We start from the raw sequence: 57671 nt of genomic DNA, 5'->3' as shown, positions 1-57671 counted from the left end.
AAACTGCAGCCTCCTCGAGAAACAAAGTGGATAGAGCGTCCGATGTACGTTCCTCTAGCGCCCCCGCGCTTGACCGAATAAGCAATATCAGAACATTGCTAAGACATATTTCCCGGCAAGTCTGGCACCAAATTCCACAGTTTTGTCTCTCTGTTACAATTGGGACCAATTTTCGCCACATCAGAAGACCTTTGATGATGCATTACGAATGGAGTTTTCTATGTCCACCAAGACTAAACGATCTGTAGCTCTGCTTATGGGGCTGGCACTTGCCATTGCTCCGGCCGTAGCGAACGCTCAGAGAGGCCCAGGTGGCGATGGAGGACATCGCGACGGAGGTGGCCCGGGTGGTCGTGACCGCGGCGGCCCCGGCGGCGGTGGATATCACGACCGTGGAGGCCCAGGTGGCGGAGGACGTGGGCCTGGCGGAAATGGTCATAGAGACCCCGGTGGCGACGGTTTCCGTGGTGCCGGTCCGCATCGTGGTATGTGGCGCTCGGGAGACCGTTATAATGGAGGGGGAGTATTTGTTGACAGTTGGCGCAGATATCCAGGCCTCTATGCCCCTCCTCCAGGATATCGCTGGATTGACTACGGCGGCAGCTTTCTCCTCGCTGCAATCACAACAGGGGTCATTTCCAACGTCATTATGAGCAACGTGAACGGTCCGGCGGTCGTAGCCCCCACACCTTACCCAACGTATGGTCCTGCTCAGGTTGAACCTGCTCCATACCCTGGACCTAGATACTGATTTAGCCCGAGGCGCGTCGGAGATGGCGCGCCTCTTAGGTTCTTATTAGGTGGCATCCACTGAGGATCGCGCTCTGCCCACCGACAACCTGAGACCCAATAAACCTATGTCCAGCCATAGAGAAGAACACTTGAGGAGCACTGCTCAGTTCAGAGGTTGAGGAGGCTCTTCCCGCGGTGGCGGATCCGTTGGCAGAGGTGAAGGCGGCGCTGGTGGATATGGCGGTCGTGGATTGGGCAAATCTACTGCACCTGCACCAATCGTCTTCCTTCCAAACGGCGGATATGGTGACGGCCCTGGCTCTTCTGGCAACTCAACGTCGGGCCATTCATCAGGCTCGGGAGTTTCCTCTTCCTCGGATGGGTCATCAACCATCGGATCACCATCCGGAAATGGATCTTTCGTGCCCGGATAGTCCATTTGGAACGCATATTGAGAAATGGGGGTACTGATCAGGATCGACATGTTCGCCTCCTACAGGGTGAATATTAAATTCCCTATCGCGCCAAAGGTTCAAATCTTCTCAAAAGAAACCTGTCAGTCTCGCTGGAGACGAACGATTAAGAAGTGCTGAACCCTTCCCTCCCATGCACTGCATACATTTCCAGTCTTTGAAACGGCGACATTAAGAAAGATATCTTCAAACGTCAGTTTTCTTTGCGACCCAGATTGTCCCGTAGTACACTTTCGCTCATGCGCCATCTCTCTCTTTTTGCCCTTATTTCCCTCTCGGCCTGCTCATCAGCTCCTTGGCTAACAGGTCATACAGACAGTCACTGTGTGCGAGAGCAGATGTTGACCGGGACGCAGGGCAATCCTCTTCCTTTCAGTCATGCAATGCAGGTGTGCGCGGTTTCCGCACAGAAGAGCAATAACGGTTACCCAAGACCTCTTGATCTCAGAGATGATACCACGCTTCAGGCGATGGCAGAGAACCCTGACTACAACACGGCTTCCGCCCCCTTCGTCCACCGCGACGCAAAAACGAAGGTTCCGGGCGGTGTTCGGAGAGTGAATATCGACTAAACCGCGCTCTTACGCGCATACAGTTTTTTTCAGACCATTCGAGACAAAACAAACATAATAAAATTTTTTATGCATAAAATTCATACAAGTAGCATGTATTATCTTTTATAATCGCAACAAATAAACTTGCCCTTTGGGTAGTAATTTCTCCTCCGGGTAACATTTTATTTTACTCTTTCCCGATATTTTCCCTTGCATTTCAAACACAATACCCTCATTGTCTTTTTAGCGGGTGCTTTTACTGGGGTAACCGGCGCATGTTGCGCCATTCTTTCTCCGTAAAAGTTATGATTTCGTGTGTGTTTTGTGCACGACCGCTATTGTTAAAAAAGGAGCCTCGTTATGGCAACAGGCACCGTAAAATGGTTTAACTCCACCAAAGGCTTCGGCTTCATTCAGCCGGACAATGGTGGTCAGGACGCGTTCGTTCATATCTCTGAACTTGAGCGTGCCGGCATCCACACCCTCAACGAAGGTCAGCAGGTCTCTTACGAGCTCGAAGCTGGCCGTAACGGCAAGACGTCTGCAGTAAGCATTAAGGCTCTTTGAAGCTTTAATCAGCAGCTCGTCTGTGCGAGAAGCCGCTCTTCGGAGCGGCTTTTTTTATGCCCGAACGGTAAGGCATAAACTCAACCATCCCCCCTAAAAGCACGTTTTCTGCTGCATCAGTGATGCATCACCTGCCCGCTACAGATCGACTGTTTCAGCTCGCAGCTCATTAAAACAAATCCAGAAAAAATATTTTACGTGTCATCAGAAGTGTAAGCAGATATGTGCAAATATACTTTAACTATCGCGCATCTCTACTCACCTGAAGAAGGCTCTCTATGGCTCTATCCGCTCACAAAAAAGAATGGATGGGTTTATTCTTTGCCATCTGTCTTGTCATGACCTTGGCAATATTTGGATGGCTCGGATGGCAAAAAGTATCCGGGGATGACTCCATCACGCACGTCACCATCGCTAAAATTGTAGCGATCGAAAAAATCAATGCTGGTTTAGGTGCACCAACATCCTACAAAATAACTTACGACCTGCACGGAACAATGATCAGTAATTATTTCACAGATGACTGGTATGAAACACACAAGACAAGAAAACATTTCCTCGTCACTTATAGAATGTCGAATGGCTATCATATCGACAGCATTCGCTGACATTGATTTTTACAATCAACAGAGAGGGCTATTCATCGCCCCCTCTGCATGATGCAGGATCAGGCCAAGCCTTCTTCCTGCAACGCCCGCTTAGCAGAGGGGCGTGACATAACCTTCTCTCGCAATGCCCACGCTTTGCGATGATGAGAAATATCCAGTTTCTTGAAAACAGCCCATGTCATGATAACAGCCGCATAAGCGTCTGCCTGCGTGAAGTCGTCACCCAGCCAATATGCTTTATCGTCGGACAGCATATCTTCGAACTGCGTCATCCGCCGATGGATCTGCGCATGAGTAGACTTCTCGGCGTCCTCCGTCAGGTTCGGGGCAAACAGGCCGCCGAATGCGCTGTGCAGATCACCACAGAACCCGAGAGCTTCCTGCAACCTAGCTCGTTCCAGAGAGGCATAAGCTGGCTGAAAAGCCGGAGTATCCGAATGGTCGCCGATATACTGAAGAGCTGCTGAATTCTGGGTCAAGACCACCCCCGGCTCAATCTCGATTGCCGGAACGGCTCCCCGCGGATTGATGGCAAGATAATCTGCGCCGGTCTCTGTCTTCTTCGTCGTCGTATCTACCTTTTCAAGGGTATACGGCTGACCGATTTCATTCAGAATAATATGCGCTGCAAGCGAACACGCACCAGGCTTGTAGTAGAGCTTCATAGTCACTTCTCCATTGCGCGAAGACGCAGGGAACAGAATGAGCGTATTCCTCAAGTGAGAAAAGGCGGGAAATATCCCGCCTTCTTTATGGGATATCTCAGGGCTGCTTTTCAAAAGCTCCGGCAATCGTCAGGCTGACGTCATCGCCAACATAGGGAACATACTTTTTGACGCCAAAGTCACTGCGATGGATTGTTCCAGTAGCCTGGAAGCCAACCGTATAGGCCTTGTCCATTGGGTTCACACCAGCGCCTACAAAGTGCACATGCAGAACAACAGGCTTCGTCGTGCCATGAAGTGTCAGATTACCACTGACAACAGCATCTTCGGCACCTACCGGTGAAACCTGCGTCGAAACGAAAGTCGCATCCGGATACTTCGCAGCATCAAACCACTCGTTATTCTTCAGTTCGTCAGTCAGAACCGTACTTGATGTCGCAACACTGGAGACCGGGATCGTCACAGAGAGCTTTGATTTCTCCGGATAGCTAGCATCCAGCTTCAGGCTACCACTCACGTTGGAAAACTGACCCGAATAGTAAGAAAAGCCAAAGTGCAGGACTGAAAAATTGACCTGGGTATGACCAGCTTCAACCTTGTAAGAGCCACTCTTCACATCAGCCGGCGCAGCGGCAAACGCAGTCGTGGAGACAGCCGCGCAAGCAAGAGCTGCAAAAGCACCAAAGAGTATTTTCTTCATGGGAAGATCTTTCTTTTTTGAATTGAAACAGAATCAAGTTCAACCGAAGCGGAAGCCGGACAACGCCTTCCCCATGACGGTATCACTATAATCACGGACACCCCGGTCCGTTCCGGCTGCTCCTGCTACAAACATCAATGGTAACAGGTGTTCGGCTTTCGGATGACAGTCCCGGGCGAAAGGAGCGTCCGCCCATCTCGCCAATAAGGACTCCCGCTGTTCAGGCGCCGCCTCCACAGCCAGGCGCAACCAATCATCAAAATGCCTGGACTGTTCGTCAGCTTCTGCATCTTGGCGCAGGAATCGTCGCAGATTGTGATAGGTCATGCCCGCTCCCACCAGCAGCACGTTTTCATCCCGGAGCGGAGCCAGAGCTCTGCCGATTTCCATCACGTCCTTAGCCGTCGCGTTCAGTGGCAACGAGATCTCAATGACAGGAATATCGGCCTTTTCGAACGCAAGCATGAGTGGAATAAACACACCGTGGTCAAACCCGCGATAAGCATCGCCGACACTCGCGATACCCGCCTTTGCAAGAAGCTGCTGAATATGTTCAGCAAGCTCTGGAGAGCCCGGAGCTGGATACTGAAGCTCATAAGTGTGAGCCGGAAAGCCGTAATAATCATAGATCAGCGGAGGACTGGTCCCTGTTGTCACAGTAACCTGATCCGTCTCCCAATGCCCTGACATCACGACCAGAGCCTCTGGCCGCTGAGGCAACGTCCCCGCCAGTCCACGCAAATGCTCAGCCATCTGATCCCAGACATCAGGCCAGTCCATGAAAAAGCAGGGACCACCCCCATGAGGAATAAAGACAGCGGGCTGGCGTTTTCCATGTCCTGCCTGCTTTGGATTATCCGTCATGAGAAACTCCGTCGTCAGTCGATCTGCCACGAAGGTTGTCATCAAACTGCCAGAACGATAATCCTGACTACAGGAAAGTCATCTGGCACCAGGAGTGTGAAATGCTCGACCGGATTACCAGCATGCAAGCCTTTGTCCGGGTGGTTGGACAAGGGAGTTTTGCGGCCGCAGCACGGTCTTTGGGCCTTTCACAGACGATGGTCACGAAGCACGTATCCGCTCTTGAAGCCCATCTTGGCGTGGCCCTCTTTCATCGCAGCACGCGCCGCCTGTCACTGACAGAACCTGGGCAACTCTATCTCGATCGGTGCCAGAAACTCCTTAGCAATCTGGAGGACATGGAACAGGAGATCACCGCAGGCGCTGTTGAGCCCCGTGGGCTACTCCGCATGAACACGCCCGTGTCGTTCGCCATTCGTCATGTCGCTCCGCTCCTGCCAGAATTCAGTCAGAAATACCCATTGGTAACAGTCGAACTGGGCGTGGATGATCGCCGTGTCGATCCTATTGCTGAAGGGTGGGATTTAACTCTCAGGATCGGCCATCTGTTGCCCAGCAGCCTCAAAGCCCGGCGTCTGGCGCATATCAACTTCACGCTTTGCGCCGCCCCTTCCTATCTGGCCAAACATGGTACTCCAGCCACGGTCAGTGACCTCGAACATCACACCTGCCTCGGCTACACCCTCAGCGACCCCGTGGGCACCACACGCTGGAGTTTCGGACGCCGGGGAGAACGGACCATTCCGGTCAAAAGCAGCCTGCGCTCCAATAATGGAGACGTTCTGCGCACGGCAGCATTGGCTGGCCAGGGCATTCTTTATCAGCCCACATTTATTGTCGCCGATGAGCTTCAGTCAGGCCTTCTCAAACCTATCACACTGGATCTCCCCTTGCTGGAAGGGCCTGACCTGCATGCCGTTTATGTGCCGACAACGCACGTACCACTCAAAGTCCGAGTGATGATTGATTTTCTGGCCGCACGTTATGCACCTGTTCCTCCATGGGAGCGAGCAGGTAATCAATCCTGAAGGCGATATCTGGCTCTCACCAGCACATCCTGTTCAAGCATTTGCAGAACGTCCCGCTGCTCCTGAACACCGACAAGAACTACCACTCCGCGAATTGTCGATCTTGCCCCCGTCACATGATCCTGAAAAACTTGGGCCAAAACCATCGACAACCCCTCTCGCGAGCAGCAGGAGCACCCGATGCCGTGTCTTTTGCGAAATGGCGAAGGCGGCGGCAAAGAGACCACGCCTGACCATCCCTCTCCCAGCATATCCGCAACAAGAACAGTCTCTGCCCTCCGCGACATAGGCCAGTCGGAAAGGTCCGTTACGACCGAGAGAAAGAGCTGAGACATCAGTTATTCAACCGACCGGTCGGCACCGTAACAGGGTGGCGCCCCCATGTGTTGGTGACAATAACGCCAGCCATAACAATGGCACCGCCGACGAGTGTTCGGAACGTCGGAATCTCATGGGTCAGAATATAGGCCAGAACCATCGTTACAGGCGGCAGCAGGTATAGCAGCGCCGCCCCCCGCGTAGCTCCCAGATGCCCGATCACAAAAGCCCAGGCAGCGTATCCGATTGCGGCTGGGAAAATGCCCAGTTCCAGCACAGATGCCCGTCCTGCCCATGATGCATGAGAAAAGCTGGCCAATCCTTCTGGCAGCCAAGGCAGCAGGAACAGAGCACCGCTGATCAGAATATAAGCGATCGTTGTAAGAGCACCGTACCGGCGGATCAGCCCTTTCTGAAGATTCGTGTAGAGCGCTCCGCAAACAGCGGCTCCAAACACGAATGTCGCACCTGAACCGAAAGACAATCCGCCAGACTGCCCTTGGGCGATCAGGACAACACCCGCAAAACTCAGAATGGACCCAGCCCATCCCAGAAGAGACATGCGCTCTCCCAGAAACGCCATGGCAATCAGTCCGGCCATAAGAGGCGCCGCACTGATAAGGAGGCTCGCAGCCCCTGCGGAGACTGTCACTTCGCCGCAGTTGAAAAAGATATTGTACAGCGTGATGCCCACCGCACCGCACCCTAGAATCTGCGGGATGTCCGCTTTCTGCAGGCGAGCTGGACGTTTCCAAAGCAGCCAGCCACCTGCAGCAATGGCGGCGATGGCATACCGCACGGCCGCGAGCGGGATAGGCGCAAAATCATGCAGGGCAATACGCACAACCGGATACGCACTGGCCCAGGACAGAATGGCGACTGCTATAAAGAGTGGAAGGAAACGACCAACTGAATTTGTCATTGCTGTTCCGCGAGAAGGAATTCCCAATTCAGGGAGACGCATCACATATGACAGGCCTGTTAAAAGAAGGACAGGACAGATCCGGTTTGCCAGTAGCTTCCCTCAGCCGTTATACAGGCAGGCCTCCATGCCGGGTCCCTGTTACCCGGCATAATATCCTGTCCTGATTTTATTCCTGAAGAGCGCCTCAATGTCCTCACGTCCCCATCTGCTTGATGCCCTGTCAGACCAGGTTCTGCTGTGTGACGGTGGTATGGGATCMCGCGTGCAGATGCTCGATCTGGAAGTAGAAAAAGACTACTGGGGACAGGAAAACTGCACGGAAATCCTGAATCTTTCCCGCCCAGAGTTGGTTCGGGAGATTCATCGCGGCTACTTCGAAGCTGGCGCGGATATGGTTGAGACCAACACGTTTGGTGGCTCGATCGTCACGCTTGCTGAGTTCGACCTCCAAGACCGCAGCCGCGAAATTAACCGTGTTGCTGCCACGCTGGCCCGAGAGGCAGCAGAGACCTTCTGTGACGGCCGCCATCGTTACGTCATGGGCTCCATCGGGCCCGGAACGAAACTGCCGACGCTTGGCAACATCGATTATGACACGCTCGAATCCGGCCTGATCGAACAGTGCCGTGGCCTGATTGACGGCGGTGTCGATGGGTTCCTGATTGAGACGTGTCAGGACACGCTCCAGATCAAAGCGGCCGTCAACGCGGCCAAAGCCGCACGGATCGAACTCGGGTCGGACGCTCCCATTTTCGTACAGGTAACGGTTGAAACCACCGGCACCCTCCTCGTTGGACCCGACATCGCTGCGGCAGCCACAACCGTCAACGCGCTGGACGTCCCGTCTTTGGGCCTGAACTGCGCCACCGGCCCGCAGGAAATGGCAGAGCACGTCCGCTGGTTGTCTGAAAACTGGCCGGGCCTGATTTCCATGCAGCCCAACGCTGGTCTCCCGGAACTGGTAGACGGTAAAACGGTCTATCCTCTCAGCCCGGACGAAATGGCTGTGTGGATGGAGCGTTTCATCCGTGAAGACGGCCTCAACCTGATTGGCGGATGCTGCGGAACGTCCACTCCTCATATTCAGGCTCTGGACGGCATGCTGCGCCGCGTGGGTGGCGAAAAATACCGTCCGGCTCCGGTCAAGCGCAGCACGATCTGGATGCCGTCTGTATCCAGCCTCTACTCGCAGGTGCCGCTGCGGCAGGAAAACAGCTACTTCTCGATCGGCGAGCGCTGCAACGCCAACGGCTCCAAGAAATGGCGTGAACTTCAGGAAGCGGGCGACTGGGATGGCTGCGTCGCCGTTGGCCGGGAACAGGCTGCCGAAGGCTCCAATGCTCTGGACGTCTGCACGGCATTCGTTGGCCGAGACGAAGTTGCCGAGATGAACGAAGTCGTCACGCGCTTCACGTCATCCGTTAATGCGCCTCTGGTCATCGATTCAACCGAGACTCCAGTCATCGAGGCCGCTCTGAAGCTGCATGGTGGCAAGCCGATCATCAACTCAATCAACTTTGAGGATGGTGAAGATCAGGCGCATGCCCGCATGAAGCTGGCAAAGAAGTTCGGCGCCGCGATGATTGCCCTGACCATTGACGAAGTGGGCATGGCCAAGACGCCAGAAGACAAGCTGCGCATTGCAGAACGTCTGGTTGATTTCGCCTGCAATCAGTACGGGCTGCCCCAGTCCGACCTGATGATCGACCCGCTGACCTTCACTATCGCGACCGGCATGGAAGACGACCGTAAGCTCGGCGTCTGGACGCTTGAGGGTATTCGGATGATCCGGGATAAATTCCCTGACATCCAGATCGTGCTGGGTCTTTCGAACATTTCCTTTGGTCTGAACCCTGCGGCACGTGCAGTTCTGAATTCCGTATTTCTGGATCATGCCGTCAAAGCAGGCATGACCGGCGCAATCGTGCATGTTTCAAAAATCCGTCCGCTGCATCTGATTGCACCGGAAGAAGTGAAAGTCGCGGAAGACCTGATCTTTGACCGTCGGACTGCCGATTATGATCCGCTCCAGAAGCTTCTGGAGCTTTTTGCTGGCCGGAAAGCTGCGGATGCCGTCAAGAAGCGCCGCGCTGAAACACCTGCGGAACGCCTCAAGGACCGGATTGTAGACGGGGACCGTAAAGGCATCGAGGATGACCTGGATGCCGCCATGCAGGATATGGCCCCGCTCGACATCATCAACACCGTTCTGCTGGACGGCATGAAAGTCGTAGGCGAGCTCTTCGGGTCTGGCAAAATGCAGCTTCCGTTCGTGCTGCAATCTGCCGAGACGATGAAAACAGCCGTAGCCTGGCTTGAGCCGCACATGGAGCGCAAAGAAGGCCAGCATCGCGGCACGATGGTTCTTGCTACGGTGAAGGGTGACGTCCACGACATTGGCAAGAACCTTGTGGACATTATCCTGACCAATAACGGCTATCAGGTGATCAACCTCGGCATTAAAGTGCCCCTGGCTGACATGATGGCTGCAGCCAAGGAACATAATGCTGACGCTATTGGCATGTCAGGGCTGCTCGTAAAATCAACCGTCATCATGCGTGAGAACCTCGCGGAGATGAAACGGCAGGGCTTCGATGTTCCCGTGATTCTCGGTGGCGCGGCTCTGACCCGAAACTACGTCGAAGAAGAATGCGCCCTGTCTTACGGAGACGGCGAGCCAGGCCGCGTCGCATATGCCAGAGATGCGTTTGATGGATTGTCCCTGATGGACAAGATCGCGCAAAAAGAGTTTGACGGCTATCTGGGGGCGATCCAGAGCCGCCGTGCGGGCAAGGCAAGCCGCAAAAATGCGCGTGCCCCGGAAAGTGCTGAAACTCGTGGCTTCGGCACAGTTGATCCTGCCGCCGCCCGGGAGCGTCGCAATCGGATCTCAGGCGAGCTGCCTCCTCTCACGCCACCTTTCTGGGGCACCCGGGTTGTGGAAGCTGCGCCTAATGCCGTGCTGCCGTTCCTGAATGAACGCTCACTCTATCAGTTCCAGTGGGGCTTCCGGAAACAGGGACGCTCCCTTGAGGAGTTCATGGAGTATGCGAAAATGGAACTTCGCCCCGTCCTGAAGCGCATGCTGGCGCTCAGTGCGGAGCAGGAAATCCTGCGCCCGCAGGCCATCTATGGATACTGGAAAGCTGCCGGTGACGGAAACGACCTGATCCTGTTTGAAGAAGACGGCAAGACTGAAGCCGCGCGCTTCACCCTGCCCCGCCAGCCGAAGGACGACGGCGAGTGCATCGCGGACTTCGTGCGTGACATCAATGATGAGCACCGCGACGTTGTTGGGCTTCAGGTTGTTACCGTTGGGCAGAAAGCATCAGACCTTGCCCGGGAATGGTTCGAGGCCAATCGCTATCAGGATTACCTCTATCTGCATGGCCTTTCGGTCGAGATGGCGGAAGCCATGGCTGAATACACCCATAAACGGATCCGGGCAGAGCTTGGTTTTGCGGCGGAAGATGATCGTGACATGGAGAAAATGCTCTCCCAGTCCTATCGTGGGTCACGCTATTCCTTCGGCTATCCTGCCTGCCCCCGCCTTGAAGATCAGGAGCCAATCCTGCGCCTTCTGGATGCTGAGCGCGTCGGGATTTCCCTGTCTGACGGGTTCCAGCTTCATCCTGAGCAGTCAACGTCTGCTCTTGTGGTGCTGAATCCGCGCGCCAAATACTTCACTGTCTGACTCAACGGAGAACCACGGTCATGGCATCACAGCAAATCGGCGGGCTTCTTGCCCAGCTTCGACTCATCAACGGTGAACGTGGCTTCTTCGCCAACTTTTTTGGCCTCTTCTGCGTGGCCTGTCTTTTGGGACTGGCCAACATGTTCAGCCGCTCTGTCCTGCACGCAGATATGGGATGGCTGCTTAAACCACTCATGGTGGTCATGGCCCTGTATTTCTTTCTTCCCTATCTCCTGCTGCTCATCATTGACAGACGCAGCACCAACTAACGTTCATTCATCCTACACTTCCAAAAAGACGCCCCAACATGGGGCGTTTTTCTTATCTGCGCTCCGTGAGAGGACCGCATATAGATTGTCTTTTCAGTCATCGGATTTATAATAATTTTACAAAATTGACGACTTTCCATTTCGGATATTCCATGACGGTTCTTTCTCCTTCCGCTGAAGAACGCCTTCAGACTGTTCTTTCTCGGCTCGCTGCAACACTGGGAAGCCGGATCAGCACAGCCCCCTCCGTGCTGGAAGAACACAGTCACGGCGAAGCTATGGAGGCTGCCCGACTGCCGACAGCCGTCATTTTTGCCGAAAGTACGGAAGATGTTTCAATCGTCCTGAAAGAATGTCACGCCTCCCGCGTTCCCGTAGTCGCTTTTGGCGCAGGAACATCCGTTGAAGGGCATGTCACGCCTCCAGAACACGCCATCAGCCTCGATCTCTCTCGCATGACCGGCATTGTAGAGATAAACCCGGAGGATCTGGACTGCCGCGTACAGGCTGGTCTCACCCGACAGGCTCTCAACACACAAATCCGCGATACCGGACTTTTCTTCCCCGTCGATCCGGGCGGTGAAGCTACGCTGGGCGGCATGTGCGCGACCCGCGCTTCCGGAACGGCAGCCGTGCGCTACGGCACGATGAAGGAAAACGTGCTGGGTCTGACTGTCGTGCTTGCAACAGGTGAAGTGGTCCGAACCGGCGGTCGCGTCCGCAAATCTTCCACGGGCTACGATCTGACGTCCCTCTTCATCGGCTCTGAAGGCACGCTCGGGATTATTACGGAAATCCAGCTCAAGCTGCATGGGCGCCCTGACACCCTCTCCGCGGCAGTCTGCCAATTTGAGTCTTTGAACGATGCTGTTCAGACTGCAATGGAAATCATCCAATGCGGCATTCCGATTAACCGTGTCGAATTAATGGACAGTGTTCAGATGGATGCATCCATCCAATATTCCAAGCTGACCGGCTATCGCCCCCTGACAACGTTATTTTTTGAATTTGCTGGCGCCCCTGCAGCCGTACAGGAACAGGTTACAGCAACCCAGGAGATCGCTCTCGCAAACAATGGACTTGGTTTTGCCTGGGCCGAAAGCGCGGAAGACCGGGCTCGTCTGTGGAAAGCTCGCCATGATGCCTACTGGGCCGCAAAGGCCATCGATCCGACCGCCCGGGTCATCTCAACAGACTGCATTGTTCCAATCTCACGACTGGGGGAGCTGATTGCCGGTGTCTCAAGCGACATTGCCGCATCCGGTCTCAAAGCCCCGCTTCTCGGCCACGTCGGAGACGGAAATTTCCATACGCTCATCATCACCGAACACTCCCCGAAAGGGTATGCTCAAGCCTTGGATCTGGACCGGAAAATTGTCGGTCGGGCGCTGGCTCTCGGGGGTTCCTGTAGTGGCGAGCACGGGGTTGGACTGGGGAAACTGGAGTTTTTGGCTCAGGAGCACGGTGAAGGCTCACTCAGTGTCATGCGTGCATTAAAGAATACGATGGACCCGCACCATATTCTCAATCCGGGAAAGCTGCTTCCCAACGGGCCCGTTTATCGGGGATAACACCACCCTTCTGATATTCTGCTTTTACGGACCCTGCCTGCAATGTCTTCAGCTTCTGCCGCGTTCCCGGATGTCGTTCTGATTGGAGGCGGCATCATGAGCGCAACTTTCGCCGCCCTCCTGCAAGAACTGTCCCCTGAACTCTCCATTACGCTGTTCGAAACGCTGGAACAGTGTGGGCAGGAAAGTTCAAAGGCCTGGAACAATGCCGGGACCGGACACGCAGGGAACTGTGAACTGAATTACACGCCGCAGCGTGCAGATGGCAGCGTGGATATTTCCAAGGCTCTGGCCGTCAACACCGAGTTCGATATTTCCCGCCAGCTTTGGGCGCACTGGGTACGGACGGGCCGCATTGCAGATCGGAGCACCTTCATTCACGCCTGCCCTCATGTCAGTCTTGTCTGGGGTGAAGCTGACGTTGCTTTTCTTAAAGCGCGCTACAACGCCATGGCTAGCCACCACTGCTTTGACGGGATGGAATACAGCGAAGATCCTGCAGTGATTGCGAGTTGGGCACCTCTTGCGATGGAAGGTCGGGATCTGTCTATTCCTGTGGCGGCCACCCGCATTAAAAGCGGAACGGATGTCGATTTCGGGGCCCTGACCAGAAGCCTTCTCTCTGGCTTGCAGACCGCCCCCGGCTTCCACAGCTTTTATCGTCATCGCGTGACGGACCTGACCAAAACAACCGATGGTCGTTGGCGTGTCACTGCGGTCAATATGCAAACCGGGGCGCACAGGTCTGTGCTGACGCGATTTGTCTTTATCGGCGCAGGTGGTGCAGCACTGCCCCTCCTTCAGAAATCCGGTATTCCTGAAGCACGCCGGTACGCAGGCTTCCCAGTGAGCGGCTTATGGCTGCAATGCACCAACCCTGCCATCACGCAGCGGCATCATGCGAAAGTTTATGGAAAAGCGCCCGTCGGATCTCCCCCGATGTCTGTCCCACATCTGGATACGCGGGTGATCGATGGAAAATCCTGCCTTCTTTTTGGTCCGTATGCGGGTTTTTCTACCAAATTTCTCAAGAGCGGCTCCTGGATGGATTATTTCCAATCCTTGAACAGCAGCAACATCATTCCCGCCATGACCGCAGGCAAAGATAATCTTTCGCTCCTGAACTATCTGGTGCGCGAAGTAACACAGAGCGACCATAAGCGCTTCCAGTCCCTTCTGAACTTCTATCCGCAGGCTGATGAAAGCCAGTGGACAAAAATTGTGGCCGGGCAGCGTGTTCAGATCATTAAGCCGGACAAAGGTCTCCATGGTGTCCTGCGCTTCGGCACAGAACTGGTCCGCAGTTCCGATCAGTCGCTTGTTGCAATTCTCGGTGCATCGCCGGGCGCATCCATCGCCGCCTCAGTAGCTCTGCAAGTCGTGGAAAAGTGCTTTCCTCAGAAGATTTCTTCAAATGAGTGGCTGCTACGCCTTAAAGAGATTTTTCCCGCCTATGGGGTGGATCTGAAACAGAACGCTGCCCTTTGCCGCGAATTACGTACGAGCACCGCTGCTACCTTAGATATTGATGCCTGAGTGCGTCTAAAATTGTAGAAAAGCATTCATCCGTTGTGTATACACAATATTGATGCATAACCGTATTGCTCTCTTCCGGGCTGAACGAGGTCTTTCGCGTAAAGACCTCGCTGAAGCCGTACAGGTTAACCCCCAGACGATCGGCTATCTGGAACGCGGCGATTACAAACCCAGTCTGGAACTCGCGATGAAGATCTGTGCGGTTCTGAAAGCAGAGGTCGAAATGGTTTTCTCTCTGACGCCATTTGATTCACTTGTCGAACAGATGCGCGCGCGCATGGAGGCTGGAAAACAGTGACATTCTCTCCTCGCCCCACTGATAAATTTTTCAGCGTCATGGACAATGTAGCCAATATCATTGGACGTCCTGTTTTCTGGCTTGGGGGACTGTTTCCAGACGGGACACCCGTGTCACCTACAAGCACAATTCCCCTCTGGAAACCTGTCACAATTGCAGTCTGCGCGACCATACTTTTCCAAGCGCAATATTCCTGCTGAGCCCCGGCTGGATGATGTCAGTATTCTTCATCAGCGGAACGTTTCTTTTGAATATTTGCGCCCGGATAAAACTGCAGCATTCTTTATACAGACTGAGTTCTTGGGACAGGGATGAACGAGAGCAGCAAACCATCCTGACATGCCGAAACTCTGCCCTCGTCGTGATGAGTGCAGGAGCTGTCATCATGCCTCTGTTACTGGCTTTTACGCTCATTCATGACCAGTTTCAGCTGAGCCAACTAAAAACAATCAGCCTCATTACTCAAGCTTTTCTCTGCCTCAATTATCTTGTGACCCTCGCATCAGCGGCACAAATTGGCACACTCGCCTGGCTGGAACGCGATCAGCCATCATCACCGGATGCTGCCTGAAATTCCAAATTTTCTGTTTAGCTCGACACATAAAAAAGGCCGGCCTTCGTCCCCCGACGAATAGACCGGCCATATCAAGCAGACCCGAAGAGCGGTCAGGCTGCCTGAACTGTATCAACCTTTGGCTTACTGGCGCGCACTGGCGCAGCACTTGCTGCATGTGGCGTCAGGGTGCGCTGAACTGCATTCTGCCAGCCGTCCAGCATGATGCGGCGCTGTGCAGGATCCATACGCGGAGAGAACAGACGCTCCTGAGCCCAAGTTGCCGCAACTTCTTCCAGGCTACCCCAGAGACCAACATACAAGCCGGCAAGAAAAGCAGCGCCAACGGCCGTGGTCTCGACGTTTACAGGGCGCTCCACATCAGCCTTGAGCATGCTGGCAAGGAACTGAGCAAACCAGTCGTTAGCTGCCATGCCGCCGTCAATACGCAACGTCTTGGCCCGCATCGCGCCGTCCTGACGCATGGCATGAACAAGGTCATAGGTCTGATACGCAACAGACTCCAGCATCGCGCGGGCAATGTGTGCCTGCGTCGAACCCAGCGTGAGACCACAGATCATGCCACGTGCTTCAGGATCCCAATGTGGCGCGCCAAGTCCGACAAAAGCCGGCACCATATAAACGCCATGGCTATCCGGAATACGGGTTGCCATATCATCGGTCTGTGACGCATGCGTGATCAGTTGCAAACCATCACGCAGCCACTTGATACCGGCACCCGCCACGAAGATGGATCCTTCGAGAGCATAGGTCGTCTTGTTGCCAATCCGGTAACCAATGGTCGTCAGCAGACGGTTATTGGACTGAATTGGCTTCTCGCCTGTGTTCAGGAGCATGAAGCAGCCCGTACCATAGGTCGCTTTTGCCATGCCTTCTTCAAAACAGGCTTGCCCGATCAGAGCAGCATGCTGGTCACCCGCCATACCACCGATCACGATGGACTCACCGAACAGGTCAGGCTCTGTTTTGCCAAACAGGCCGCTGTTATCCTGGACTTCAGGCAGAAGCGCACGAGGCACATTGAACAGGTTCAGCAGTTCATCATCCCACTGAAGGGTGTGAATGTTGAACAGTGAAGTACGGCAGGCATTCGTGATGTCGGTTGCATGGCGTTTGCCACCCGTCAGACGCCACAGAAGGAAGCTGTCGATCGTGCCCGCGGCCAGTTCCCCTGCTTCAGCACGCTTGCGGGCACCTGCAACGTTATCAAGAAGCCAGGCAATCTTGCTTGCTGAGAAATACGGGTCCAGCAGAAGGCCCGTCTTATCACGCACAATTTCTTCGGCGCCCTGCTCACGCAGGCGATTGCATTCCTGAGCCGTCCGGCGATCCTGCCAGACAAGCGCATTATGAATGGGCTTGCCGGTCTTGCGGTCCCAGACCACGACTGTTTCGCGCTGATTGGTAATGCCGATCGCAGCAATCCGCCCAACACCACCAGCCGTGGAAATCGCTTCACGCGCCGTCTCGAGAACGTCTTCCCAGATATCTTCCACATCATGCTCGACCCAACCCAACTCAGGATAGTGCTGGGGGAATTCGCTACGTGAAATGGACACGGCGCGGGCATTGCTGTCGAAAACAATACTGCGGGTCGATGTCGTGCCCTGATCGATCGCGAGAATGTAGTCTTTCTTTGCCATGCTACTTACTCCGGAAACGGACAGATCAAGAGACCTTGTCGATGACGGGACCTGTTGAGGCAGGTACGGAAGGGTTCGAAACGACGAGCACAGGCTCGGCTAGGTTTAGCGCTTCAGATGATGGCGCAGACGCTACCACAGAAATCCGAGGCATGAAGGGGCGAAGACCATACTGGTAAATCGCGGCACCAATCGGACCACCGACCATTGGCGCTGCAATTGGCACCCACCAGTAGTTGGACGGAGCCGGAATGGCAGCCTGCCCCCATCCTGCAAAGAAGCAGAACAGGCGTGGACCAAAGTCACGAGCCGGATTGATGGCCCAGGCTTCCAGATACCCGGCAGACGCACCGATGATTGCAACCAGAAGACCAATGATCAGCGCACCGGAATTCGCCTGCGGAGCCTGCGTATTGTACTGGCAGGTCACGGCGAAAATACCGAACACCAGAATACCGGTCAGAACAGCCTCATCCCAGAACGCATGAGCGACACTGATGAAATCGCCCGGATGCGTGAAGAACACGCCAGCAGAGCCGCCATCCAGTGCACGCGTCAGGCCATGAGCCGCATTGTAGTGGTCAATGACCGGCACATAGAGCGAGTACACGAGTGCCGCGCCCGCCAGGCCACCCAGAACCTGAGCACCAATATAGGGTACGACCTTCTTCCATGAGAACCCACGGAAGAGCGCAAGTGAGAGCGTCACAGCCGGGTTGGCGTGCGTGCCGCTGACTGCCCCGGTCGCGTAAATCGCGACCGTAACGGACAGTCCCCAGACGATACAGACGCCCCAATAGGCCGTCTTGTACGGGCTGGGGTCGTAAAGCGAATACATGGCAGCGACGCCATCTCCGAAGAGAATGATGATGGCGACAGCAAAGAACTCAGCAAGGAGTTCACCAAGGTAGCGTTTATTCTCTGACATGACCGGATGTCCGACATGAGAATTGAAGGAAAGATCAGGCGACGTCCTGCCGCCATGTTCCGGAGGTCTCGGAGCCAGCCGAACGTTCTGTTCCGGCACGCTCCTCGATATAGGTCTGGAGTGCGGCTTTCTCGGCATCAGTCATGAACAGACCCAGCTTCGAGCGGCGCCACAGCACGTCCTGCGCAGACCGTGCCCATTCGTTGTCGATCAGATAATCGACTTCGCGCGCACTCAGTGTCTTACCGAACCACTGCCCCATATCGGCTTCTGCCTGCGTAGCGATATCAAACGCCCGCAAACCGTAATTCCGCATGAGCCGCCATGCTGTGTAAGGAGCCAGATGAGGCGCATACGCCTGCAGCTTCGCCACCTGGCGGTCAAAATCAGCCGGTGCAAAATCACCGCCAGGCAGTGGCGTCTCAGCAGTCCAGGATGGGCCGCCCAGCACAGGAAGATGTGGAACCAGCTTCTCAAGTGCATGCTCGGCCAGCTTGCGGAACGTCGTGATCTTGCCGCCAAAAACAGACAGGATCGGTGCACCAGACGCATCAACATCCAGCACGTAGTCACGCGTTACAGCGGAGGCATTGCCAGAGTTGTCGTCATAAAGCGGACGAACACCGGCATACGTCCAGACCACATCATCCGGGCTGACTGACTTCTGGAAATAGCGGCTGACGCTCTCGCAAAGATACTTGATTTCATCTCCCGAGATTTCAACTTTGCCAGGGTCCTGCTCCCAAGGAACGTCCGTCGTGCCGATGAGCGTGAAATCCTGCTCGTAGGGGATCGCGAAGACAATCCGTTTATCAGGATTTTGCAGGATATAAGCCTGCTTGCTCTCGAACAGGCGCGGCACCACGATGTGGCTTCCCTTGACGAGACGTACCTTGTTACGGCTCTGCACGCCAACACGATCCTGAAGAAGCTCTGCGACCCATGGCCCAGCTGCATTCACAATGGTCTTGGCCTGAACCGTCCGTTCTTCACCACTGTTGCGGTCAAGAAGCGTTGCGGTCCAGAGCTGTGGCCCGCGCTCAGCTTTCACAAGTTTGGTGCGCGTGTTGATGGAGGCCCCCAGACGGGTGGCATCCATTGCATTGAGCACAACCAGACGGCTGTCCTGCACCCAGCCATCGGAATATTCGAACCCACGCACGTATTCGCTCTTGAGCGGGCGCCCTGTCACATCCGTACGGAGGTTCACCGCGCGCGTTTTCGGCAACGTCATGGTCGTGCACAGGTGATCGTACAGGAACAGGCCTGTCCGTAGCAGCCAGGCAGGGCGCAGCATCTTGGAGTGCGGCAGAACAAAACGCATTGGCCAGATGATGTGCGGCGCAATCTTCAACAGACGCTCACGCTCAATCAGGGCCTCACGCACCAGCCGGAACTCGTAATATTCCAGATACCGCAGACCACCGTGGATCAGCTTGGTGCTGGCAGAAGACGTATGACTTGCAAGGTCATCCTGCTCGACAAGGATGACCTTCGCACCACGGCCTGCGGCATCACGGGCAATGCCGCAGCCGTTGATGCCCCCACCGACCACAAGCACGTCATAAGGCGGGCTCTGCGGACTTGAAGGCGAAACTTCACGAATCGATGACATAACAATCTCCTGCCACCACGCTCCAAAACGAGCATCTGATGTTCGTTTTCGCGCATATTGAACGATAAAGTAAAGAGAGATCTTCGATTTATAACAGATTAGTGTTCTTTTTTTCGCGTACTACTGTGATGTTTGAGCGATATGTAGCGTCACATTTGCCGCTGTCAGAAGCGCCTGGAACGCGTCCGAGACCGGCCGATCGGTAATCAGATCGTCAATATCTGCCAGTCCACCGACGCGTCCCATAGGCTGCCGACTGAACTTTGTATGGTCGGCCAGCAGCAGAACGCGGCGAGAATTTCGGATAATCGTGCGGGCACACTGAATTTCGTTCAGGTCAAAATCCAGCAGTGTCCCATCGTCGGCGATGCCGCTTATGCCGATGACGCCATATTCTGTTCGGAAGGAATCCAGCGTCTCAATCGCAGCCGCCCCCAGAATTGCCCCGTCCTTAGGACGGAGCTCTCCCGCCGCAATCACAGTTCTAAAATCAGGTCTTCCAGAAATAAGAGACGCAACATGGAGGTTATTAGTCACGACCCGCAGGTCACGATGCCCACCCAGAGACCGGGCGAAAGCCTCCGTTGTTGTACCAATATTGATGAACAGGGACGAGCGGTCAGGAATGAGAGACGCCGCGCAACGGCCAATCGCATCCTTGGCCTTCAGGTTCAGGATCTGCCGTTCATTGTAGGCGATATTTTCAATGGTGGAGTTCGGTGTCGCTCCGCCGTGATGTCGAGTCAGTAGCCCCTGCTCTGCCAGAAACCCAATGTCCCGCCTAATGGTTTGCACCGCCACATCGAACTGCTGTGCCATGTCTTCGTTCGACACATAGCCCTGACTGCGAACCAGTCGGATGATCTGTTCCTGACGAGGGTTGATCCTGATGGTGGGGTTGCTCATGTACACTGACCTGAAGTGATTTACAGAGCAGTGTGACAACACGAACAAAAACGCGCAATCACGAACTTTGTCAGCGACAGACCCCGTGACGCTTTTTAATCACCCCACCATCAAAGACATTTCAGATTTCGATATTCTGAAGAACCTGGAAGCCTTCAAAGACTGGCGGCCCTACGGTCAGCACTTTGCCTTGCCCGGCGCCCGCATGAGCAGCGCGGAACTGCTCAGACTGTGTCCAGCCAACAAAGGCCTCATAAGATTCCCAGATCGTATGAGACGCATAAAGAACATGATCTTCTTTGGCTGGCCCCTGCAGGAATTGAAAACTGACAAAGCCTGGAACTGTCTTCAGCAGGACTTCCCGCTCCAGCCAGCGCTGCCGAAAAGCATCTTCGCTATCAGGCCGTACCTTGAAACGGTTCATTGCAATATACATGGTGTCTCTCTCTTGTTGATATCTTCCGGCATGACGAGATCATGCGGAACAACGAACGGACGACCCGTGCTGCAATGTTGATGAATGCAGCCGTCAGGAATCCCAAAAACGTCGTGGAGAAGTTCAGAAGTCAGGATGTCACGGGGGAGACCGTGTGACTGTATCCGCCCCTGATGCATAACGACGATACGATCGGCACAGGCCGCAGCCCAGTTCAGATCATGCAGAACCAGCAACACGCTTCCACCATGCGCGGCATGCATCTTTGCAATCTGAAGAATGAGGCGCTGCCGTGCCATATCCTGTGCGGACAAAGGTTCATCCAACAACAGACAGCCGGGCGCGCCGTCCCGCGCTGCGGCCTCAAGCTGCGCCAGCACCCGCGCAAGATGAACGCGCTGCCTTTCCCCGCCGGATAGCGTCATAATGTCGCGTTCCATGAACGATGACAGCCCAACGCGATCCAGCGTGTCCTGTGCAATCGCAACACGCTCAGCCATCGGGCGGCCCTGCCCCGAAATAGCTGTCCCCATAAGAACCAGTTCCAGCGCCGTGAAGCGCGCGCGCATCGGACACTCCTGGGGCAAGAGTGCCCGACGGCGAGAAAGTTCGCCCGCAGAAAGCGATCCAATTTTTGAGCCATCAAAGCGGATCTCACCGCCATGCAGCGGCATCAAACCGCATGCGAGCTTCAGGAGCGTACTTTTGCCCGCGCCGTTAGGCCCCACAACAGCAACAATTTCTCCTGCCGCGAGTGCCAGATCAAGATTGTGAACAATCTCACGACCACCTGCTCTGGCTGAGGCGTTCTGAATTTCCAGTGTCATGATGGAATGTCCGCTCCATGAATGCGACTCAAGAGCCAGACAAAGACCGGGGTTCCGAGTGCTGCGGTAATTATACCAACAGGCAGTTCCGCAGGAGCCGCAACCAGTCTGGCAATCGTATCAGCCGCAGTGAGAAGAATAGCCCCAAGAAGAGCGCTCCCAGGCAGAACCAGACGGTGGTCTGGGCCGGTGACCAACCTCACAAGGTGAGGAACCACAACGCCAACAAACCCAATAGCGCCCACAAACGCGACTACCGGCCCGACGGATGCAGCCACCCCCAGCATTGCCAGCCGTTTCGTCCGCTCGACAGGATACCCCATCAAAGCAGCATCCGCCTCTCCAAGAAGCATGGCGTTCAGAGGAACAGCGAGACGTGTCGCAATCACGCCTGCAAGGAGAAGAAATGGCGAGAGCAGTCCAATACGTTCCCAATTTGCCCCCGAGAAACTCCCAAGAGTCCAGAACGTCAGATCCCGCAGCGCCGTGTCGTTGGCGCGAAAAATGAGAATGCCCGTCAATGCGCCAGAAAAAGCTCCAAATGCGACGCCAGCCAACAGAACGGTCGTGACAGAGGTGATGCCTGCGCGGGTCGCAAAGACGTAAAGAAGGAGTGTAACGAGAAAGCTGCCCAGCATTCCGGCCAAAGGCACGGCCCAACCGTTTAGAAACCCTGACTGAGCCATATCAACGCCCAGTACGATGACACATGAAGCAGCCAGAGCGGCCCCGGAAGATACGCCAATCAACCCCGGATCAGCCAGTGGATTCCGAAAGAGCCCCTGCATCGTTGCACCCGCGGCCCCCAAAGCTGCACCTGCCATGGCGGCAAGAACAACACGTGGCGCACGAATATACGCAATCACCATCCAGGCTAGATTTCTGGTTGCGACGTCAGGTGCATGCAGGAGCGTACCAATGCCTGCCCCGCTTGCACCAACCTCGACTGCGACCAGCATGACAAGAATTAGCAGCGGCAGAAGCGATAGTAAGATCCAGCCCGCATGCACGCGCATTGCCCTCACGCAGGATGCTCCGCTTTCGCCATCAGTCGTGCCAGATCCAGCGCAGCTTCGGGCGTTCTCGGACCAAATCCCAGAAGGCGCTCCCCTTCCATTTCTACAATGGCTTTTTTTTGCCCCGCTGGCGTCAAACTAAATCCGGGATCGCTCAAGAGAGCTTTGCGGATATCCTCGCCCCCCTGGTTCATTGTGAGAATGATATCGGGCTTAAGGGTCACAAGGGATTCTGTGTTCAGAAGCTTGTAGCCCTGCAGATCCGCCCCGACATTGACGCCTCCTGCAAGCCGGATAACGGCATCGGCAGCGGTACCACACCCCGCCGCGAGCGGACGGTTATTCGTCATGCGCATAATAAACAGGACGCGCGGTGACGTAGCATGTGTGTCGCGCCAGTCTTTAAGAGCAGAAAACTTCTGCTGGATATCCTGAGCCAGCTGCGTGCCCGCCTGCTCACGGTTCACAACTTTTGCCAGAAACTGTGTCCGGCCAATAATAGCGTCGGGCGAAGGCGTTGAATCGACGAACACAATGGGAATACCTGACGCCACCAACTGAGACATGGCATCGGCCGGCCCTGCTGCATCCATCGCAAGGATAAGGTCCGGTTTTACAGAAAGGACACCTTCGGAAGAGATGGCCCGCATATAACCAAGAGATTTTTTATCTTTGAGCGCAGTTTCGGGCCAAGTCGAAGTCGTATCAACGGCGACAATTTGATCGGCTGCACCAAGACGATAAAGCGTCTCGGTAATCGTTCCTCCAATGCAGGCAACTCTGGAAGCGGCCCCCAGAACAACCTGACGACCACGACTGTCCGTAACCATGCGGGTTGCAGCATGCAGACAGGACGGCATTAAAGCGCTGGCGCAGATCAGACCTAGAAAATTGCGGCGTTCCAAACCAAATCCATTCATCGCCCCTGCCCTTCTCGCATCAAGAAACATCTGTCGTCTGGAACTATGCAATCGAAAGTCATTCTCATTTAAAGGCTAGCTCTTTCATTCCGGCTGAACGAAAAATCACGCCCAGAACTCAAAGCGACCATCTGATCAATACAACTGGAGAAGCGCGCAAAGGCTTCTTCAGCCGCAGCAACACACATAGCCCGGTCCAGTTCTGCGTTATCGATTGCCGCTTTGAACATTTTCCACGATAAGCCCCGCCCTTCCGGGGCTGGTGCCAAATGACGAGCTCCAAAACTTTCTGTCAGGCCCAGAGCCATCGCCATCTTGGACAGAATATTCGCCCCAAGCTTCGATCCTTCCGCGACATATAACCAACCTACGGCAACCGAAGGATTGAGCGGAATCACATTCCCACGATGCGCCATCGGGGCAGTAAGACCAAGATCTCTCATGTCAGCTTCCACCCAGGGAAAGCGGTTACGCGCCTTAAGATCAGGGAGAAGATTTCGCAATATTTCGTTTTCGTAAATATTTGTCATATCTCGCAGGAAAACATACTGAGACAAAAGAAAGATCCGATATCCATCCAGACTGGAAAAAATTCCCATGGACATGATCTTATGATCGGTCCGGTCATGAATGGATTTTGTCTTTTCCCGGAGTGCCAGGGACAGCGTATTGTCGGTGAAAAACGCGCTCATATCCGCCATTTCTCCTTTTGATCTCAGCCGGAATGAATACCTGAATCGTTTGCTCGCCTTCTCGAAGAAAAGAGTCGACGCGGCTCTGTGTGGCATATTCATCCGGCACCTTCAATGAAAATGAGAATCACTATCATTTAGATTGACGCTATAAAAATCCCTCGCCATTAGATGCGACCGGTTCTCATTTAAGGGTGATGGCTTCCATGAGCAGACATAGCGTTCGTCCAACACGTTTTCTGCGACAGCCCATGCTGGCGACCTCCGCGCTGGTCTGTATTTTTGCATCGTTACCGTCTGCTCAGGCACAATCCAGCACCGGCGTGGAAAATGTCGTAGATGCAAAAACAGACAGCATTCCACCGCACGCCGGAACGGCACCTACAGTTCAGCTCAAGCCGCTCCATGTTCGAGGGCAAGCCGGTGCAGACATCATTGGCTCAATGAAAGTTGACCCGGATGCGGACTATAGTGCCGTCGGAAAGCCGCGTGTCATGACCCTGACAACAACGCTTAAAACACTTCAGTCCCGCATGATTGACAGCATTTCAGACTATGCTCGTCGCGTGGACGCGGGAGTGAATTACAACAATAACAATCTCAGCATTAATATGCGTGGGCTGGATCAGAACCGCATTCTCACCACCATAGACGGCATTCGGACAATCTGGGCGAATGACGGCGCACGTGGTGTCAGCGGCGGTGTTTCATCCTACGATTTCAATTCTCTTGGCTCGATCGACATTGTCAAAAACGCGAACTCCGGCTTTTTCGGAACAGGTGCGCTCGGCGGTGTTGTTTCACTCAAAACGCTGGACCCGGAAGACCTTCTGACAGGCAACAAGGCTTATGGCGGCCTGACCAAGCTGACATACGATGGCTCCAGCGAAAGTGGATACCTCAACCAGGCTCTTGCCGGACGTTATCATAACACAATGATCCTGGTTCAGGGCGGCTATCAGACCGGCAGCCAAACCGGAAATATGGGGGGCACAGGCGGCGTTGGGTTCACACGATCAGACAAAGATCCAGCCTCCTACACACAAGGAAACTTCCTGGGTAAAATTCATCAATACGTGGAAGGCGGTCATCGCTTCGGCTTAACGGGTGAAGTGTTTGATCGGAATTACAACGAAAATACTCTGAGCAGTATCAGCTCAACTTACAGCCGCTATCACACACTGGAAGAAAGCAAGCGCACGCGCGTTTCCGGTAGCTACGATTATAAGCCTGAGAAGCCCACAGCCTTTATCAGCGAAGCGCATCTCATTGCTTACTGGCAAAAAGTTAATTCAATCACAGACACAGCCGCCACTCGACTGACAGCTCCCATTGGGGAGTATGATAGGAACAGCAATCTCGCTGTTCAGTCATATGGAACGACGGGCTCAATTACGTCCAATGTTTTCACTGGCCCATTTCATCATGTGATTACCCTTGGCGGAGAAGCCTATATTACAGACACCAGCCAATATGCTGCAGGTCTCGATAATTGCAGCCCACGGATCTATTCGTGCAGTTTCTTGCATGTAAACCAGTCCGATATGCCTGATGTTCATGGAACAGATCTTGGAGCGATAGTGCAGGACCGAATTGGTTTCGGGAAAATGGAATGGCTCCACGTTACGCCGGGATTCCGCTTCGATCATTACAGACGCAGCCCACAATACACTGCAAGCTATGCTAGAAATGCCGCATATGAAGGTACACCGGACGGGGCCAGCGGCTCGCATTATTCTCCGAAAGTTTTGGTCGAAGCCCGAGTTCTGAAAAATCTTACGCTTTACGGACAATACTCACAGGCTTTCCGTGCGCCCTCCGCAACAGAAATGTACCTGACCTACGGTGGCACAGGCAGCTATGTCTCGATAGGGAACCAGAACCTCAAACCGGAAACCAGTCGTGGCTGGGAAGTCGGGGCGCGATATGGAGATTCCAAACGCGGCGCAACAATTTCATTCTTCGATAATTACTATCACAATTTCATCGATACGATCACGACAACAGCGGCAGCCGCCGGCATCGGCGGATATTACCCGTTTGGTGTTTTCGAATACGTCAACCGCCAGCATGTCCGTATCTACGGCGTAGAAGCACGCGCTAACTGGACTTTCGCCAATTACTGGCAGGTATGGACGTCCCTTGCCTATTCTGATGGCCAGGATACCGATGAACATGTTCACCTGAACTCTGTCGCACCGTTCCGTGGAATTGTAGGCGTTGCCTACAACCGGGAACACTGGGGCGCCAATTTCTCCACGACATTCGCGGCGGCACGCAACAAGGTGCAGAACATGGCGTCTAATGTGAACAAGACACCGGGCTATGCACTCTTCGATTTAACAGGCTGGTACTCGCCAAAATTCTTCCCAAACCTGCGCGTGCAGGCCGGCATGTATAATATGTTCAACAAACGTTACTATAATGCATTGGATGTGCCTGACAGCATTAGCGTTCCCAAGTCCTATTACACGCAGCCCGGCCGCAGCTTTAAAGTGACGACGCTCATCAATTTCTAAGCGTCAGAAACCCGATCTGAAACACCGTGACCCACGCCAGAATACGTCACGGTGTTTCAAAAAAAACCAAGCGTCTCGCACCCGAAGCCAGCTTTCACTGTTCGCAGCACCTTGCGATTGGAGAGTTGGATTTCAGTCAATGTGCCATCATCTTCATTCGCCACAAGCACTGTTGTGCCGTCGGGTCTAAAGGCCGCATCCATCGGTTTCCTACCAACGGGAACCGGGTACTGGTCCCATTGAGGAAGGCTTATCAATGTTACAATCGGTTCAAAATCTCCAATCACAAGAAGCCATTTTCCATCGGGGCTAACCCGCACGATCTGTGCACTTTTATTATGATGCTTCAGTTCAACTTCCTGACGCAGCTCTCCCCCATCGACATCCATTAGAAATAACGATGGATGCAAGGCATTGCTGACCACGAGAAATTTTTCATCCGGCAGATGATCAATACCAGCAGAGGGCGCAGGAAGAACAATCGTACGCCTGAAGCTATCATCACCAATACGCAGAACGGTCAGTGTCGCATCTTCTTCGTTTTCCGTGACGATCAGCTTACGCTGCGGAAGAACAGTGAGCCTGTGTGCATTCCGGGAAAATGCCTGCAGAACACGTATTACTCTCTTCGTCTCCGGATCTATCACCGCCACGGCAGCGCTTGCCTCACAGCTGACATACAGCAAACCATCTGGACCGAAACGCAAAGTATGCGGAGATTCCAGAGGTGTCAGATCAATGTCTGAAAGTCTGGTTCTTGCATGCAAATCTATAACTGAAACGAAATGGTTTGGGACAGGATTGTTGCCGTGAAAACCATTTCCGTAGGCTGGTACAAATGCAAGCCCATGACGATTATCTATGGCCAGTTCATGTGGCAGGCTCGGCATGCCGCCAATATGATCCAGCACTTCGAGCGTTATCGGGTCCAGGAAAAGAAGCTGTGCGCCCTTCTTGTCCACGACAATTAATCCGCTGCAATGACTGGAAGTCATAAACCGTCCTTGCTTTTACTTGTCTCAGGATGCTCCTGATACAGAACAATATAAAAAGCTTTTGGTTTTAGATGGTCCGGCCGAAATGCTGTCACAAAAATGCCAGCGTCAATCAAAACCAGACCATACGTTTTACAAAGTGCACGTCAAGCAGCACTGATATGCAATAAATTCTATATTATTTCAAAAAGCGGATGATCAGGCCGTCATCGCTATTGGCATGTCTTTGGCAGAAATGTCTGCAATATGCAGTTTGACGCCCGCTCCCATCATCTTGTCCGCGACATTATCTGGCAGGCCAGAGTCCGTAATAACGGCATCAAAATCCGTCAGATTTGCCAGATGATTGAGCGCACTGATTCCGAATTTACGGCTATCCACCATCAGAACTCGCCGATCGGCCATGTTCATCAGCGCACTTTTGGCTTTGATGAGGTCTTCATCCTGATGATAGGCCGAAAGCCCGTGAATAGCTGAGGTGGACATGAATAATGTGTTGATCCGAAGCGAGGTGACACTGCGTTCACACAAAACTCCGAGAAATGCATCAAAGGTTGGATTATATCGTCCACCCAGCGCAATCAGGCTGATATCACGAGAACGCCCAATCTTCGTGCTGATCCCCAGACTGTTCGTCACAACTGTAAGCTGACCGATTGCCGGCAGGCGTTCGGATAAAAAGCGCGATGTTGTTGAGTCATCCAAAGCGATCGTATCGCCTTCTTCGATCAAACCCGCAGCGATCGCTGTAATACCCAGCTTTTCCTGCACAGCCTGGCGAGCACGCAGCATGATGCTGCTTGCCGCCACAGCATTGGAGAGCGTCGTAACGCTTTCACCAACTTTACGGATCAGGCCCTGCGTTGCAAGCGCGTGGAGGTCACGGTTCATGGCTGCGCGGGTCATGGTGAACTGAACCAGCAAATCCTGGATCAGAACACAGCCATGCGCCGTGACATAGTCCAGAACAGCCTGACGCCGCGCGGACAGAGCCCGGCTTCCATGAAGAATATCGGGTATCATGCAGGTGCTCTTTCCTCGATCACACGATCAATCAGCTTTTCGAAGTCTGGAACTGACCAGCCTGCGCGCCCCACAAATACGCCATCCACATTTGGCTGGTTCACATAGCTACGGGCGTTATCCTGCGTGACACTTCCGCCATAGAGTAGCGGTACGCGATCACCGATATCCTTCCCGGCAATTTCACACAGAACGGCCCGCAACCCCGCGTGAACTTTTGCCACACAGTCAGTGTCGGCAGCGCGCCCTCCTGCACCGATCGCCCAGATCGGTTCATAGGCAATCAGAATTTTCGGGAGATCTGCATGAGCCACATCATGCAATGCAATCTTGAGCTGTCGGGCGAGAGTTTCTGCCGTGACACCGAAATCGTATTCTTCAAGGCTTTCGCCAATGCACAGCAAAGGCCGCAAACCATGACGAAGTGCCGCAGACATCTTGCGACTAACAGTCCAGTCCGTTTCCGCGAAATGCTGACGACGTTCCGAATGGCCGATCAGGACGATATCTGCCCCACACTCTTTCACCATGGCGGGAGAAATTTCACCCGTCCACGAACCGCTCTCTTCCCAATGCATGTTTTGTGCACCGACAAGCACGTCCGCGCCCTTCAGAACACTCGCAACAGCCTGCAGGGACGTAAATGGTGTGATGATGAAGGGCTTCACGCCATCCGGCGCTCGATAGGCCTTAAGCGCTTCTGCAGCAGCCAAGGCCTCGGCAGGTCCCTTGTTCATCTTCCAGTTCGTACCGATCCAGACTGTTTTGCGAGTCACCATTCATCTCCCGAAAGAAGGCAGCGACCATCGAATCTTGATCGCTAAACCTAAATCATGTTTAGCGTTAAATCATAACACTCCAAAGACATGAAGTTCCGAAATGAATGATATTTTCAATTCAACTCTCCGTACCCGCTCTCCAGGAGGGCTCTAAAGGCAGGTACGAAGATGCTGAAAACAGGAACTTTATTGCCCTTGTAAGTTTTTAAGCTGCCCGCTCCAGAAGAACAGTCTCCGTCACCAGACTATCGGCATCCGCGGGACGAAGTGTGGCAATTCCTTTACGGGCAAGGCCATCATGATAGAAATGCGTGGCCTCATTAGGAGAGAGATCCCCATCAGTGACGCGGCGCATGGCTTCAATCAGCAAAAGCGGGTCGGCAGCATCCACAATCTTGCGACCAAATAGTGCTGCACGAGCACCACTGCTCTGGGCTTGATGAATCAGCTCCAGACAATCGCGCGTCGTACCACTGCCGCCGCCCATAATTCCGACGATAACGCTCGGATCATATTCACACAGTTCCGCAAAAGCCTCGCTGCCATTGAACGGCACCTTCAGGAAGACAGGCTTCTCTTCCTTGCGAAGACCCGCAAGTGCACGGGTGACCATATCATTCAGGAACACCCCGAAATCTTCTGGCGCGATATGTCCTTCATTTGGGTTAAAGACTTCGAGGAAATAAGAAAACCCGTTGATTTTGGCTTCTTCGCGGAAGCGCGCAAACTCTTCCAGAGCCAGCGTATCCTGATCAACATCACCGTTAAATGTCATCGAATAGAGGCCAAGATTTGTCTGTGCCCGCTCCAAAGATGCAGAGCGGAACGGAACAGATTTTTGCGCGCGGTAGTGTCCACCACGCCCACGCCACAGGTCCGTCGTATCGTTGGCACGGATCGCCGTCTGGATTTTCGTACCCTCGAACGCATCACGCTCCAGCAGATCTTCCAGAATGGAGACTGAGGTCAGCATGATGTCCACAATATCCTGGCGGATAATGGACTGGATTTCGGACAGATATTGCGGCCGCGTCCGGAACCTGGACTGCCCGGCCCGAGGATTGCGGCGATTGCCCATCGCGCTGATGCCCGCTGCCATGTCTGAATCCTTGGCATCCGCAAGGATGAAATCATAACGCGTGTCTTTGCCAGCGCGCATGCGTGCAATTTTTTCTTCGTAGCGGTTCATGGCTCAAGCTTTCAGAGTTTCAAGGGGTTCAGATGACAGGGGAAATTGATCGCGGAGATTGTGGCGTTCCTGCCCTTCTCTCCAGGCATCCTGAGCCTGACGGGCGGCTTCCCGCTCGTCCCAGCCCAGCGTTCCTCCAATGATGTTTGCAACCTCCTGCACGACTGCCGGCGTCATGGCGCCACTGAGTGCAATTGTCGAGCGACGGTAGAGAACGTCCGACAGACGCCGAACCAGTTCATTTTCAGCAATGAACATCAATTCACGACGGGTGTAGGACGGGAGCGTTCGCAGAGGGGCGTCTGCCACCTCCTGACAAAATGCTGCGATCTTTCTGGCTAGCGTTCCGTATCGGTCGAGCAGCACGGACGCACGCGGGCGCGGTAGCCCAAAAGACGTCGCAAACCTGTCCAGATAGGCGGTATGCTGATCCGCATCAGGGAAACCACGGCCGCCGCCGATGGCCAGTTCCTGTGTTGACGTGCTTCGCGGATGCCCCAGCAGAGCCAGTACACGATCCGCGACTTCTTCGCCTAGCCCGCGGAAAGTCGTCCATTTTCCACCCACGAGGGACAGAACAGGCGTTGCACCCAGCCTGTCTTCATGAACGATGTGATCGCGACTGATCGCAGATGGATCGGCCGCATTGGTGGCCGGTAGCGGACGAACGCCGCTATAACGGTAGGTGACCTGCTCGCTTCCGATATGGAAGCCGGGGAAGAGATCAGCCAGCATCCGTAGCATGTAATCCTGCTCTTCGTCCGTACAGACAGCCTTGTCCGGATCGTCGATCCGGATATCGGTAGATCCAACCAGGACATGCCCAAAAAACGGATATGCGAGACAGATCCGTCCATCCGGCGTCCCGAAATAGACCATCCGGCCTTTCAGTTCCCGGAGCAGGTCATCATGCTTCAACAGCAGATGAGACCCTTTTGTGCCGCCAATATATTTCGTTGGATGACCCAGGATCTTATTGATCTGATCAATCCAAGCGCCACCCGCATTAACCAGAACACGTGTTTTTACTGTTCGCACCTCGTCGGTGAGCACATCTCGCAAGACAAGCTGTTCGCCCTGAAAGGACTCTGGAACAACATAGGTTACAGCCTCACAGTTCGGAGCCGTTTCCAGTGCATCCTGCACGCACTCATATCCAAGGCGTTCAGGCTGCGTGATCGCAGCATCGTAATACTGTGCTGTTGCCACAACATCCTTAGCCATATGCGGCCATTCACGGCGCGTTTTCTGGCTAAGAGACAGGGAATGTCGTGGCATGACGCGAGCACGGCGTCCTAGGAAATCGTAGATCTGAAGTCCGACTTCCAGAACCAGTGCCCCACGATCCGTCATTTTGCCGCCCAGGTTCAGGAAGCGACGAAATGATGTGACAATTCCGCCAAGCCAGGTGCGGATTGGTAGAACAGTCGGCAATGGCCGAACGAAATGCGGTGCATTCCGCAGGAGCAGATTTCGCTCCAACGTCGATTGCGCCACAAGCTTGAACTCGCCCGTTTCCAGATACTTGATCCCACCATGGATTAAGCGGGAGGGTGCACAGGATGCCCCTGTACAGATGTCGCTTCGATCCAGAATGAGCGTCTTCACGCCCTGAAGAGCCAGTTCACGAAACAGGCCAGCGCCATTAATGCCCGCCCCAATAATGACGACATCAAATTCGGCATTATCTGGCACGGCTGAAAGTGTCTTCACGAATGCATTTCCTTCGCGATTTCGGCTGAGAGCGCATAATTCATGACCGGTCCCACGGAAGTTTCCGGTTCGCCGCTGACTTCGCTACCGGCCTCGTACAGACCGGACCAGAAGGGCTTCATCGCCAACGTCAATGCGACATATCGGCGATAAATAGCCTCATAGATTCGTGCGCGAGCGGGATCCGGCTGATAAATATTCATCGGAATTTCCTGAGCGGCCACCGCCTCCTCAAGATCTCCATAAAGCCCGACAGCCACACTTGCCGTCAGAGCCGCGCCCAAGGCTCCAGCCTCCCGAACGCTGGAGATTTCGACGGGCATATTGAGAATATCCGCAAACATCTGAGCAATAGATGCTTGGCTACTGCCCCCGCCTGACACACCAAGGCGATGCACAGCACCTGTCTGACGCAGGGTTTCAACATGCTCGCGATGGTTAAAGATTGTCCCTTCAATCATCGCCTGAAACAGATCCGCTCGATCATGCCAGGACTGCACCCCGAACAGCGATGCACTTGCCGGTGCCTCATAAGGTGATCCGAAAAGAAACGGATGATACAGCGGTATCGGTCGTTCGCCGCGAGAACGCCCAAGCTTCGCCTCAACTTCCTTTGTGAGAACTTGAGCGGCCTCTTTTTCCTCTGGAAGAAGCATACGCGCGAGCCATTCCAGATTGCTGGACGACGCGGGCGAAATAGCCATGCAGTTCCACAACCCGCGACGATAGCCTGCGCGGCAGGACCAGCCATCACCTATGACAGGCCGACTGCGGAAAATTTCATTGATAGAAAAAGTGCCCGCCGTGATCGAAAGATCACCTGGTCGTGTGTAACCTGACCCTACAGCCGCCGCCGTCACATCATGCAACCCGACAGCAACGGGCGTTCCTTCGCGTAGGCCAGTCGCACGAGCAGCTTCTGCCGTGATCGTTCCACCCTGGTCACAGGACAGTAGCATTTTAGGGAGCGCACCGCGGATTTCACGCAGATCCAACACATCAAGGATGCTATCGCTATAGTCCTGTGTGTAAAGATCCGTGAAAGATGTGCTGGCCTCTGTCAGATCTGTCGCAATTTCCCCTGTCAGACAAAGGCGGATCCAGTCCTTGGCAAAAAAGACAGTGCCAATGGCTTGATAACGATCTGGTTGATGGCGCTTCATCCACGCCAGCAGGGTCGTGGCGGAATAGGGGTAAGGACGCTGCCCTGCAATGGGGACGATCTTCTCCAATCGGCCTTCCTGCTTCCATTCGTCATGAATCTCCGTGGCCCGACTGTCGAGCGACATGATCCCTCGACCCAATGGATGTCTTGAGCGGTCAAGAACAAAAAGTCCGTCACCGTGTGCAGTCACCCCAACGCCAGCAATATCATCCCCGCTCAGCCCGGAAACGTCCAAGGCTTCCTGGACGGCTTCCACAACAGCCTGCCACGCTTCATGCATATCCCGCTCAACGTGACGCGGTTCGTCCATATGCTGGGGAACACGACGACGGCCGGTCCCTACAATTCCACCTGTCTTCGAGAAGATGACAGCCTTCGTCGTGGTAGAACCGCAATCGATCCCGATCGTGAAATCCTGGCGCATTTCGCCCTCCGGACACTCTTGCAATCGGCCTTAGCAAATCGCTCAACCGATAACACCATAAATGTTATTATCAGGTGATATAAGTGTTATCATGCTGCCGTCAATGTGATAAATATCACTTTTCCAGCGTCAAGAATCTTTGTGTGATAATTCCCGTGAAAAGCACACCGCAGAGCAGATCAGAACATTACAAATTTGGTCAGCGCTGGTATGTAGATGTCGCGATGCCATAATTGGCCTTACCCGATGACAAGGATCTTTTTGACAGATGACTGATGGTTCGGGCGTTCCAGCTACCTCCCCCGCCGTCCTTCTCAGCAAACGCAGGGACAACAGTGCCCGTCAGCAGCAGATCCTCGACGTCCTTCTAGAGACAGGAAGTGCCACAATCGAGAATCTGTCTGAGCGTTTTGACGTCAGCAGAATGACAATTCACCGTGATGCTCACGCGCTGGCCGCCCAAGGACTGATCGATAAGCTGCACGGCAGTATTGTTCTCAAGAATCGCGTCGTCACTCAGAAAACCGTCAATTTTCGAAAGTCACGCGCGCCCGATCTGAAAGAGTCGATCATTCAGCGGGCTATTTCGATGATTACGCCTGAGCAAATTCTTGTCCTGGACGATTCCACGACAGTCGCAGCTATGCTGCCCCTGCTGCCAGCGCTAGCCCCCTTGACCATCATCACAAATGCTGTGGGCGTTATTCAGGCACTTTCCCCCTACCCCAACCTGAAACTCATTTGCCTTGGCGGTGACTACAACCAGCCAAGAAATGCCTTTTTTGGTCTCGTGTGCGAACAGGCAGCAAAATCACTCCGCGCCAATACGATGTTTCTGTCCACGTCCATCATTCACAACGAAACGGCATTTCAGAACGATCAGGACGTCGTGAAAGTCAAACAGGCACTAATGCAGATTGCGGACCAGACCGTCCTTCTTGTTGACAGCACAAAGTTCCGCAAGGGTGGCCTTCACCGACTGGCCGCATTAAGCGATTTCGACGTTGTTCTGACAGACTCACAACTAAAGCCCGCCATTCGCAAGGCCCTCACGCACGACGGTATCAACGTCGAAATATGCGGCTGACAGTCTAACGCTCAGTGAGTAGAGCAACAAATAACAAACCCACGACGAATTATACAAAATATATCACGCAGAAACTGATATAATCTTGATTGAAGTAGATACATAGCATCACATCGATGTTATATATAACATCGCGATAAGTGTGCCACTCATCATGCTGATCAGTCCTGATCGAAGGATTTTCAGCATGATATACATCAGCCTTGCCCCTCTCTGGCAAAGGGTTCCAACAAACTCTTTGCCCAACAGTCTATTCATGAAATCCAGCCTTCCATATGCAGGAGGCTCCTTTTCATGACGCGGCTTCCGCAAACTCTTTCCAGCATCATTGCAGCATTGGGCGCATTGATGGCTGCTTTTCTGATTTACGAGGGTGGTCGCCTCATTGCCTTCGGTGGATCCTGGTTTTACGCCCTCTCCGGGATCGCTCTAGCCGTTTGCAGTTTTTACATGTTTCGCAGGAATATCCTGTCCACGTGGATCGCGCTGGGCCTTCTGGCCGCAACACTTCTATGGTCTATCAGTGAAGTCGGTTTTGCTTTCTGGCCGAGCTTCTCTCGGCTGATCGTGTTTCTTTTCGTGGCCCTCGTGGCCATCCTCATGGCCCCTTGGCTCAGTGGACCAGGAAGAAAATTTTTTACACGCACAACAACCGGTCTTGCCGCCAGCGGCCTCGGCGTTGTCATTCTTGCCTTCATCGCGGGCATGTTCCGCGTCCACCCAACCATTGCCCCCACCGATCCAACATCTTCACAAGAAACTGCAGCAGCTACGGCTCCTGATCAGACAGAACATGACTGGCCAGCATACGGGCGCACAACGTCCGGAACCCGCTACGCCAGCTTCACCCAGATCAATCGAGAAAATGTCAGCAAACTGAACGTTGCCTGGACATATCGTACCGGCGACATGGCCATCAATGGCGCGGAATTTCAGGGCACCCCCATCAAGATTGGAGACACTGTTTATATCTGCTCTCCACACAACATTGTCTCTGCCATTGACCCTGATACAGGCACCGAAAAATGGAAGTTTGACCCGCACGCCCAGACGAAGGTCTGGCAGCGCTGCCGTGGCGTTGGATACTGGCACGACAGTACCGCATCAGATGAAAATGCCCCCTGTACGTCTCGCATTGTCCTGACAACCATTGACGCTCGTCTCATCACCATTGATGCCCGCACGGGCAAGGCCTGCGACAGCTTTGGCTCCAATGGCGCCGTTAATCTCCTGACCGGCCTAGGTCCTACCGCCCCCGGATCTTATTATCCAACAGCCGCACCCCTCGTCGCTGGCGATATTGTTGTCGTTGGTGGCCGCATCGCCGACAATGAACGCACTGGCGAACCCTCAGGCGTCGTTCGCGGATATGACGTTCGCACAGGCGCACAAGTCTGGGCCTGGGATGCGACCAATCCTCATCGTGGCACCACACCGCTGGCAGAAGGAGAAATCTACCCTGCCGAAACACCCAATCTATGGGGTACGGCAAGCTACGACCCGAAACTGGATCTTGTTTTCTTTCCACTTGGCAATCAGACACCTGATTTCTGGGGCGGCGACCGAAGCAAGGCTTCGGATGAATATAATGACGCCTTCGTGGCCGTGGATGCAAAAACCGGCGTGGAACGCTGGCACTTCCGCACAGCAAACCACGATCTCGTAGATTATGACGCCACTGCCCAACCCATTCTTTATGATATTCCAGACGGCCACGGAGGCACACGCCCCGCAATCATTGCCATGACCAAACGCGGACAGATCTTTGTTCTGGATCGCCGCGATGGAACACCGATCCTTCCAGTAGAAATGCGCAAGGTCCCACAGGATGGAGCGCCAGCGGGGCAGTATCTGGCACCGGAACAGCCCTACTCAGCCGTATCCATTGGAGCCGAGCGCCTGAAAGCGAGCGACATGTGGGGCGGCACCATTTTCGATCAGCTTCTTTGCCGGGTGCAGTTCGCGTCCTATCGCTATGAAGGCGAGTTCACCCCTGTCAATGAGAAGCAGGCCAGCATCATTTATCCTGGCTATTACGGTGGCATTAACTGGGGCGGAGGCGCCGTGGACGAAAGCACCGGAACACTTCTCGTCAATGATATCCGCATGATTCAGTGGGCAAAATTCATCAAACAGGATGAAGCCCGCAGGATTGGCCTCAAGCCGTCTGCTGAGGGTGAATATTCCGAACAAAAGGGCACACCATGGGGCGTCGTGCGCTCGATGTTCTTCTCACCACTCGGCCTACCGTGCGGTAAGCCACCTTATGGCACCATGAACGCCATTGACCTGCGAAGCGGCAAGGTAAAATGGAGCATGCCTCTCGGAACAATCCAGGACATGCCAATTCACGGTTTTGTCCCGGGGGTGCAGATTCCCCTTGGCATGCCCACAATGAGCGGTCCATTGGCAACCCGCACCGGCCTGGTATTCTTCGCAGGAACGCTCGACAATTATATCCGCGCGATCAATACGGATACTGGCGAGGTTGTCTGGAAAGCACGCCTTCCTGTCGCATCTCAGGCCGCTCCAATGAGCTACGTCTCTGACAAGACTGGCAAACAATACGTTGTTGTCACAGCAGGTGGCCTCACTCGCTCAGGCGTCAACAAGAATCGTGGCGATTATGTTATCGCCTATGCCCTGCCTTCAGAATAAGGCGGGGCAGATTGCGGGCCCAGAGCCCGCAATCTCTTCACGAAATCGCGAACACAATCCGCCCGAGAAATATCAAAGTTACAGTCTTGCATGACAACCATGCAAAGCCCTGAGACTCATTTCTCTATAGAAACCCTTATGGCTCCGTACCGCCCGCAGGTATTGCACCCAAAAGCGGTGCTTTATCGCCCGGTGAGGTATTTTCCAACAATACGTTTCAAAAAATAACACATCCTTCAGGAGTGAAATTAACGATATATTGACGAAAAACACAAACTCCGCGTACGACACTGTCAGATCTTCTTCGAGACACAGGAGATGCTGATATGTGCAGCATAACGTTAAACGACTTCCTGAGTGTCACGAGATGGACACCCGCGGATCTGGCAACCCAGATTGATCGCCCGCAGAGTGATGTGGAATGGTGGCTCGATCATCATGAGCACATCCCTGAGCGACTAAAGCTCTGGATGCACCAGATTGTGGAAACCTTTCAGAAGAACCCTCCCCCAAAGGGTTACGCAATGGAGCGGTCCGAGGACTGCCTGTTCAATGAGGATCCGTCCATCACCGTTGTCTGCTCCGTCTGCCGCTTCGCATCGACCTGTCATTTCGCACGACGCCAGCGCAACTGAGTACTCAGTTGCGCCGCCGGTCCTGAGACACCTTTGCAGTGAACTGTGCCAGCCCGCCTTTGAGAGCAACCTCAAAAGCTGACAGGGTCTCCGGCCCAACATAATGCTCAATACCTTCAGCATCGATCCGGGCGTTTTCCTCACTAACCCCTAAAGCCAATAAAAACGCTTCCACAATTCCGTGCCGGTGACGCGCCTTGTGGGCCATCTGCTCCCCTGTGTCCGTCAGAAAAACCCCACGGTAAGGCTTTTGCGTAACCAGCCCCTCCGCTGACAGACGCGCTAGCATTTTAGCCACCGTAGGCTGAGAAACGCCCAGACGCCCGGCGATATCCACCTGCCGCGCCTCCTGCCCCTCAGCCAGAAGATCAGAAATCAGTTCGACATAATCTTCCACCAGAACCTTTTGCCTGGCAGCCCGGTTCGCCCTGAACCCTTCTGAGTGGAGCTGCATATCCACCAGAGATTTTTGTCGTTTTTTCTTCTGTTCCATTCTCAAGATAACCACTCAGTCAATTATTCCCGTCGGAATAAAACATTCCTCCCATTAATTCCATAGGCCACCGACCTAAGCCTTCTCGCAAAAAAATAAAGACAACGTTCATGAATATAGCATGTTGCATATTTTTCCGTTCCACGATTGAATAGCATTCTCATGTACAGCCAGCACTCCAACGCCCCCACTCAGAAGCCTCAGACCAAATCTGCTTGGCGTTTTTCGCGCCATGACGATGCGGAACGACCAAGCCTGCCTGAGGTTTTTTCGAGCGTTCGGGTGCCTGACGGAAGCACAACGTGGCTAAAGCGTTTTCTTGCTTTTGTAGGCCCTGGCTACATGGTTTCGGTTGGATATATGGACCCGGGGAACTGGGCGACCGATCTGCAAGGTGGCGCGCAATACGGATATACGCTGCTATGCGTCATCATGCTGTCCAACCTGATGGCTATCCTTCTACAAGCTCTGGCCGCGCGGCTGGGCATCGCTACAGGACGGGATCTGGCGCAGGCATGCCGCGATCATTTCAACCCTGCATTAAACATCGTCCTTTGGCTGGCCTGCGAACTGGCAATTATCGCATGCGATCTGGCTGAAGTGATCGGAACGGCAGTTGCGCTGCAACTGCTCTTCGGCCTGCCGCTTCTGGGCGGAGCACTCCTTTCCATTCTGGATGCCTTTGTGGTTCTGCTTCTAATGGGGCGCGGCTTCCGTTATCTGGAAGCATTCGTCATCGGCCTGCTGTCGATCATTGCCGTGTGTTTTGGGGTGCAGTTAGTTGCGGCAGCCCCTCCTGTTGCGGCAATTCTCAAAGGTCTTATTCCAGCGCCGGAAATCGTAACAACGCCGGGAATGCTTTACATCGCCATTGGCATCATTGGCGCTACGGTTATGCCGCATAACCTTTATCTGCATTCCTCAATCGTTCAGACACGCGCCTATGACCGGACGCCCGTGGGGCGTCGGGATGCCATTCGCTGGGCAACCTGGGACAGCACAATTGCCTTGATGCTCGCACTGTTCATCAATGCAGCCATTCTTATTGTAGCCGCGGCTGCCTTCCACGAAACAGGCCATCAGAACGTTGCCGAGATCGAAGACGCCTATCATCTTCTCTCCCCTATTCTTGGCCTTGGCATAGCTTCCACGCTTTTCGCACTGGCCCTGCTGGCAGCCGGAACAAACTCCACCGTTACCGGAACGCTGGCAGGCCAGATTATTATGGAAGGCTTCCTGCGCCTTCATATCCCACACTGGGCAAGACGACTGTTGACCCGCGGTTTGGCGATCATTCCCGTGGCCGTGGTGACTGTCCTCTATGGAAGCCATGGTGTGGGAGCCTTGTTGATGGCCAGTCAGATCATCCTGTCCCTTCAGCTTCCTTTCGCAGTTATTCCCTTGGTGATGTTCGTTTCTGATCGTCGCAAAATGGGTGAATTCACCATCAGCCGCTTCATGACTACCCTCTCATGGATCGTCGCAGGTCTTATCCTCATCCTGAACTTCAAACTTCTGTACGACACTCTGGTGGGCTGAACGCCACCTCCTGACAAGATTGAAAACCAGCCATGGCAACAGCATTTTTGCGTTCTAAAATCGCTCCACGACATAGCAAATGCTATATTAAAGAGCATATCGCAAAATCCAGAATTTCAGTTGCGCCTTTTCGGGTTGCAATCGCAGGAACAACACTCCTCACCGGCCTCCTGGGTGCGGATGTCTTTGCTGCTGATACATCACCATCGACCGCACATCAGAAAAAAGCCGCAAAAAAAACCGAGGAGCAACGCGCTCAGACTGAAGGAAAGTCAGCTGAGCACGTCACGGTCATGGGACATCTGGACCAGGCACGTGGACGCATTTTCCCCAGTCTTGGCGCAGTCTCTTACGGCATTGACCAGCGACAGATTCAGGCAACCCCTCAAGGGCAGAATGCTTCGTTCAGCCAGATCATGCTCAGAATGCCCGGCGTCGTGCAGGACAGCTACGGAGAAGTTCATGTCCGAGGCGAACATGGCGGCCTGACGTACCGGGTGAATGGCGTCCTGCTTCCGGAAGGTCTGAATGGTTTCGGACAGGAACTGGATACACGCATTATCCAGTCTGTTGACCTTCTGACCGGAACACTTCCCGCCCAGTTTGGCTTCCGGACGGCAGGGATCGTAGACGTTCACACAAAGAGCGGGTCCACCCTGAAAAACAACCAGCTTTCACTCTATGGCGGCAGCTACAATACTTTTGCACCGTCCTTACAATTGGGCGGTTCAAAGGGACGCTTCGAGTATTTTACAACGCTTTCGATGAACAGAAATAATATCGGCATCGAGAACCCAACAGCGTCCTTCCGGGCTACGCATGATACGACACAGCAGGAAAAAGCATTTGGCTATTTTTCGTGGAAGCTGAATGACAACGACCGTATCTCGCTCCTGACAAGCGCATCTTACGCCGACTTTGAACTCCCTAATACGACGGGCCTGCAACCAATCTACCAGCTTGAAGGCACTGACTGGTCACACCCTTCCGTTCAATCGCGCTTTCTGGATGACAGCCAGACAGAGCAGAATTATTACGCCGTCGTGTCATACCAACACAGCGCGGACAAACTGAACCTTCAGCTTTCACCGTATTTCCGTTACGGCCGCATCGATTATACGCCAGATCCAGCGCGGGACCTTATTTTTCAAGGGGTGGCCGAACATGAAGTGAACGACTTCACCACCGGAGGCGCGCAGTTTGATTTGTCGTACGACATCGCTCCGCACCATACTCTTCGAGCCGGTCTTCTGGGCCAATACACATCCGAGCGCCTCGATACCAACTCCCTTGCCTTCCCAGTGGGCGAAGACGGCCAACAGACATCGTCCACCCCCCTCCGCCTGATTGACAATACAGGCAACTGGTCCGTCGAGGCAGGCGCTTACGTACAGGATGAGTACCGCATTACACGGAAGCTCACCTTCAACTATGGCATCCGCTATGATCGGTTTGCCTCGTCTTTCGGAAATGAAGGGCAGCTCAGTCCTCGCGCTAATCTGGTGTGGAAGCCATTCCGAAGCACTACCTTACATATCGGCTATTCGCGGTTCTTCGCGCCGCCTTCTCCGCAATATGTCTATCCGTCCACCCTGGCGCGCTTTGCTGGCACCACCAATGCAGCAGCCAACCTGACAGATACGCCAACAAAGGTTGAAACATCCAACTACGTGGATGCTGGTATCCTGCAACACATTACGCCCGAGTTGCAGATTACAGTCGATGCCTACAGCAAGTGGGCACATAACCTCACGGATCTTGGGCAGTTCGGTCGCGCGGTTATTCTCGCTCCCTTCAGCTATCGCCGTGGCCACGTCTATGGCGCGGAGTTTGGCAGCTCCTGGAGACGAGGCCCCTGGTCGCTGTTCGGCAATTTCTCTTTCGTGAAAACGGCAGCACGCGAGATTAATTCAGCGGAATACCAGTTCGATCCGGAAGAACTGAGCTACATCCGCGCACATGCCATCCAACTTGACCATCAAGGACAATATACAGCCAGCGCAGGCGCGTCCTATTCCACCAAGCATCATCTGGCTTATGTAGATTTCCTGTATGGCTATGGACTGCGAAGTGGCTTTGCCAATCTGGAAAAACAGCCCCAGTACGACATTTTCAATATCGGGTATCAATATACGTTCACCCGCGTCCCACTGGGTCATGACCTCAAGGTCCGTGCCGATGTGGTTAACCTGTTCGACAAGCGCTACCAGCTTCGAGACGGTAGCGGCGTTGGCATTTATCAGGCTCAGTACGGACAACGACGGGGCACATATTTCTCTATTGTGTCCGACTTCTGAAAACGTTCTTTCTCAGGCCCGCTCTGGGCCTGAGGAGAAAGACTTGCGACGCAGAACAGGTTGACCGGCTTCCGGGCGCACAGCCCAGAGCATCAGGAATGCGCCATAAAGAATGGCGAACCCATCTACAGCCAATGCCGAAGCCTGCATGGAGAAGAATGGTGTCACCACAAATGCAGAAAGCGGCATCATCCATGTCAGAATTGCGGAAAATGCCAGAAGCACGCGAATAGCTTCTCGTTCCTTGAGCCAGAACGCTATCCCAATACACAGCAGAAAAATCGCAAAATAGAGAGCCTGCACGATCGTCATCTGGCCGCTCGCCGGAAGCAAAGGCGCAACACACAACACAGCCGATACACCTGCTACGCATCCGAGCGAACACCCGATCGTCAGCGCGCACAGAATCCGTGTTGATCTCGTATCGTCCAGACGTCCGGTTCCACGCTCACGACGTCTGCGGGACACTACCCAGAGCTGGTTTCCGGCATAGAACATAAACGCGCCTCCAAGTCCGAGGAGAACGTACCCCCAGCGAACACCCTGTCCGCCAAAACTTCCAAAATGCAGAACGAAGAATGACGTCAGAACCGACTGGGCCCAACTCTGATGGCCGGGCATATATTCTGTTGATACAAGCTTGCCGCTATAGGGATCTACGCCAGCAAATCCGCCACCGGCCCCACGTGCACCATATCGCGGATCACGGCCCGTTATTCTCAGAGCGAGGCGGCTACCATGACTGTTACTATAAGCCAGCGTTTCAGGAATAAATCCCGGCGCCTGCAAGGCAACAGTTCTGACAATCTGAGCCGGATCGAGAGGTATCCGAAAATCTTCTGACCCATTATGAGAATGCTGCCCGCGCCCGGAACCTAACGCAACATGCTGCGCCTGAGGTTGTATCAAGAGCGCCTGTTCAGCCATGTAAATCTCGTCATGAAATGCGAAGACTACAGAAGTCAGCGCCATGATGATATGAAACGGCAGGGAAAACAGGCCCAGCATACTGTGCATATCCAACCACATTCTCTTGACGTTCTGACCGAGGCGAATTGCAAACAGGTTTTTGATAAGCCCAGGAATAACAACGAGTGTTCCTGAAATCAGAGCAACAGCATACAGCAGCGCGATAACCCCCATGAAAAGCCGCCCGGCTTTATGAGGCATCGAAAGCCCAACCTGCTGATGCAGAACATTGATGAAATATGCAGCCTGAGATGGCTCTTTACGCACCGTTACCAGAGAGCCGTCTGCTGCAAGTGCTGAAAAATTAGCAAAAGATGGGCCGTGCATTCTTTCTGGCATTCCCCAGACCAGTGACGCAGGCTGAGACGCGGTCGGGTGCAGAACAATCGTGTAATTGCGTCGCGCCTCCGGATGCGCAGAAAACGTCTTCTCCAGAAGTGCAGGCATTTTTTCCAGTGCAACGGGCGGCGGCAAGGCAACTGGTGCAGAGGCCCAATCCTGTAAGGGCCGCTCAAACATTGTTACTGATCCAGCATAAAATGCGACAAACAGAAAAAGCCCGCAGACAATTCCGACCCAACTATGGATCTCGCGATACATCCGGACGATATCAGAGCGGATTTTCACGATACCATACTCCGCACACCCATATAAATGGCCCAGAGCACCGCATTTGCCAGACCGAGCATACCCCAGGCACGCCAACCTGACTGAAATAGAAAACAGGTCCCAAGAATTCCTGTCCAGACTGGCACTATGAGCCACATCAGGAACTGCGAACCAACTGCACGAGGCTGCCCATCAACATGTGATATCAGCCCGAGAATACCCATCAGAGCACAAGAAAGCGTCAGCCCGAGAACAAGGCCTGCGCTCGCTTTTGGAAACCAGTTTCGGCTTGTCAGCCTTCCAGGAGCTGTTGTCATGACACTTTCTTTCGCCACACAGCAGCGGCCAGAGGCACTAAGGACCAGACAGTCATAAGAAGTGTCAGAAACTCACAAATTGCCATTCCGCTTCCCTGGGTAGCCAGAAGAACAAGCAACGATATGCTGAGCATGACACATCCTGAAACCACACATCCCCGAAATGCCGGGCGTCGCGTGCACAGTTGCTGAGCAGGGGAGGCCATATAAAGCAGGACAGCACCCCCCGCCCCCAAAACCATTGCAATCCCTGTCGTCATCATAACGTTCCCATCAGATTACCAACGGTATTCAAGACGGGCTGTCAGGTTACGGCCCTGTCCGTAATAGCAGGCCGAAACGGCGGTGCAGGTTGCGACAAAGCGCTTGTTGGCAATGTTCCGGGCATTAAACGAAAAGGACAGACCTTTGTAACGCGGATGAGCCGTTGCGAAATCATATCGAAGGAACAGATCGAACAGCGTGTAATCTGGAATATGCAGTGTATTTGCAGTATCCCCGAAACTCGTGCCCGTATAACGGACCCCACCACCAAGGCCGACGCCAGCGAATGTGCCATGCTGGATGCGCTGATCCACAAAGAGCGATGCCATCCACTTGGGAGCCTGTCCAAGATAATTACCGACCTGTGATGCCGTGTTGGAGCGAGTGATCTTTGCTTCACTGCGGGTGCCGGTAAAGATTACGGACATATCCCATGGCAGGTTTGCCTTGCCTTCAAGTTCCAGCCCACGAACCCGGCCCTGCCCCGTCTGAACCAGGCACGTTGATGTGCCACAGAGCGTGCCATTCGGATCATAAGTTGTCATATTGTTCTGGGTGATCTGGTAGCCACCAAAAGTGACGTAGATACTCTTCCCATACTGGTACCGAATGCCACCTTCATACTGATCGCCTGTCGTCGGCTTGAAAGCTTTCCCTCCTAGCGACGTCGACGGGTCAGAAACTTGTGGCTGAAACGACTGAGCGTAGCTGAAATAAGGCACCAGACCGTTATCAAACATATAAACGGCACCTGCTCGCCAGGTAAACGCATTGGAATTCGTGATGTAACGAGATTTCGTGAGAACGTTCAGCGTGTCATCATGCGCCCAGTCCTGGCGCCCACCAATCGTGACCCGAAAACGATCAAACTTGATCTGATCTTGGAAATAAATCCCGTTCTGACGACTTATCGTCGCCGTATAGATCTGTGGATTGAGATTATCTGAATAGCCAGCACTTCCACGTGCTTGTGGATTAAAGATATTCAGAATGGGCAGCACGTAAGATGATGCCACCAGATCACGGCTATGACGCCAGTTCGTATAAAAATAGTCTGTGCCAACCAGGAGTAAATGCCTCACCGGCCCTGTGCGAACATGCCCTTCAAGTTGTGTATCGGTCGTGACACCTTGAGACTGGCCTCTACCTTCCACAGCACGCCGATTAACTGTTTCGCCAGCAATACATCCTGCGACTGTTGCCGCGCATCTTGCTAGCGTATCGCCGGAAAGCACTGTCGCTCTGTAAAGCGTGTTCAGATAAGTATAGCGTGTATTATTTCGGACCGTTAGGAAACGGCTGAATTTATGCTCCAGAAATGAGCCCGCCAGAGCCTGATTGCGATCAAATGTATCCCAGTTCGGCTCACCAATATTCGCGTCATTTGCAATATGGCGGCCTTTGGATGCGTAAAGTGTGCCCGTTGCTGGCAGGAACTGGAACGTAGAGCCACCCTGATCACGCTGATATTGCGCCAGCAAAGTCCAAACCGTTTTGGGCGTGATTTTCCAAGTCAGACTTGGGGAAATGTAATATCGTCCCGTGCGCACCTGATTGACCTGAGTATCACCATAGCGCGCAAGCCCAACAATCCGACCGGTCAATGCGCCATCATGGGTCAGTCGGCCGGAAACATCACCGGAGGCCTGCCCCTGCCAGTTAGACAGGTTCGTAAAGCCGCTGCTCTGTAAAAAGAACTCTCCTTCACTTTTCTCTGTCGGGCGCTTGGTGACAAGATTCACCACCCCTCCTGGTGCCGTCTGACCATACAAAGCGCCGGAAGGCCCTTTCAGAACTTCAATCTGCTGAAGTGCGAACGGATCAAAGGACGTTCGGGTCCACTGCCCGCCTGAAGGCAAACGCAACCCATCCACAAAGTTATTGTTGGATGAAAACCCGCCTGCCCCAAACCCGCGCACGGACACTTCGTCCACTCGACTGTCGATACCGGATGGCTCAGCCTGCACACCTGCCGTGTAAGCAAGAGCATCGGCGATGGTCGGAGACGCACGCAGTTCAATTTCTTCGCGACTGACGATGGAAATTGACTGAGGCGATTCAATAATGGGCGTGCGGGTCTTTGTTGCGGAAGGCGCATGAGACATGCCCGTCGCCGTCACAACAATGACTTCTGCCTTGGACTTTGATGGCTGCGACTGCCCGGTTTTCTGAAGTTGTTTCTGGCCCTTAAACGAAGCTTCATCCGTGACCACGGACGCATCTGCTCCTGCGGCAGCGGATGTCAGCCCCGCCAGCACAAGTGCAGGAAAAACGGTATATTTGACGACAGAAGAGGACATGCAGGCTCACCGAGAGAGGATCGGAACTGGAGCCCTCATATTTGCAATTGATAATTATTGTCAATTAGGAGTCATCAAGGGAATTGCATCAAAGAATGCCTACCCCGCAGGCAGGCAAACACACCTCCATAAATATCGATATTTTTCAGTGATATATAAAAAAATAAGCCGCCTAAGATCAGTGACTGGCGCGGAAAACATTCCATCCCGTATGCTGAACAAGGCGCTCCAGAGCACGTGTTCCCAACAGTGAATTGCCCTGCGCATTCAAACCGGGTGACCATACCGCAACAGATGCCACGCCTGGAACAACAGCCAGAATACCGCCTCCAACACCTGACTTTCCTGGCAGACCAACCCTGATCGCAAAAGATCCGGACCCGTCATAATGTCCGCACATCATCATCAGAGCGAGCACGGTCTGGGCATTTCGCGTGGAAATGACGCGCTCGCCCGTTCGGGGATTAATTCCGCCCGTCATCAGATAGGTGCCCATTTCCGCAAGCTGCCAGCAACTCATGGTCAGCGCACACTGGTGGAAGTACAGGTCCAGCGTTTCATCAATGGGGTTATGAATATTCCCGAACGTCCGCATATAATTGGCCAGAGCCTTGTTGCGAAATCCGGTTTCTTCTTCCTGCCGCGCAACATCCCGGTCAATCAGGATCGTATCCGGATCTGAGCTCATGGGTTTCAGGAAGCCCAGAAGCTCATTCTGCGCACCATCCAGACCATACTGGGACGTCAGAATATCCGATACGACAATCGCCCCCGCATTGATGAACGGATTTCTCGGAATTCCGTTTTCACTTTCAAGCTGGATGATTGAATTGAACGCACTGCCTGACGGCTCCTGCCGCACGCGGCTCCAGAGCCCGGCGTCCACAGCATTAAGCGCCAACGTCAGGCCAAAAACCTTTGAGACGCTCTGAATGGAAAAGGCTTCTTCAGCGTCTCCAACAATGTGACTGCCGCCTTCTGCATCGATAATGGCCATTCCAAAACGGCCAAGATCGACGTTTGCCAAAGGCGGAATATAGTTTGCCACCTGCCCCCGGTCTGTCTCGGCACGCATTTCCTCTGCGATTTCCGTGATAATGGCGGTGAGTGAGGGCATAAGGGGTCATCTCCAGTTCAGGCGCTTGTAAGACCTTTCACAGAGTAGCCTATTGAAAAAAGGCCTTTTTTAAGAACAGGAGCCATGCAGCTTACGCGCAGCTCTTTGTTCACGGTGAAACAACGCGATGACGAACGACCTCACCCACAATCACAAGCGCAGGCGAAGAGACCTGCGCTTCGGCTGCCTGAGCCGCCATTGTTCCAAGTGTTCCCGTCAACACGCGCTGCCCCGGCTGGGTTCCCCGCTCCACGATAGCCGCAGGCCAATCTGATGGCAGGCCATTTTTTATCAGACCCGCCATCAGTGCAGGTAACGTCGAAATCCCCATATAGATAACGACAGTCTGACGACGGTCAGCCATATCGTCCCAAGGCAGATCGAGCACACCATCTGCCCTTGCATGCCCTGTCACAAACAGACAGGCCTGAGCACAATCCCGGTGAGTCAGTGGAATACCCGCATAGGACGCACATCCGCTCGCTGCGGTAATGCCCGGCACAACGCGAAAAGACACACCTGCGTCGACCAGAGATTCAATTTCCTCGCCACCACGCCCAAAAATAAACGGATCGCCACCCTTCAGCCGCAGAACCCGTTGACCGGCTTTCGCATGACGGACCATCTCATTGTTGATTTCAGACTGAGGCATCGCATGGCGATTACGCTGCTTACCCACAAAAATCAGTTCGGCGTCACGTCGAACACGTTCGAGCAACACTTTAGGTAACAGATTATCGTAAAGCACCACGTCAGCATTCTGCATGAAATGCAGTGCCTTCAATGTGAGAAGATCCGGGTCTCCCGGCCCCGCCCCCACAAGCCAGACTTCCCCGGCTGCCCGCTGTGCTGACAAGAGCACATCAAGCACAGCATCCGCACGCACTTCATCGCCTGCCAATGCAGCTTCTGCGCCCGCTCCATCCAGAAAATCTTCCCAGATCCGTTTCCGATCCTGAACTTCCGGATATTGGGCAGACACGCGCGCCCGGCGGGATTGCATGTAAGCTGCAAGTTGCCCGGTTCCGTGAGGCATCCAGCTTTCAATCTGTTCGCGCAGTCGGCGTGCCAAGACCGGTGCTCCGCCGGCTGTTGAAATTGCAACCCGCACCGCCCCACGCCGAACCTGCGCAGGCGTGATGAACGTGGAGGGTTCCGGATCATCAACAGCACAGACTGGAATGTTCAATGTATCAGCGAGAGCAGCGACCGTGCGATTGACGCTCCGATCGTCTGTCGCCGCATAAACCAGACGACATCCTGGCATGACAGTTTGTAAAATAGTGGAATCAACACGGCCACCTACATGCCGTACCAATCCCGCATCCACCCACTCCTGAACAACAGTATTCAGGGTTTCCGCAACAATCTCGATATGCGCGCCGTGATCAAGCAAAAGCCTGCCCTTGTTGACGGCAACTTCACCGCCACCAACCAGCAATACGCGTGCACCTTCCAGACGAAGGGAAATGGGAAACCAGCCTGTCTCAACCCCGGATGCGGGCATCTCTATATCCATGTGCGTTCAGAATAACAGTTCCAGAACGGAACGCTGCTCCTCTTCCCTACACGGCCACCCTGAACAGGCAAAGACAGGATAACCTCAGAAGAACGACAAACCGCTTTGGAGCCGCCCTCCTGTAAAGGGAACGGTCAGCGACGACCGTATCCACCCCCGCCGCCTACATAGGGTCCGCCTCGGCCCCCATGATGATGATGATGTCCCCGCCCGTGATCATACGGCCCGTAACACGCCATTAACGGTGCCGTCAGACCGAAAGCGAGCAGTAACATTGCAAAACGCTTCATGGATCAAACCTTTTCGAAAGACTGAACTGGCAAAGATTATACCCAAGCAATATGGCTGCTTTCCGGCGCAATGTCGGAACAAAATGCAACTCATCTTTTAAATGCCCGGTTACATTTCTGGCCCTCCCTGACAGGGAGTTACCATTTTAACCGTTTTCGCATATAATTTCCCATGAGTGCAGGACAACCGTTCCTCTGCGCTCGTGCCAGGAGTACGACATGATGGCTGAATTTATCGTTAAGGCGATCAAATCGATCCAGAACGGCATGGGCTTTCCAGTCCTTCTTGGAATTCTGGTCTTACTCGTGATTGCCGGATATCTGGTGCTTTACGCGCTGGTGATGTGACAGGACGCCATCTCTCAAAATCAGGCCTGACTTTGGCCTCAAATTTCCAATCGTCAGGACCCATTTTAATGACTACACACGAGATCAAGAAGCGTCTCGATTTTCTCCGTGAAGCCTCCAAGCTCAAAGATGTTCTCCGCCGCGCCTTTACTCTGGGTGGCCAGGCTGAAAGCACCGCAGAACACACCTGGGGTTTATGCCTTCTTGTTATGACCTTCGCTGACCAGCTTGAAGGCATCGACCTGCTGCGCCTTCTCAAAATTTGCATTCTCCATGATCTGGGCGAAGCGATCCATGGCGATATTCCCGCCATTTCCATTGACGCTTCAAGCAATAAGTCCCAACAGGAACGCGAAGATCTCCTGACCGTCATGGCCCCTCTTCCAGACCACCTGAAAGAGGAGTTTCTTGAGCTCTGGGATGAGTACGAAAATGCCTCCAGCCCTGAAGCCAGGATGGCCAAGGCTTTCGACAAACTCGAAACAATTTCTCAGCATAATACCGGCATCAATCCGCCGGACTTCGACCATGAGTTCAATCTGACTTATGGACGCCGCTATACCGATCACTCGGCATTAACTCGCGCGATCCGGGATGTCATTGACAGTGAGACCATGCGGAACGCCGAGAAAGTCTGAACACACGCTGATTGTTTCGGAGAATTTTGTTTCTCGACAAAAAGAAACAGTTTCCCCCAAAATACCCCACCATGGTTCTGCGTCAGGTAGTCCCAGACGCTCCTTCCAGCTCCAAAGACAAACGGAGCCCACAAACTCGCATTACAGGAGATCGGCAGGCCACTGCATGACCAGCCACCATTCTGGCATTCCTGCCGCTACACGCCGCCGATTAACCCTCCAAAAGCTGACGTGCTGCGGCTTCAGCGCCGCTCTTTCCTGTAGCTCGGCTCTAGCGCAAGGCGCCAATACGACGGGCGCAGTGTCCTCCAACGCATCCGGCAGCACGACATCCACAACGGAGCATATCGTCGTCACCGGCCACAAGCCGGAAGGAGCCGTTATTGGTGCGCCAAAGCCACTCATGCAGATCAGCGCAGATGAGATTAAATCCTATGGCGTCGATACCGTAACGGATCTGTTGAGCACAATTTCCCCCGAAACACGCTCTGGTCGCGGTGCAACGGGAAATGCCCCCGTTATTCTCCTAAACGGCAAAAGAATTTCCGGCCTTCAGGAGGTTAATGACCTTCCCTTTGAAGCAATTGCACGTGTGGAAATTTTTACGGAAGAAGAAGCCCTCCGTTATGGCTACGCCGCAGACCAGCGCGTCGTCAACATCATCACCGTCAAACACTTCCGGTCCGTTCGTGCGCGCGCATATGGCGAAACATCCACGGATGGGGGAGGAGAAAATGGCGCTCTTTCCCTCAGCTTCACGCGCCTGCAAGACAAGCGTCGCATCAACCTCAGCGCTCGTTACACGGCCAGTTCATGGCTGAGAGACAGCCAACGCAGCGTGGCTCCCCCGGCGGCAAACTCACTCTATGCCACACAGGGCAATCTCAGTACGTCCGATGGCACCAGCCTGGATCCAGCCCTTGACGCACTCTCCGGACAGACCGTCACAACCGCAGGGAGCCCATCCTTGCCTTTCGGGCAGGCCGCAACACTGGACGATATTCTTCCCTACGCGAACAATCCGAATACCAGCACGAATGCCTCAGCCTATACGCTTCAGCCACGCAAACACGAATTGAACCTGAACGGGGTTTACGCTGATCGTATCACTGAAAATATCAGCTCGTCTCTCAATGTGAGCTTTGATCATCAGGATCAAATCAGTCTGCAGGGTCTACCCCATGGCGTACTCACGCTGCCCAGCGGAAGTTTCTATTCACCATTTACCCAGTCTGTTCAGCTCTTCCGCAGCTTTGGAAACATCGCCCCCCTTCAGCAAACGGCACATACCGAAACAGGACACGCCGGCCTTAATTTCAATGGGAACCTCGGTGACTGGAAGTGGAATGCCAAGGGCAGCTACGACTACACCCAAACAGTCACGAACAGCCAGACTGGGCTTTCGCTCACAACGGCCCAAGCAGCCCTGAATTCCAACGACCTTTCTTTCGACCCATGGACAACAGTTTCCCCAGCCTGGTTAGGCACGCGCCTCATCAATCACGGCCGCACCACAAGCCATCAGGGGCAGATCAGCGGGCTGCTTTCCGGTCCGGTTTTTACGCTTCCTGCTGGAGATGCCTCCACCAGCATTGCCGCCACGGGAACACTCAGCCAGCAAAACGCTGTATCCACCGTCAATAATGTGACATCTCGCGCGGCCATCAGCCGAGATATTGGTACAATTCGGATCAACGGCGACCTCCCAATCGCAAGCCGAAAGAACCACTTCCTGTCTTTTCTTGAAAAGCTGGATGCCAATGTAAACGGTGCAGTCAGCCAGGTGTCTCACTTCGGGACATTGGGAACCGTCGGTGGGGGCATCACATGGGCGCCTCTCACATGGATCCAGCTGCCGCTCTCCATCACTGAACAGACAGAAGCACCCGCAGCAGCCTCCCTTGTGGCGCCCACAATCGAAACTCCGAACGTCACAACATATGACTATGTGCGTGGAGAGTCCGTTCAGGTCACGACTGTATCTGGAGGCAACCGGAACCTACGGTCAGCCGATCGACATGAAATCAGTCTTGGTGCCATCCTGTCACCTCCGTTTCTGGACGGATCACGGCTGCACATCAATTACGTGCACGACAACACACACAATCCGGTCCTGTCTTTACCGACTGCCACCGCAGCCATTCAGGATGCTTTCCCGGATAACTACCAACGAGATGCTGACGGCGTTCTGGAACGTGTGGATTTAAGGCCAGTCAACGCAGACTATGAGAAGCGGACAGAATGGAACACCACCTTCTCGCTTTCACGTCCCTTCGGAAATGAGCCTGATAAGGCGCATCATAAAGGACGGCCAGGCAATACCACGCAGGGTCGGTATTACGTTGTCCTGACCCAGGTCTGGCGGTTGAACGATACCGTACGATTACGATCCGGCCTCCCCGCTATAGACCTCCTAAACGGCGGAACGATAGGTGGCCTTGGCGGCAAACCCCGTCATGAAGTGGAACTTCAGGCAGGGGCTTATCGAAACGGTATTGGCATCAGGCTGGACGGTAAGTGGCAATCAGGCACATCAACTCTGGGCAGCACGTCCGCAGGCAGCCTGTATTTCAGTAGCCTCGCAACCCTGGATTTTTCGGTTTTCGTCACTTTGGGAGACGTCCCCCGCTGGAAACACAGCGACTGGGCTCAGAATTTTAGAATCATGCTGTCGCTGGATAATGTCTCGAACAACCGCATTCACGTTCATAACGGAACCGGCGCCACCCCAGCCGGCTACCAACCTGCTTTCATGGACCCCATGGGTCGGACTATCGGGCTGTCTCTTCGCAAATCGCTCTGAGATTGCTCATCACGCCTTTTTGGCAGGACGGCGCTCAAGGGGCCGAGCAGCCGTTGCCTTAGGCACAAACACGAAATGTGACCTCGCCTGTAATCGCTTGAGACACTTACAATTCTGCGCGTTTTTCGCCCGTTGCTCTCATTCCAAACCGCTTGCTGAGCACCCACCTGTAAAGGCGAATGCAACGTTTGGTCATAAAATGTGAGTTTAGATTTTCGCTTGAGACCCTATGTGTGAAGCGAATTTGTGACAACGATTTGACAGCCATGAAAGTTCCCTGCGCCTGATGCCGGCCGAAGAACCGCCTTTACAACTCCCGAAAGTGGCTGGTGTCCGACGCGTCATGAGCAATGTCGGCGTGCTGCTTGGAGGGCGTGTCATAAATGCCCCTCTGAGTCTCCTCCATATCTGGATGGCAACACATCTTCTCGGAAGTTACGGGTTTGGTCTTATCGCCATGATGTACGCTTTCGCGCGTACAATGGGTGATATGGTAGATTTCCAGTCCTGGCAGACTGTTCTGAAATACGGCCTCCGCCCCCTTACAGACGGAAACCGGACAGGATTTCAGCGCATCATCGCGTTCAGTTTTCTTCTGGACGGCCTTGGAGGCCTGCTCGGATTTATCGGTGGCCTTCTCATCAGCATTTTTGCGATGAAAATGCTTGGCTGGCCGCCTGAAATTCACCAGACGGGAATAATATTCTGCCTTTCGATTTTGTTCATGGCGTCCGCCACGCCCACAGGGCTTCTGCGCATCTTCAACCGATATGATCTGATTTCCATTCAGGGTGTCGTGGCCACCCTGGTTCGTGTCGTGGGTACTTTCTTCCTCGCCATAAAAGGGGCGTCAGTACCCGCACTGGCAGTCGTCTGGATGTTTGCTGAATTTGCAGCCTGGGCGACGCTCGGATTTATGGCTGTTCGAGAACTGCTCCGCCGAGATCTGACGCGTGGCCTTACAAAAGAACTATGGAATTTAATCCCTGACCTGCTGAATGGGCATTTCTTCCGAACCCATTTGGGCATCCGGCGCTTTGCGCTGTCCACGAATATCAACTCTGCCCTCGCCCTGACCTTCGGGCACATAGGGACACTTGTAGTAGGAGCCTTCGTCGGCCCGGCAGGCGCCGGATACTACCGGGTCGCCAGCCAGATTGCCGCAGGTATCGCCAAACCGGCCGCGCTGATTCAAACGACCGTCTATCCGGAAATGGCGCGCCTCTGGCGCGATCGAGCAACGACAAAACTTTATCGCCTGACCATTCAGGTCGCTCTTGCAGCAGGCGGAATCGGTACAACCCTGCTTGCCCTGACCCTTCTGGCGGGCCGCCCCCTTCTGCAGTTCTATATCGGTCCGACAGGCGCAACACAGACAATGCCGGTCACACTCTGGCTCCTCGCGGCCGAAGTTGTTGCTGTCTGGGGCCTGCCGCTTGAGCCGCTCCTGTTCACGACAAACCGTTCAGGCGCTGCGACGTCGGCCCGCTTTCTGGACTTCCTGCTGTTTTTTCCGGGGCTTGTGCTCGTTGTCCGCAGATATGGTCTGGACGGCGTAGGACCCATCACACTGTGCGGCGTCATGCTCCTGATCGGTCTTCAGCTTTTTCTGGTTCTTCGCACGCCTCCTCTGCGAACGGTTCCCCAGTCATGAAAGTCGTTTTTCCCCTGATTGCCCAAAGGCACCAGACCCTACATGCCCTACCAATCGCGCTGGAAATGTCGGCGCGATACCCAGAAGTCGCTGTTCATATTGCCTGCCTGACCGCAAGTCATCTCGAGCTCGCACGGTCCCTGGCTACGCTTTATCCGGAGTCACGCGTTCAGTTTGACCTGCTTCCGATTTCAGATGCACTTCGGCATCGGATTGAAGCGCAGGGGCTACGAGTCCTTGACCGCCTCATGGGGCTGTTTTTCTCCCGGAAGTATTTCAAGGGCTTCGATGCCATCATCGTTCCCGAAGCGACCTCTCTTCAGCTTCGACACATGGGGGTTCGCGCGCCCCGCATGATCTGGACGGGTCATGGCGCCGGCGATCGTGCCATCGGCTTTGCCAAGCATCTCAGAAAATTTGATTATCTTCTGGTTCCTGGCCGTAAAGTCGAAGAGCGGATGCTGGAAAAAGGCATCATCCGTCCCGGCTTCTATCACCGGGGTACGTATGCAAAATTTGATCTGGTTCGCCGGATGCATGCACGTCGGCCACCGCTTTTTAATAACGGTCGGCCGACAATCCTGTATAATCCACATTTCGTGCAGCGTTTCTCGTCATGGCGCATGATGGGCAAGAAGCTGCTTGATTTTTTTGCAGCACAGGATCAGTACAACCTGATCTTTGCTCCTCATTTCCGGCTGTTTGACAACCACCGCCCGGAAGGAGAAGCCCTCAGACGAGAATATGCGGGTCTGTCCCATATGCTGATCGACCCAGGGAGCGAACGAAGTATCGACATGACCTATACCATGGGCGCAGATCTCTATCTTGGGGATGTCAGCAGTCAGGTGGCGGAATTCATGATACGACCGCGCCCCTGCCTGTTCCTGAATGCGCATGAAGCCGACTGGCAGGACAATCCGAATTATCAATCGTGGACGCTCGGCCCGGTGACGGATAATATTGCCAATCCTGAACAGGAAATCATGAAGGCGTTTGACACACACTCACGTTTTCTTGAGACCCAGCGCCAATATGTACTAGAGACATTCGAAACTTKGGGCGAACAGCCCACGGCGCCCGCCGCAGCGGACGCCATAGTTAACTTTCTACACAAGGCCGCCTGATGTCCGGCGATCCTAATGGAGCTAGTCTAGGTTTGACCGAGGACACCCAGAACCCAATTCTTCCTTCCGCTCCTACGCCGAGCCGCTCTGGCCTGACCAGACGGTACGGGGACTTCACGAGCTTTGCCGCAGCCCTGGACTATGCAGCCCAAGGCGAAAGTGGATTCAATATCTACTCCGGCCGCGGGCAACTGCTGGAAGCCCTGCCGTACCGAACGCTTCGCGAACAGGCGATCTCCATGGCACAGCGCCTGCTCGGCCTCGGGCTGGCAGCGGGAGACCGGGTGGCTATCGTCGCAGAAAGCGATGGTGATTTTGCCCGCATCTTCTTCGGTTGCCAGTATGCGGGACTTGTTCCTGCTCCGCTGCCGCTTCCTGTCGCTTTTGGTGGACGTGAAGGATATGTTTCCACCCTCCGTGGCATGATCCAGAGCGCAGCAGCACGTGCTGTTGTGGTTCCGGACGTAATCGGAAGCTGGACATCGGAGATCGTTGAGGGTCTGGATCTGGTTTTCGGCGGCTCCCCCGCTGACCTCTACCGTCATGCTGAAGCCAATGTAGAGCTTCCGGAAATCAAATCCGAAAATCTGTCCTATCTCCAGTTTTCGTCTGGCAGCACGCGTTTCCCAATGGGCGTTTCTGTCACTCAGGCTGCTGGAATGGCCAATGCACGCGCGATTGCCCGTGACGGTCTCAAGGTTTATCCCGCAGAAGATCCCCGCGATGATCGCTGCGTGTCCTGGCTGCCACTCTACCATGACATGGGCCTGGTCGGGTTTTTCCTGACCCCCCTGACATGCCAGTTAACGGTTGATCTGCTGCCTGTCTCTTATACACATCT

General features: G+C 54.0%; 50 protein-coding genes. 23 read left to right on the top strand and 27 right to left on the bottom strand.

The annotated features are described in order from the left end of the window. The first annotated feature begins 220 nt into the window (after positions 1 to 220). Entirely contained in the window at positions 221 to 751 is a 531-nt protein-coding gene (locus tag KP708_RS11580; protein WP_215748726.1) for an RcnB family protein, read from the top strand. A 144-nt stretch (positions 752 to 895) separates the two neighbouring features. Here the strand turns inward: KP708_RS11580 and KP708_RS11575 are convergent, their stop codons facing one another. Next, a complete protein-coding gene (locus tag KP708_RS11575; protein WP_215748727.1) occupies positions 896 to 1216 on the bottom strand; it encodes a hypothetical protein in 321 nt (106 codons plus the stop codon). Between the two features lie 228 nt (positions 1217 to 1444). On the opposite strand from KP708_RS11575, the gene KP708_RS11570 reads away from it, so the two are divergent. The 3 genes from KP708_RS11570 (at position 1445) to KP708_RS11560 (ending at position 2934) form a co-directional block, all read left to right on the top strand. Next, positions 1445 to 1777 carry a hypothetical protein gene (locus tag KP708_RS11570; RefSeq protein ID WP_215757185.1) on the top strand — a complete coding sequence of 111 codons (333 nt, stop codon included), beginning with the start codon at positions 1445 to 1447 and terminating at the stop codon, positions 1775 to 1777. A gap of 342 nt (positions 1778 to 2119) precedes the next feature. Continuing rightward, positions 2120 to 2326 (top strand): cold-shock protein, encoded by a 207-nt coding sequence (locus tag KP708_RS11565; protein WP_046899487.1) that lies wholly within the window; start codon positions 2120 to 2122, stop codon positions 2324 to 2326. 278 nt (positions 2327 to 2604) lie between these two features. After that, a complete protein-coding gene (locus KP708_RS11560; protein WP_215748729.1) occupies positions 2605 to 2934 on the top strand; it encodes a hypothetical protein in 330 nt (109 codons plus the stop codon). Between the two features lie 59 nt (positions 2935 to 2993). Here KP708_RS11560 and KP708_RS11555 read toward each other — a convergent pair whose 3' ends face one another. The 3 genes from KP708_RS11555 to KP708_RS11545 form a co-directional block, all read right to left on the bottom strand. Further along, on the bottom strand, positions 2994 to 3599 hold the full coding sequence (locus KP708_RS11555) for a glutathione S-transferase N-terminal domain-containing protein (protein ID WP_215748730.1): 606 nt from the start codon (positions 3597 to 3599) through the stop codon (positions 2994 to 2996). A gap of 97 nt (positions 3600 to 3696) precedes the next feature. Further along, positions 3697 to 4299: a YceI family protein gene (locus KP708_RS11550; RefSeq protein WP_215748731.1), complete on the bottom strand. Its 603-nt coding sequence runs from the start codon at positions 4297 to 4299 to the stop codon at positions 3697 to 3699. A gap of 39 nt (positions 4300 to 4338) precedes the next feature. Then, complete coding sequence (locus KP708_RS11545; RefSeq protein WP_215748732.1) at positions 4339 to 5163, bottom strand: class III extradiol ring-cleavage dioxygenase; 825 nt, start codon at positions 5161 to 5163, stop codon at positions 4339 to 4341. Between the two features lie 101 nt (positions 5164 to 5264). Here KP708_RS11545 and KP708_RS11540 point away from each other — a divergent pair, with 101 nt between their 5' ends. Further along, positions 5265 to 6191, top strand: coding sequence for a LysR family transcriptional regulator (locus KP708_RS11540; protein ID WP_215748733.1), 927 nt, complete (start codon positions 5265 to 5267; stop codon positions 6189 to 6191). Here the strand turns inward: KP708_RS11540 and KP708_RS11535 are convergent. Next, positions 6182 to 6526, bottom strand: a complete 345-nt coding sequence (locus KP708_RS11535; RefSeq protein ID WP_215748734.1) for a hypothetical protein — start codon at positions 6524 to 6526, stop codon at positions 6182 to 6184. The two genes, KP708_RS11540 and KP708_RS11535, sit on opposite strands and share 10 nt — an antisense overlap. Next, the gene (locus KP708_RS11530) at positions 6526 to 7431 is read right to left on the bottom strand and encodes a DMT family transporter (protein ID WP_215748735.1); all 906 of its coding nucleotides are present in this window, start codon (positions 7429 to 7431) and stop codon (positions 6526 to 6528) included. The genes KP708_RS11535 and KP708_RS11530 overlap by 1 nt, the downstream gene beginning before the upstream one ends. Positions 7432 to 7621: 190 nt before the next feature. Between KP708_RS11530 and metH the strand changes: the two genes are divergently transcribed. The 6 genes from metH (at position 7622) to KP708_RS11500 (ending at position 15373) form a co-directional block, all read left to right on the top strand. After that, positions 7622 to 11128 (top strand): methionine synthase, encoded by a 3507-nt coding sequence (gene metH / locus KP708_RS11525; RefSeq protein WP_215748736.1) that lies wholly within the window; start codon positions 7622 to 7624, stop codon positions 11126 to 11128. A 20-nt stretch (positions 11129 to 11148) separates the two neighbouring features. Then, positions 11149 to 11397 (top strand): hypothetical protein, encoded by a 249-nt coding sequence (locus KP708_RS11520; RefSeq protein WP_099210124.1) that lies wholly within the window; start codon positions 11149 to 11151, stop codon positions 11395 to 11397. A gap of 152 nt (positions 11398 to 11549) precedes the next feature. Continuing rightward, positions 11550 to 12968: an FAD-binding oxidoreductase gene (locus tag KP708_RS11515; protein WP_215748737.1), complete on the top strand. Its 1419-nt coding sequence runs from the start codon at positions 11550 to 11552 to the stop codon at positions 12966 to 12968. A gap of 42 nt (positions 12969 to 13010) precedes the next feature. Next, on the top strand, positions 13011 to 14504 hold the full coding sequence (mqo, locus tag KP708_RS11510) for a malate dehydrogenase (quinone) (protein ID WP_215748738.1): 1494 nt from the start codon (positions 13011 to 13013) through the stop codon (positions 14502 to 14504). Positions 14505 to 14556: 52 nt separating this feature from the next. Further along, entirely contained in the window at positions 14557 to 14802 is a 246-nt protein-coding gene (locus tag KP708_RS11505; protein WP_215748739.1) for a helix-turn-helix transcriptional regulator, read from the top strand. 385 nt (positions 14803 to 15187) lie between these two features. Next, positions 15188 to 15373 carry a hypothetical protein gene (locus KP708_RS11500; RefSeq protein ID WP_143412304.1) on the top strand — a complete coding sequence of 62 codons (186 nt, stop codon included), beginning with the start codon at positions 15188 to 15190 and terminating at the stop codon, positions 15371 to 15373. 95 nt (positions 15374 to 15468) lie between these two features. Here KP708_RS11500 and glpK read toward each other — a convergent pair whose 3' ends face one another. The 9 genes from glpK to KP708_RS11455 all read right to left on the bottom strand — a co-directional run bounded on the left by glpK (position 15469) and on the right by KP708_RS11455 (position 24359). Beyond that, positions 15469 to 17019 carry a glycerol kinase GlpK gene (gene glpK / locus KP708_RS11495; protein ID WP_215748740.1) on the bottom strand — a complete coding sequence of 517 codons (1551 nt, stop codon included), beginning with the start codon at positions 17017 to 17019 and terminating at the stop codon, positions 15469 to 15471. A 25-nt stretch (positions 17020 to 17044) separates the two neighbouring features. Next, on the bottom strand, positions 17045 to 17947 hold the full coding sequence (locus KP708_RS11490) for an MIP/aquaporin family protein (protein WP_046899839.1): 903 nt from the start codon (positions 17945 to 17947) through the stop codon (positions 17045 to 17047). A 34-nt stretch (positions 17948 to 17981) separates the two neighbouring features. Further along, positions 17982 to 19562, bottom strand: a complete 1581-nt coding sequence (gene glpD / locus KP708_RS11485) for a glycerol-3-phosphate dehydrogenase (protein ID WP_215748741.1) — start codon at positions 19560 to 19562, stop codon at positions 17982 to 17984. A gap of 120 nt (positions 19563 to 19682) precedes the next feature. Further along, complete coding sequence (locus KP708_RS11480; RefSeq protein ID WP_215748742.1) at positions 19683 to 20468, bottom strand: DeoR/GlpR family DNA-binding transcription regulator; 786 nt, start codon at positions 20466 to 20468, stop codon at positions 19683 to 19685. A gap of 121 nt (positions 20469 to 20589) precedes the next feature. Continuing rightward, complete coding sequence (locus tag KP708_RS11475) at positions 20590 to 20904, bottom strand: antibiotic biosynthesis monooxygenase (RefSeq protein ID WP_215748743.1); 315 nt, start codon at positions 20902 to 20904, stop codon at positions 20590 to 20592. After that, on the bottom strand, positions 20889 to 21731 hold the full coding sequence (locus tag KP708_RS11470; protein ID WP_215748744.1) for a heme ABC transporter ATP-binding protein: 843 nt from the start codon (positions 21729 to 21731) through the stop codon (positions 20889 to 20891). Before KP708_RS11470 ends, KP708_RS11475 begins: the two co-directional genes overlap by 16 nt. Continuing rightward, entirely contained in the window at positions 21728 to 22747 is a 1020-nt protein-coding gene (locus tag KP708_RS11465; protein ID WP_215749394.1) for an iron ABC transporter permease, read from the bottom strand. Before KP708_RS11465 ends, KP708_RS11470 begins: the two co-directional genes overlap by 4 nt. Before the next feature lie 5 nt (positions 22748 to 22752). After that, positions 22753 to 23667, bottom strand: a complete 915-nt coding sequence (locus KP708_RS11460; protein ID WP_215748745.1) for a hemin ABC transporter substrate-binding protein — start codon at positions 23665 to 23667, stop codon at positions 22753 to 22755. 68 nt (positions 23668 to 23735) lie between these two features. Beyond that, positions 23736 to 24359 carry a biliverdin-producing heme oxygenase gene (locus KP708_RS11455; protein ID WP_202206724.1) on the bottom strand — a complete coding sequence of 208 codons (624 nt, stop codon included), beginning with the start codon at positions 24357 to 24359 and terminating at the stop codon, positions 23736 to 23738. 251 nt (positions 24360 to 24610) lie between these two features. Between KP708_RS11455 and KP708_RS11450 the strand changes: the two genes are divergently transcribed. After that, positions 24611 to 26878 (top strand): TonB-dependent hemoglobin/transferrin/lactoferrin family receptor, encoded by a 2268-nt coding sequence (locus KP708_RS11450; RefSeq protein ID WP_215749396.1) that lies wholly within the window; start codon positions 24611 to 24613, stop codon positions 26876 to 26878. Positions 26879 to 26934: 56 nt separating this feature from the next. On the opposite strand, the gene KP708_RS11445 is transcribed toward KP708_RS11450, so the two are convergent. The 6 genes from KP708_RS11445 to KP708_RS11420 all read right to left on the bottom strand — a co-directional run bounded on the left by KP708_RS11445 (position 26935) and on the right by KP708_RS11420 (position 34166). Next, positions 26935 to 27873, bottom strand: a complete 939-nt coding sequence (locus tag KP708_RS11445; protein ID WP_215748746.1) for a beta-propeller fold lactonase family protein — start codon at positions 27871 to 27873, stop codon at positions 26935 to 26937. A gap of 198 nt (positions 27874 to 28071) precedes the next feature. After that, positions 28072 to 28896: a DeoR/GlpR family DNA-binding transcription regulator gene (locus KP708_RS11440; RefSeq protein ID WP_215748747.1), complete on the bottom strand. Its 825-nt coding sequence runs from the start codon at positions 28894 to 28896 to the stop codon at positions 28072 to 28074. After that, complete coding sequence (locus KP708_RS11435) at positions 28893 to 29675, bottom strand: triose-phosphate isomerase (protein ID WP_215748748.1); 783 nt, start codon at positions 29673 to 29675, stop codon at positions 28893 to 28895. Before KP708_RS11435 ends, KP708_RS11440 begins: the two co-directional genes overlap by 4 nt. A gap of 205 nt (positions 29676 to 29880) precedes the next feature. Then, the gene (locus KP708_RS11430) at positions 29881 to 30864 is read right to left on the bottom strand and encodes a hypothetical protein (protein WP_215748749.1); all 984 of its coding nucleotides are present in this window, start codon (positions 30862 to 30864) and stop codon (positions 29881 to 29883) included. 3 nt (positions 30865 to 30867) lie between these two features. After that, a complete protein-coding gene (locus tag KP708_RS16045) occupies positions 30868 to 32577 on the bottom strand; it encodes a glycerol-3-phosphate dehydrogenase/oxidase (protein ID WP_215748750.1) in 1710 nt (569 codons plus the stop codon). Beyond that, on the bottom strand, positions 32574 to 34166 hold the full coding sequence (locus KP708_RS11420) for an FGGY-family carbohydrate kinase (RefSeq protein ID WP_215748751.1): 1593 nt from the start codon (positions 34164 to 34166) through the stop codon (positions 32574 to 32576). Before KP708_RS11420 ends, KP708_RS16045 begins: the two co-directional genes overlap by 4 nt. Positions 34167 to 34434: 268 nt before the next feature. Between KP708_RS11420 and KP708_RS11415 the strand changes: the two genes are divergently transcribed. From KP708_RS11415 to KP708_RS11405, 3 genes are all read left to right on the top strand, one after another. Further along, positions 34435 to 35253 carry a DeoR/GlpR family DNA-binding transcription regulator gene (locus KP708_RS11415; protein WP_202206717.1) on the top strand — a complete coding sequence of 273 codons (819 nt, stop codon included), beginning with the start codon at positions 34435 to 34437 and terminating at the stop codon, positions 35251 to 35253. A gap of 294 nt (positions 35254 to 35547) precedes the next feature. Next, entirely contained in the window at positions 35548 to 37911 is a 2364-nt protein-coding gene (locus KP708_RS11410) for a membrane-bound PQQ-dependent dehydrogenase, glucose/quinate/shikimate family (protein ID WP_215748752.1), read from the top strand. Between the two features lie 326 nt (positions 37912 to 38237). Next, positions 38238 to 38546, top strand: a complete 309-nt coding sequence (locus tag KP708_RS11405; RefSeq protein ID WP_215748753.1) for a hypothetical protein — start codon at positions 38238 to 38240, stop codon at positions 38544 to 38546. 4 nt (positions 38547 to 38550) lie between these two features. Here KP708_RS11405 and mntR read toward each other — a convergent pair whose 3' ends face one another. Further along, positions 38551 to 39039: a manganese-binding transcriptional regulator MntR gene (mntR, locus tag KP708_RS11400; RefSeq protein ID WP_202206714.1), complete on the bottom strand. Its 489-nt coding sequence runs from the start codon at positions 39037 to 39039 to the stop codon at positions 38551 to 38553. A gap of 162 nt (positions 39040 to 39201) precedes the next feature. Here mntR and KP708_RS11395 point away from each other — a divergent pair, with 162 nt between their 5' ends. Beyond that, entirely contained in the window at positions 39202 to 40578 is a 1377-nt protein-coding gene (locus KP708_RS11395; protein ID WP_215748754.1) for an Nramp family divalent metal transporter, read from the top strand. Positions 40579 to 40610: 32 nt separating this feature from the next. After that, positions 40611 to 42875 carry a TonB-dependent receptor gene (locus KP708_RS11390; RefSeq protein WP_202206712.1) on the top strand — a complete coding sequence of 755 codons (2265 nt, stop codon included), beginning with the start codon at positions 40611 to 40613 and terminating at the stop codon, positions 42873 to 42875. A gap of 12 nt (positions 42876 to 42887) precedes the next feature. Here KP708_RS11390 and KP708_RS11385 read toward each other — a convergent pair whose 3' ends face one another. The 5 genes from KP708_RS11385 to cysG form a co-directional block, all read right to left on the bottom strand. Continuing rightward, positions 42888 to 44471: a PepSY-associated TM helix domain-containing protein gene (locus KP708_RS11385; protein WP_215748755.1), complete on the bottom strand. Its 1584-nt coding sequence runs from the start codon at positions 44469 to 44471 to the stop codon at positions 42888 to 42890. Beyond that, on the bottom strand, positions 44468 to 44770 hold the full coding sequence (locus KP708_RS11380; protein ID WP_215748756.1) for a hypothetical protein: 303 nt from the start codon (positions 44768 to 44770) through the stop codon (positions 44468 to 44470). The genes KP708_RS11385 and KP708_RS11380 overlap by 4 nt, the downstream gene beginning before the upstream one ends. A gap of 278 nt (positions 44771 to 45048) precedes the next feature. Beyond that, positions 45049 to 47334: a TonB-dependent siderophore receptor gene (locus KP708_RS11375; RefSeq protein WP_215748757.1), complete on the bottom strand. Its 2286-nt coding sequence runs from the start codon at positions 47332 to 47334 to the stop codon at positions 45049 to 45051. A gap of 178 nt (positions 47335 to 47512) precedes the next feature. After that, the gene (locus KP708_RS11370) at positions 47513 to 48451 is read right to left on the bottom strand and encodes a glutaminase (protein ID WP_215748758.1); all 939 of its coding nucleotides are present in this window, start codon (positions 48449 to 48451) and stop codon (positions 47513 to 47515) included. A 109-nt stretch (positions 48452 to 48560) separates the two neighbouring features. Continuing rightward, positions 48561 to 49958 (bottom strand): siroheme synthase CysG, encoded by a 1398-nt coding sequence (gene cysG / locus KP708_RS11365; protein WP_237389850.1) that lies wholly within the window; start codon positions 49956 to 49958, stop codon positions 48561 to 48563. A 521-nt stretch (positions 49959 to 50479) separates the two neighbouring features. Here cysG and KP708_RS15945 point away from each other — a divergent pair. From KP708_RS15945 to KP708_RS11340, 6 genes are all read left to right on the top strand, one after another. Then, complete coding sequence (locus tag KP708_RS15945) at positions 50480 to 50608, top strand: hypothetical protein (RefSeq protein ID WP_255494176.1); 129 nt, start codon at positions 50480 to 50482, stop codon at positions 50606 to 50608. A gap of 68 nt (positions 50609 to 50676) precedes the next feature. Then, entirely contained in the window at positions 50677 to 51246 is a 570-nt protein-coding gene (locus KP708_RS11360; protein ID WP_202206705.1) for an HD family hydrolase, read from the top strand. 166 nt (positions 51247 to 51412) lie between these two features. Continuing rightward, positions 51413 to 54049 carry a TonB-dependent receptor plug domain-containing protein gene (locus KP708_RS11355; protein WP_215748759.1) on the top strand — a complete coding sequence of 879 codons (2637 nt, stop codon included), beginning with the start codon at positions 51413 to 51415 and terminating at the stop codon, positions 54047 to 54049. A gap of 286 nt (positions 54050 to 54335) precedes the next feature. After that, positions 54336 to 55703: a lipopolysaccharide biosynthesis protein gene (locus tag KP708_RS11350; RefSeq protein ID WP_202206703.1), complete on the top strand. Its 1368-nt coding sequence runs from the start codon at positions 54336 to 54338 to the stop codon at positions 55701 to 55703. Further along, complete coding sequence (locus KP708_RS11345) at positions 55700 to 56830, top strand: sensor domain-containing protein (RefSeq protein WP_215757184.1); 1131 nt, start codon at positions 55700 to 55702, stop codon at positions 56828 to 56830. Before KP708_RS11350 ends, KP708_RS11345 begins: the two co-directional genes overlap by 4 nt. Further along, a partial coding sequence (locus KP708_RS11340; protein ID WP_215757183.1) for an AMP-binding protein occupies positions 56830 to 57671 on the top strand: 842 nt, incomplete at its 3' end. The genes KP708_RS11345 and KP708_RS11340, both read left to right, overlap by 1 nt.

The organism is Gluconobacter sp. P5H9_a, assembly GCF_018812085.1.
In the GTDB taxonomy this organism is placed as follows: Bacteria; Pseudomonadota; Alphaproteobacteria; order Acetobacterales; family Acetobacteraceae; genus Gluconobacter.
Note: the sequence above shows the minus strand (reverse complement) of the source record. Positions and strands in the feature narration are given on the sequence as shown.

Bases quoted from the DNA above. Each gene is read 5' to 3' on its own strand.
- KP708_RS11395 (WP_215748754.1), top strand. From the start codon at position 39,202: ATGTACAGCCAGCACTCCAACGCCCCCACTCAGAAGCCTCAGACCAAA.
- KP708_RS11565 (WP_046899487.1), top strand. From the start codon at position 2,120: ATGGCAACAGGCACCGTAAAATGGTTTAACTCCACCAAAGGCTTCGGC.
- KP708_RS11360 (WP_202206705.1), top strand. From the start codon at position 50,677: ATGACTACACACGAGATCAAGAAGCGTCTCGATTTTCTCCGTGAAGCC.
- KP708_RS11430 (WP_215748749.1), bottom strand. From the start codon at position 30,864: ATGAACCGCTACGAAGAAAAAATTGCACGCATGCGCGCTGGCAAAGAC.
- mqo (WP_215748738.1), top strand. From the start codon at position 13,011: ATGTCTTCAGCTTCTGCCGCGTTCCCGGATGTCGTTCTGATTGGAGGC.
- KP708_RS11540 (WP_215748733.1), top strand. From the start codon at position 5,265: ATGCTCGACCGGATTACCAGCATGCAAGCCTTTGTCCGGGTGGTTGGA.
- KP708_RS11550 (WP_215748731.1), bottom strand. From the start codon at position 4,299: ATGAAGAAAATACTCTTTGGTGCTTTTGCAGCTCTTGCTTGCGCGGCT.
- KP708_RS11420 (WP_215748751.1), bottom strand. From the start codon at position 34,166: ATGCGCCAGGATTTCACGATCGGGATCGATTGCGGTTCTACCACGACG.
- KP708_RS11500 (WP_143412304.1), top strand. From the start codon at position 15,188: ATGCCTCTGTTACTGGCTTTTACGCTCATTCATGACCAGTTTCAGCTG.
- KP708_RS11470 (WP_215748744.1), bottom strand. From the start codon at position 21,731: ATGACACTGGAAATTCAGAACGCCTCAGCCAGAGCAGGTGGTCGTGAG.
- mntR (WP_202206714.1), bottom strand. From the start codon at position 39,039: ATGGAACAGAAGAAAAAACGACAAAAATCTCTGGTGGATATGCAGCTC.
- KP708_RS11445 (WP_215748746.1), bottom strand. From the start codon at position 27,873: ATGACTTCCAGTCATTGCAGCGGATTAATTGTCGTGGACAAGAAGGGC.
- KP708_RS11480 (WP_215748742.1), bottom strand. From the start codon at position 20,468: ATGAGCAACCCCACCATCAGGATCAACCCTCGTCAGGAACAGATCATC.
- KP708_RS11560 (WP_215748729.1), top strand. From the start codon at position 2,605: ATGGCTCTATCCGCTCACAAAAAAGAATGGATGGGTTTATTCTTTGCC.
- KP708_RS11440 (WP_215748747.1), bottom strand. From the start codon at position 28,896: ATGATACCCGATATTCTTCATGGAAGCCGGGCTCTGTCCGCGCGGCGT.
- KP708_RS11380 (WP_215748756.1), bottom strand. From the start codon at position 44,770: ATGACAACAGCTCCTGGAAGGCTGACAAGCCGAAACTGGTTTCCAAAA.
- KP708_RS11465 (WP_215749394.1), bottom strand. From the start codon at position 22,747: ATGCGCGTGCATGCGGGCTGGATCTTACTATCGCTTCTGCCGCTGCTA.
- KP708_RS11505 (WP_215748739.1), top strand. From the start codon at position 14,557: ATGCATAACCGTATTGCTCTCTTCCGGGCTGAACGAGGTCTTTCGCGT.
- KP708_RS11415 (WP_202206717.1), top strand. From the start codon at position 34,435: ATGACTGATGGTTCGGGCGTTCCAGCTACCTCCCCCGCCGTCCTTCTC.
- KP708_RS11450 (WP_215749396.1), top strand. From the start codon at position 24,611: ATGCTGGCGACCTCCGCGCTGGTCTGTATTTTTGCATCGTTACCGTCT.
- KP708_RS11545 (WP_215748732.1), bottom strand. From the start codon at position 5,163: ATGACGGATAATCCAAAGCAGGCAGGACATGGAAAACGCCAGCCCGCT.
- KP708_RS11370 (WP_215748758.1), bottom strand. From the start codon at position 48,451: ATGCCCTCACTCACCGCCATTATCACGGAAATCGCAGAGGAAATGCGT.
- KP708_RS11410 (WP_215748752.1), top strand. From the start codon at position 35,548: ATGACGCGGCTTCCGCAAACTCTTTCCAGCATCATTGCAGCATTGGGC.
- KP708_RS11455 (WP_202206724.1), bottom strand. From the start codon at position 24,359: ATGAGCGCGTTTTTCACCGACAATACGCTGTCCCTGGCACTCCGGGAA.
- glpK (WP_215748740.1), bottom strand. From the start codon at position 17,019: ATGGCAAAGAAAGACTACATTCTCGCGATCGATCAGGGCACGACATCG.
- KP708_RS11375 (WP_215748757.1), bottom strand. From the start codon at position 47,334: ATGTCCTCTTCTGTCGTCAAATATACCGTTTTTCCTGCACTTGTGCTG.
- KP708_RS11570 (WP_215757185.1), top strand. From the start codon at position 1,445: ATGCGCCATCTCTCTCTTTTTGCCCTTATTTCCCTCTCGGCCTGCTCA.
- KP708_RS11530 (WP_215748735.1), bottom strand. From the start codon at position 7,431: ATGACAAATTCAGTTGGTCGTTTCCTTCCACTCTTTATAGCAGTCGCC.
- KP708_RS11575 (WP_215748727.1), bottom strand. From the start codon at position 1,216: ATGTCGATCCTGATCAGTACCCCCATTTCTCAATATGCGTTCCAAATG.
- KP708_RS11520 (WP_099210124.1), top strand. From the start codon at position 11,149: ATGGCATCACAGCAAATCGGCGGGCTTCTTGCCCAGCTTCGACTCATC.
- KP708_RS11350 (WP_202206703.1), top strand. From the start codon at position 54,336: ATGCCGGCCGAAGAACCGCCTTTACAACTCCCGAAAGTGGCTGGTGTC.
- KP708_RS11490 (WP_046899839.1), bottom strand. From the start codon at position 17,947: ATGTCAGAGAATAAACGCTACCTTGGTGAACTCCTTGCTGAGTTCTTT.
- KP708_RS11475 (WP_215748743.1), bottom strand. From the start codon at position 20,904: ATGTATATTGCAATGAACCGTTTCAAGGTACGGCCTGATAGCGAAGAT.
- KP708_RS11515 (WP_215748737.1), top strand. From the start codon at position 11,550: ATGACGGTTCTTTCTCCTTCCGCTGAAGAACGCCTTCAGACTGTTCTT.
- KP708_RS11460 (WP_215748745.1), bottom strand. From the start codon at position 23,667: ATGAATGGATTTGGTTTGGAACGCCGCAATTTTCTAGGTCTGATCTGC.
- cysG (WP_237389850.1), bottom strand. From the start codon at position 49,958: ATGCCCGCATCCGGGGTTGAGACAGGCTGGTTTCCCATTTCCCTTCGT.
- KP708_RS11405 (WP_215748753.1), top strand. From the start codon at position 38,238: ATGTGCAGCATAACGTTAAACGACTTCCTGAGTGTCACGAGATGGACA.
- KP708_RS11435 (WP_215748748.1), bottom strand. From the start codon at position 29,675: ATGGTGACTCGCAAAACAGTCTGGATCGGTACGAACTGGAAGATGAAC.
- KP708_RS11535 (WP_215748734.1), bottom strand. From the start codon at position 6,526: ATGTCTCAGCTCTTTCTCTCGGTCGTAACGGACCTTTCCGACTGGCCT.
- glpD (WP_215748741.1), bottom strand. From the start codon at position 19,562: ATGTCATCGATTCGTGAAGTTTCGCCTTCAAGTCCGCAGAGCCCGCCT.
- KP708_RS15945 (WP_255494176.1), top strand. From the start codon at position 50,480: ATGATGGCTGAATTTATCGTTAAGGCGATCAAATCGATCCAGAACGGC.
- KP708_RS11390 (WP_202206712.1), top strand. From the start codon at position 40,611: ATGGCAACAGCATTTTTGCGTTCTAAAATCGCTCCACGACATAGCAAA.
- KP708_RS11555 (WP_215748730.1), bottom strand. From the start codon at position 3,599: ATGAAGCTCTACTACAAGCCTGGTGCGTGTTCGCTTGCAGCGCATATT.
- KP708_RS11355 (WP_215748759.1), top strand. From the start codon at position 51,413: ATGACCAGCCACCATTCTGGCATTCCTGCCGCTACACGCCGCCGATTA.
- KP708_RS11580 (WP_215748726.1), top strand. From the start codon at position 221: ATGTCCACCAAGACTAAACGATCTGTAGCTCTGCTTATGGGGCTGGCA.